The organism is Chryseobacterium contaminans (assembly GCF_001684955.1).
Taxonomy (GTDB): Bacteria; Bacteroidota; Bacteroidia; order Flavobacteriales; family Weeksellaceae; genus Chryseobacterium; species Chryseobacterium contaminans.
This window is the reverse complement of sequence record NZ_MAYF01000112.1, coordinates 57,672-104,413: the sequence shown is the minus strand read 5'-3', so window position 1 is coordinate 104,413 and position 46,742 is coordinate 57,672. Positions and strand designations below refer to the sequence as shown.

The window sequence follows — 46,742 nt, the reverse complement described above, 5'->3', positions numbered from 1 at the left end:
ATTTTTAATCCCAAACAAACCGCATATTTTTTATCATTATATAAATAATAAACGGCAATTCACAATATCAAAATATCGAATGATAATGCATTTATTTCATACTTTCTATCTCAACCTTAATCTTTTATTAAATTAACCTCAGATTATTTTACTCTTTATTCTTATATAAAATTAGTAATTTTACCCCCTTAATTTTTGAATATACTAAGAATATGAAAAAATATTTAATCATCGCCGCCCTATTTTGCTTTGGTTCTGCTTTCTCACAACAGAGGCAGGTAAAGAGAGCTGCTGTCGCATTCCTGAATGTTGAAAACCTTTGGGACACTATTCCTTCTGCAGATTATATTGATGGAACCTTACCGCGTTCCAACCCTAAATTCCACAGAAGTGTTCCCGTAGATTCTCTAAAATATCTTGAAACAACAGAAGACTATAAAGGGGAATGGAGTGATGATCTATTAATTGGTAAGAAAGTGATCAGAAAACAATTCTTATCTGAAGATTTCACAGCCAACAGCCCAAAAAGATGGGGAACAAAATATTATAACCAAAAACTGGCTAATGAAGCTAAGGTTATTTCCGAATTAGGAAGACAATATACCAATGACAATCCTGCAATCTGTGGATTGATTGAGGTGGAAAACAGACAGGTAATTGAAGACCTTATCAAACAGCCGGCTTTAGCAAAAAGCAATTACGGAATTGTACACTTTAACTCTTATGATGCAAGAGGAATTGATGTAGCTATTATTTATCAGAAAGGAAGATTCTCTGTTTTAGATTCTTATAAAAAAGAAATTAAAATCTATGATGAGAATGGAAAAAGAGAATACACCAGAGATATTGTAGTAGCTATCGGATTATTGGATGGAGAAAAGGTAGGACTCTTTATGAACCACTGGCCGTCCAGAAGAGGTGGAGAAGCAATTTCCCTTGCTAAAAGAAATACCGCAGCCACTGTATTGAAAGAAGAAATGGATAAGGTAACTGCTGAAAACCCTGGTATTAAATTATTCTCCATGGGAGACTATAATGATGATCCGGTAAGCCCAAGTTTGAAAAAGCACCTGGCTGCCGTGGGTGATCCAAACGAATTATCAGACAAAACTCCTTATTATAACTTAATGTATAAATTATATAAGGCAGGGGTTGCTTCTCTTGCTTACAGAGATGCCCCTAACTTGTTTGACCAGATTATTGTTTCAAGAAACCTTTATTCTCCTGAAAAAATTACTCCTACTTATACCATTTTTAAAGCTGAAATTTATGCTCCAGCTTACCTGGTAAACAAAGAAGGACAATGGAAAGGATATCCTTTACGTTCCTGGGATGGTGACCGATTCACTGGCGGATATAGTGACCACTTCCCTGCGGTTTCCGTCATTCAGAAAGAATATATTAAAAAATAATACAGAAAGGCACTCTTATTGGAGTGCTTTTTTGATAAATAACAGAGTCATGAAAAAATTTATCCTAATATTATTTATTGCCCTCATTCCTTTCAGCTGTCTTTCCCAACAGACCCCTTCTAAAAAGGATAAAGAGCAGAATGAAATGAAACCATCTAAAAATGATGATGGAGAATGGGACCTAACGGTTATTGACACTGAATTTGATTATTTTCTCAATGCCATAGCCAAACCCATCAGTCAATATTCAGAATCTTTTCTTAAAGCAAAGAATACATTTCTTGTCAATGAATGGAACAGCTATTATAGTTCCGGAAAATACAGGAATATTATAGAGTCCGGAATAGACTATGATCCCAGAGAAAACTATGGGATAAAGTTTGAATACAAGCTTTACCAGGTATTTGCATATGTAAGTTGGAAGTATGGCTTAAAAATGAATGGCTTGTCCGCAAGTGACGCGAGAAGATAAATCTCACCTATTCCATTCAAATGAAATTGAAATAAGTTAATAAAAATATTATTTTTAATAGAAAAACATAAATAAATACTACAATTATTTAATTATATAAAATAATTTTAATATTTCGCTCAGGTTTTAATATATTTGTATATCACTGAATTTTGATATTTCAGTATCTATTCACCCAAACAAAATTAAAACCATGAAAAAAACATCTTGCACTGCATGCTTTTCAGCCATGCCATGTTCTATCTTGCAGACATTTGGCTCTGTAAACCTCGAATTATCGGATAAGGAATTTAATCAATTCTCAAATTAACAATGCTAAAATCAATGAAATATGAGAAATACTATTAAACTTATCCTGTTTTCAATTTTATTATCTTGGAAACCCCTCTACTCCCAAGCAGGAAGTGATATCATTTTCTGTCTGGATAACAGTGGCTCTATAAGTGATGTAGCCTTTAATCAAATGACAGTTTCTACTATGAAACTCATGGAACAGGTTTTAAAATGTAATCGTGATAATCGGGTTGCTGTAGTACATTATGGAACAGACTATAAGGATATGACTCCTTCTCTTCCAAGAATATATATAGAATCTAATTTCACGAATGACCTGGCCACCGCCCAAACGTTCTCAAGAAGATTAAAGAATGGCGATCATTTTCATGATGCTGTTAACTTAATAGGATCTGCTCTAGACCACTATCCTCACCCTGATATTGTGAGTCCACAAAAGACATTAGATAAACATCGTGATAGACCATTAGTGATTGTCTTGTTCTCTGATGCTGAAAGAGCCAATGGTAACCTGAGCAGCGGCTCTTATCTGGTTAACTTCAATCCTCCTAATGGATTGCATGAAGATAATGCTTTTGTTGCCTTTACAAAGTTTAAAATGGATAGAAATGCAAAATTTATTGTGGTACATGTAAGTGATTATTCATATTATATAGAAGCTGCAGCCAGTATTGCAAGCCGAGGAGGTTCATATAACGGGCCTATTGAGCAATACAATGACGATCCTGATCATAATCTGCTTCCAAGATTTTATCTTAATAAGACAAATTTCGCGTTAACAACCACAGAAATAGCAGAACTTAGCAACAGCATCTGCAAAATGAACACGGCTTATGTTGACTTCACTTATCAGACCCGCTCGTGTAAAACACCTACAGGCTTTCCAATACAGGTAAATGGAAACTATGCCATTCCACAAGGAGCAAGCATTGTAAACTTTCAGATATCACTTTTGGATATAGCAACAAGTACAATGTATCCAACCTCTGCAACGGTTAATTTCCCTAATCCTAATGAATTTGAATTTACCATCAATCAGGCAGATCTTACCAACCCACCTTCAGGGCAATATAAATTTATTATTGAGCTTGTTTATTCCTTGGGAGGTAATAATGATGGGGTTCATGCTGAAAACAGCATCAATTCTCCATATGATTTTATGTACTGTGAAAATCTGCGTACCAACACAACCATTTCCAGCCCTGCAGCTAAGTTCACTAAACCAAAAGATAAAGAATACCATATAGATCTTAATGCAGATCCTAACAACACGAAATCTATGCTTAAAGAAAAAGTTCAGCAGAAAAACATCCAGATTTCACCGAATCCTAACAATGGGGTATTTATGGTATTACTTGACAAAGTACGCTCAGGATCATTACACGTTAATGACATCAATGGTAAAGTTGTTTTTGAAAAGACTTTTAACAATGAAAAAGAAATAGCCGTTGATATTCATTCATTACCATCGAATATTTACATGATAAAAGTAAATTCAGGTAACGAAGTGTTCACACAGAAAATGATAAAAAGATAAATCTTACCATTTCACATTAAAAAAAGGTTCAGAAATTTCTGAACCTTTTATTTTTATAATAGATGAAAATTATTTGTTGAATAATTCTTCTACTTTATCCCAGTTTACAACATCAAAGAATGCAGAAACATAGTCAGGTCTTCTGTTTTGGTAGTTTAAGTAGTAAGCGTGCTCCCAAACATCCAATCCTAAAACCGGAGTTCCTTTAACGTCTGCAACAGGCATTAATGGGTTATCCTGGTTTGGAGTTGAAGATACAGATACAGATCCGTCAGCATTTTTTACTAACCAAGCCCATCCTGAACCAAATCTTGTTTTAGCAGCTTCAGAGAAATCGGTTTTGAATTTTTCAAGACCACCATAGTTTTCAATAGCAGCTTTTACATTTCCTACCGGCTCTTTGCTTCCTCCAGGAGTTAAGATTTCCCAGAATAAAGAGTGGTTGAAGTGTCCTCCTCCGTTGTTTCTTACAGCTGGCTTATCAGTTCCTGTCTTGCAGATTTCTTCAATAGTTTTTCCTGCCAGATCAGTTCCTTCAATGGCTTTATTTAAATTGTCAATATACGCCTGATGGTGCTTTGTATAGTGGATTTCCATAGTTCTTGCATCGATCGTAGGCTCTAATGCATCGTATGCATATCCTAATTTTGGTAATTCAAATGACATAATCTTTATTTTTAATGTTATACTTCAAAATTAGCCAATATTTAAGGTATTATCAAAGATTGGGGATTACTTTAATAAATCTTTAACATTGATATATTGATTTAGAATGAATTAAATTTCTAAATATTTTTTTATTTGCAAATTAGTAAACTAAAAAGCACGAATCCTAAGACCCGTGCTTTCTATTTAACAATAATTAAATTTATTTATTCATAGACATCAGGAATTCCTCATTGTTAAGAGTTCCTTTAATGTTCTTATCTACAAATTCCATAGCTTCTACAGGATTCATTTCAGAAAGGTATTTTCTTAAAATCCACATTCTCTGTGAAGTTACTTCATCCAAAAGAAGATCGTCTCTACGCGTGCTGGATGCTACAAGATCTATAGCAGGATAAATTCTTCTGTTAGCAATTTTTCGGTCTAACTGAAGTTCCATATTACCCGTACCTTTAAATTCTTCAAAGATTACTTCGTCCATCTTAGAACCTGTATCAATTAATGCAGTGGCAATAATTGTAAGAGATCCTCCACCTTCAATTTTTCTTGCTGCTCCGAAGAATCTTTTCGGCCTGTGAAGTGCATTGGCATCTACCCCTCCGGAAAGTACCTTACCTGATGCCGGAGTTACCGTATTGTAAGCTCTTGCCAATCTGGTAATAGAGTCTAACAGAATCACAACATCATGCCCACACTCTACCATTCTCTGAGCTTTTGCCAAAACCAGGTTAGCCACTTTTACGTGTTTTTCAGCTGCTTCATCAAATGTAGAGGCAATTACTTCTGCATTTACGCTTCTTTCCATATCAGTAACCTCTTCCGGACGTTCATCAATCAGAAGAACCATCATATATACTTCCGGGTGGTTAGCGGCAATAGAATTAGCAATATCTTTAAGCAACATGGTCTTACCGGTTTTCGGCTGTGCAACAATCATTGCTCTCTGTCCCTTACCAATAGGTGCGAATAGATCAACAATTCTTGTAGACACGGTAGAACCGCTTCCTGCAAGGTTGAATTTTTCTTCAGGGAAAAGCGGAGTAAGATATTCAAAAGCAACACGGTCTTTGATGAATGCAAGATCACGTCCGTTAACTTCTGTAGGTCTTAATAATGAAAAATATTTTTCACCTTCTTTCGGCAATCTTACAATTCCTTTAACGGTATCTCCGGTTTTTAAACCGAAATTTCTGATCTGTGCCGTAGAAACATACACATCATCAGGAGAAGAGATATAACTAAAGTCTGAAGAACGTAAAAATCCGTAATTGTCAGGTAAAATTTCCAACACCCCTTCAATGCTTACCATTCCGTCGAAATTAAATTCCTTCTTATGGTCTTGCTGTTCCTCAGCCTTTTCAGAATGTCTGTTCTGATTTTGGTTAGGATTCTGGTGCTGGTTTTGATTTTTATGTTGGTTTCCACTGTTCTGTGGATGGTTGTGTCCTTTTTGAGGTCTGTTAGCCTGCTGTTGTTGAGGGTTATGAGGCTTTTCTTCCGCCTGTGCAGGCTCTTGAGATTCTGTGTTTTTAGGAGCTTCTGTTTTCTCCTGAGAGGTTTCTGTATTCCCTGTACCGGTAGAAACTCTTTTTCTTTTTTTCTTAGCTGGATTAGCTGCAGATGCTTCTTCGTTGGCTGTTGCTACTACTGTTTCAGTTTTAGCTTCTTCTGCTTTTATTTCTTCTGCAACCGGCGTTGTTTCTTCTACTTTTTCCTCTACTTTTGGTTCTGCCGGAGCTTTTGCAGTTGCCTTAGGTTTTGCCTGGGCTTTCTTTGGAGCAGCTTTTTTTACAGGAGCTTTTGCAGTTTTTTCTGCTGGAGCTTCTTCAGTATTGGCGCTGATTTCCGTGGCGTTGAAATAATCTTTTGCTACTTTAGGATTGGATGCCTGAAAGTCAAGAATTGCAAAGATTTTGTCATTTTCATTGCTGTTTCTTGCAACTTTAACGCCCAAATCCTTTAAGATTTTAGTCAGTTCCGTTACGGATTTTGACCTTAACGTTTCTATGTTAAACATATTTAATGTAAAAATGTAATTAATTGTGAGTAAGAAAAGTAAGTCCGGTGACTTTGGTTTTCAAGTACATTGTATAATGCAAATCTACACTTATTTTTGAATTGTGCAAAATTTATATTATTTTTGCCAAGAATTTAATATTCAATGCTACAGAGAATACAAACTATATGGACTTTATTAGCAGTTTTAGCTGCTGTTTTCCTTTTTATAACAGGACAGGATGTTGTGATTTCAGACAACATTCCTGTACTTAATATAGGATGTATTATCCTTGTTATTATTGGCTCATTAAGTATTTTTAGTTTCAAAAACAGAAAAAGACAAATTTTGCTGAATACAATCAGCATCATTATAAACGCTTTGTTGATTGGTGTATTGGTGTACTGGCTGCTAAGCTTATCCGGAGGAATTCAGTTTCCTGAGAAGGGTATTGAGCCGATTTTCCCATTAATAGCGGTAATATGTCTGCTTATTGCAAATGTATATATCCGTAAAGATGAGAGGCTCGTGAAATCTGTAGACAGACTTCGATAACCTTACAACGATTTTTTGAGTAAGAACAGTTCCTTTAGGAGCTGTTTTTTTATTTATACCTATCTGTATTTTGTTATTCTGTACAGTAATCCGCTCAGCTCAATTAATTTATGTAACTTCCCTGCAACATTTTAATATAAAAGGCGACAGATCCTATAACTTTTAATTAAAGACTATGAAAAAGCTAACGTATCTTACTTTATCACTATTCTCTATATCTGTTTTTGCACAGGAAATTTCAAAAGAAAGGGTAAAAACTGTTATTTCCACTTTAGCATCTGATGAAATGAAGGGACGTGAAATCGGAACTCCAGAAAATGAAAATGCAGCTAACTATATTGCTACTCTTTTCAAAGAAAACAACCTTAAATACTGTACAGGAAATTCTTACCTGGTTCCTTTTGTCTATAAGGGTAAAACAGCTTACAATGTTTGTGGTATAAAGAAAGGTAAATCTGATAAAACCCTTGGCTTTTCAGGACATTTTGATCATATCGGTACAAACAGTAAAAGTGGCGATAATATTTATAATGGCGCTGATGATGATGCCAGCGGAATTACTACACTGGTTGGTATCGCAGATTATTTTAAAGATAAGGAACCGGAGTTTTCCATGGCTTTTATAGCTTTCAACGGAGAGGAAAAGGGAATGCTTGGTTCCAAAGCGATCTCTGAGGATAAAAATCTTGATAAAATATATAAAAATATGACAGCCCTTTTCAATTTTGAAATGGTTGCTACAGAATCCCAATGGGGAAAAAATGCTTTATATATGACCGGAGATGGTTTTTCAAATCTTGATGAACTCTTTAATACCTATGCGGCAAATGGGTTAAAAATCAATGCTGATCCCTATGCAGAACAGCAATTGTTTTATCGTTCAGATAACGTCAGCTTTGTAAAGAAGAAGATCATTGCTCATTCATTTTCAACGGTTGATATGACTAAAGCTACTCACTATCACCAAGTAAATGATGATATCAGTATTGTGGATGTAGATAATATGACCCAAATCATCAACAACTTTGGAAAGACATTGGAGAAATTAAATCCTAAAAACTTTGCTCCCCAATATAACGACCAGGTAAATTTCAACTAATTTTAACCTTCATACAACAACCGCCTATTTGGCGGTTTTATTTTGATTTTATCTGAAAATCTGCTGTTTTTACCTTTCAGATTCTGTAGTATTCCTTACTTCTTTTTCACTTTATTTCAGCATGTTGTAACAAAAACCTTTATTTTGAAACTTATCCATTAAAGTAAAACGGGATTAAGAACGTCTTATCTTCTAATTTTACGTAATTTTGCTATCCAAATTTTTCATTGAATGAATGAGTATAAAAAAATTCTGAGGTTCGCCAAGCCTCATCAAAAATATATCTACGGAAGTTTATTTTTCAATATTCTGTATTCTTTATTTCAGATTGCTTCCCTGGGGACTATTTTACCGGTTTTAGGAATGCTTTTCGGCACCATTAAACCTGAAAAGTATGAAACACCACCTGTTTACTCCGGTGAATTTCTAGATTTCTTCACTTATATAAAAGAATATTCCAACTATTATATCCAGACTTTAGTAAGTGTTCACGGTTCGTTAACTGTTCTTGCGTGGCTTTGTATCGTCACTGCCTTTATGTTCTTTTTAAGAAATGCCTTCCGATATTTCGGGTCTTTATTACTCATCAACTATCGTGTAGGGGTTACCAAAGACCTTCGTGGAGCCATGTACAGAAAAATACTTTCTTTACCGGTATCCTTTTTTACAGAAAGCAGAAAGGGAGATATGATGTCCCGTATGTCTAATGACGTAGGTGATGTTGAAGGAAATATTTTAGGGAGCTTAATAGAGCTTATCAATGCTCCTTTCATGTTAATCAGTACATTGGTTACTTTATTCTTCCTGAGTGCTGAAATGACGCTTTTCTCCCTGCTGGTACTTCCTGTTATGGGAACTATGATTGCATTAATCGGGAAAAGTCTTAAGAAAGATTCTCATGAGGCACAGCATGAACTGGGAACCATATTTTCTATTGTTGATGAAACTTTAAAATCTTCAAAGGTTATTAAAATATTTAATGCCGAAAAGATTATGGACAACCGTTTCATGAAATCTATGAACAAATGGATTTCAAGTTCTATCAATTTGGGTAAAAAGAAAGAATTGGCATCTCCAATGAGCGAATTCTTAGGTTCTATTACCTTTTTGATTATTGCATGGTATGGAGGGAAGCAGATTATTGTAGAACAAAGCATATCCCCTGCGGACTTCCTTGTATTTCTGGGAATGTTCTTCCAGATTCTTCCTCCTGCGAAGAGTTTATCAACCTCTATTTCCAATGTACAGAAAGGAGAAGCTTCTTTGAAAAGAGTATTGGAAATCCTTGATGCAGATGTGAAAATTGAAGAAATTGCAGAGCCGGTTTCGATCTCAACACTGAACAGAAATATTGAATTCAAAAATATTGGATTCTATTATGATAAAGCCAATCTGATCCTTAAAAACTTTGATCTGACGATTCCTAAAGGAAAAACCGTTGCTTTGGTAGGACAAAGTGGAAGTGGAAAAACAACCATTGCCAACCTTTTAGCAAGATTCTATGATGTTTCTGAAGGACAAATTCTTATTGATGGTGTAGATATCAAACATTTGAAATTACAGGAATACCGCCAGCTTCTGGGAATGGTAACCCAGGAATCTGTATTATTCAATGATACCGTTTACAATAACATTCTGATGGGTAAGCCTGATGCCACCAGAGAAGAAGTAATTGCAGCTGCTAAGATTGCAAATGCAGATACATTCATTACGGGGCTTTCTGAAGGCTATGATACCAATATCGGAGATGATGGAAATAAACTTTCCGGAGGACAAAAACAAAGAGTTTCCATTGCAAGAGCTGTATTGAAAAATCCACCGATCATGATTCTGGATGAAGCAACTTCAGCTTTAGATACAGAGTCTGAAAGATTTGTACAGGATGCTTTGGAAAAAATGATGGAGAACAGAACTTCCCTCGTGATCGCCCACAGACTTTCCACCATCCAAAAAGCAGACTGGATTGTAGTTATGGAGAAAGGAACCATCATAGAACAGGGAACCCACCATGACCTTATCGCTAAGAAAGGAATGTACAACAAGCTTGTTGAACTTCAAAACTTTGACTAATTATTTTTAAATCATCATAAAAAATGAATCCTATACAAGAGTATTTCTACAGAATCGAAGAGCCTGAAAGAAGTACTCTTCTTTTTTTACGGGAAACCATTCTGGCTTCAGATCCTGAAAATATCACAGAAACTTTCAGCTTTGGGCTTCCGTTTATCAAATACAAAAAGAAAATGCTGTGCTATTTTTATTACAGCAAAAAATATAAAAAACACTACCTGAGTTTTTATCATGGTGACAAACTGGATTATCCGGAACTTACACAGGATGGAAGGAAGAAGTTTAAGATCCTTTTAATTGATGCTGAAGAGGATTTGCCAGTAGAGTTTATATTGAGCTTATTAGACGAAATAAAGCCATATATTAAAGCTTGAGACTGATCTGAATTAAAGAATCAGACACAATATAAATAACAAAGTAGGACCGGGGTATATCCTCGGTTTTTTATTAGTGATATTCCGTTCAACCTATTTGTATCATTTGTGTTTAGAAACAAAAAAGACCGCCCTTTTCAGAACAGTCTTCAGTATGATGATTTATAAATCTTAATCTTTCAATTTAGCGATGACATCTAAACCTCCTTTGGTAATGTCTCCGATCTTGCAGATGATTTCTGTATCTAAAGGCAGGAATACGTCCATTCTTGACCCGAATTTAATAAATCCGAACTCATGCCCGGCTTTAGCCTGATCTCCTTCATTACAGTAGAATACGATCCTTCTGGCTACATATCCTGCAATTTGTCTGAAAACTACTTTATGATTGGTTTCAGTTTCAACAGCTACGGTTGTTCTTTCATTCTCTGTAGATGACTTTTCATGCCAAGCTACCAGATATTTACCCGGATGGTATTTTTTATAGATCACTTTTCCGCTTACCGGATATCTGCAGATGTGTACGTTCAATGGAGACATGAAGATAGAAACCTGAATGGCCTTTCCTTTAATGAATTCATTTTCTTCCACTTCTTTGATCATTACCACTTTTCCGTCTACCGGAGCTATTACATTCTCTCTATGGTCAAGAATGGTACGGTCCGGAACTCTGAAAAACCAGAATATAAGACAGTAAATGACCAATAAAGGTGCGATGATCAACAAAGACCATATTTTAAGGAAATAGATGGCTAAAGCTCCCAATACCAGAAAAAGTATTGTAGCAACCGTAATTGTTCCTTTTGATTCTCTATGCAATTTCATGAGACTAAATAAATTTTTCTAAAATAAAGTACAAATATACGACAGGAACGCAGATAATAAAACTATCCAGCCTATCTAATACTCCACCGTGCCCAGGAATAATGTTTCCACTGTCTTTTACCCCGAAGTTTCTCTTCAGTTGGCTTTCCACCAAATCTCCCAGTGGAGCAAAGGCAGCCACCAAAAATCCGACAAACATCCAGTTTCCTCTCAGCTCAGGTTGATAGTGTTCAACAAAATAAGACAGCACCAACGTCAGAACAACTCCTCCAATATAGCCTTCCCATGTTTTTTTAGGAGAAATTTTAGGAGCCATTTTATGTTTTCCGAAGAATTTTCCTACCAGATAAGCGAAAGTATCACTACTCCAGATCAGGATAAAAAGAAATAGAACTTCAAGTGAAAAACTGTCACTATAGCTGGAGAACTTAGGCAGTCCTAATGCAAAACTGAACGGTAAGGCCACGTAAATGACCGTAAAAATCAATTTCCCGCTGTCAAAGTATAATTCATTAGGAAACTTAAATAAAGTAACCACAGCAATCCCAATAAGGGCAAGAGCTAATATCTCACTCAATCTGAAATCAAAAAAGAAATCATGATGGAAGTATCTTTTGGAAAAAATATAAAATATGAAAATGACCAATGGATATACAACCCATTTTTCATATCCTTTACCAAACTTCATAATCTTCACACACTCCCATGTTCCTACAACCAGTAAAAGACTTATCAACCCATAATAAAGATATTGTTGCTGAATAAGGCCAGGAAAAACACTGTTGATAAGTTGCGCCCCTAGCGGAGTCGAACAAAGAATGATAATGGCTACATAAACGAGACCTGAAATGGTTCTTTGAATGAGGTTTTTGTCCAAAATTTAAAATTTAGTAGTGGGTGCTTAATCTTCAAGCAGCAATAAAAACAGTTTTGTATTGGAATTGGAAGAACTGTCCATTTTAGACTGGCTTCCGCTGATGGAAGTAAGGTTCTTGATGTTTCCGTTTCTTTTTATTTTACCCATAGCATCATTCAGGTTGTTTACAATCTGTGAAACATTGGCAATGATGATAATTCTATCGGGTAGCCTTGAAGAATGATAATGAAGAATATTATTGTGTGAAAGCATAATTCTGCCATCATAGGCAATCAGATATTCGCAAGTGATGAATGCGGCATCATTGGATGGCTGCAATTCTGAAGTGTAAGGAGATTTTACAACATTTAAAAAATTCTGAAGTTCCTTATCCCAACAGAAAAGGTTGTTAATACCTTCTATTTTGATAATTTGATTTAAAGTTTGTAGAGCCTCCGCTTCATCTGCACAATAATTAAAAAATCCCCCTGAATGCGTAAATAATTGCGCAAACTTGTAGTCGAGATCCGCATTTTTCAGCGAATCCCCAAGCTTCTCCAGGCTCTGTTTTTCCTCTTCTTCAGGCTGGTTGGTAAGTTTGCTTACAATCCTCTTGAATAAATTCAACTTAATCTATTTTTAGTCAACTTTATACAAAAATAGAAAATAAATTACAATAGAATCCAAAATATCTCTTTAAATATGAAAAAACCTGACAATTTTAAATTTGTCAGGTTTTATATTTCTAATTTTTAAAGGATTTTAAAGCTGTGTTGGGCTTTCTGGAGCCTGTATTTCGCTTTCCTCTTCTTTTTCTTTAATCTGAGGGGTTTCCAATACTTCCGGCTGATCTTTTTCAGGAATGGTATTGGTAACCGGTTTCTCTGTTAATTCAGGATCCCATGCTCTTTTACCGAATATTTCCTCTAAGTCTTCGCGGAAGATCACTTCTTTTTCTAAAAGCTTATTGGCAAGAGCATCCAGCTTATCTTTATTTTCTGTAAGAATTCTAATCGCTCTTTCGTATTGATTTTCGATAATTGATTTGATCTCTGCATCAATCTTAGTTGCTGTTTCTTCAGAATATGGTTTTCCGAATGAATATTCAGACTGGCCTGAGCTGTCATAATAAGAAATGTTACCGATATTCGGGCTTAATCCGTAGATCGTTACCATTGCCTGTGCTCTCTTCGTTACTGTTTCAAGATCAGAAAGTGCTCCTGTTGAAATATTATTGAAGATCACCTGCTCAGCCGCTCTACCTCCTAGAGTTGCACACATTTCATCCAACATCTGTTCAGTAGTGGTAAGCTGTCTTTCTTCCGGAAGATACCAAGCTGCCCCTAATGAACGTCCTCTTGGAACGATCGTCACTTTTAAAAGTGGTGAAGCGTGCTCTACCAACCATGAAATCGTTGCGTGACCTGCTTCGTGGTAAGCTACTCTTCTCTTTTCAGAAGGTTTGATCGCTTTATTTTTCTTCTCAAGACCTCCGATAATTCTGTCTACAGCATCAAGGAAGTCCTGTTTTGTTACTGAAGTATGATTATTTCTTGCCGCAATAAGGGCTGCTTCATTACAAACGTTCGCAATATCCGCTCCACTGAATCCAGGGGTTTGCTTAGCAAGGAATTCTCGGTCTACATCACCATCAAGCTTGATCTTTTTCAGGTGAACGTCAAAGATCTGTCTTCTTTCGTGAAGTTCAGGAAGGTCTACGTAGATAGAACGGTCAAAACGTCCTGCTCTCATCAAAGCTTTATCCAGGATATCTGCTCTGTTGGTTGCAGCCATTACGATAACATTCGTATCTGTTCCGAAACCATCCATTTCAGTAAGAAGCTGGTTCAGGGTATTTTCTCTTTCGTCGTTTCCACCAGAGAAGTTATTTTTTCCTCTTGCACGTCCGATAGCATCAATCTCATCGATAAAGATAATCGCCGGAGATTTGGCTTTAGCCTGAGCAAAAAGATCTCTTACTCTCGAAGCTCCTACTCCAACAAACATTTCCACAAAATCAGATCCTGAAAGAGAGAAGAAAGGAACTTTAGCTTCCCCTGCAACAGCTTTTGCCAATAAGGTTTTACCTGTTCCCGGAGGGCCTACCAATAGTACACCTTTAGGAATTTTACCTCCCAATTTTGTATATTTTTCAGAATTTTTCAGGAAATCTACTACTTCCTGTACTTCTTCTTTAGCACCTTCTAACCCTGCAACATCTTTAAATGTTACCTGAATTCTTTCTTTTTCGTCGAAAAGCTTAGCTTTAGATTTTCCGATGGAGAAGATCTGTCCGCCAGGGCCTCCGCCGCCACCCATCTTTCTAAAAAGAAGGAAATAGAATAATCCCAGAATAGCAATCCAGATTAATGCTGAGATAAGAATATCTGTGAAAGGGCTTTTTCCTGTTCCGTAATCTTTAGCTGTTTTAATAGCCGGATTCGTTGCCTTGATCTGTTCAAATTTCTGAAGGAAAAGTTGAAGATCTCCATATTTCACAGAATAATCTGCTTTTGGAGCCATATCTAAAGCTGAAAAAGGATTATTTTCCTTTCCGGTTTTAACCATTGCTGACTTTGCTTCTTTGGTAAGAAAAACATCAGCTTTCTCTATGTCTTTGTATATAATAATATTTTGGACTTTCCCCGCCTGCATTTCTCTAAAGAAACCATCTTCGTCAATAGTTTTTGCTGTATCTCCGCCAAGGAAGTTGGAACCAAAGAAAAGCAAAAGAGCTATGATTACAATAGGAAAGAACCAATTGAATCCTTTGTTATTCATTTAGACTTTTTAAAATTTTTATTATTCATTTTCAATTCTGGTAATGACTGCGTCACCCCAAAGTTCTTCGATATCGTAATATTCACGTACATCTTTCTGGAAAATGTGAACCACTACCGAAACATAATCTACCAATACCCACATTGCATTTTCTGTACCTTCAACGTGCCAAGGTCTGTCTTTCAGATCGTTTCTTACTTTTTTCTCTACACTTCCAGCTAATGCTGCAACCTGTGTATTCGAGTTACCGCTACATATTACGAACGTTTCCGCTACTGAGTTTTCAATGTTTGAAAGATCAAAGATCATAATATCTTCCCCCTTTACATCTTGAAGTGCTTCAACGATTTTATCTATTAGTGCTTGTTTTTCTGCTGTTTTATTCATTAAAAAATTACTATAATCTGCAAATTTATTGTTTTTTCTTTACTTTAACCTTACTTTTACCCCCTTAATGTCTTAAAGTTTTCTTAAATGAGTCAACTCTTCTATCTGAAAGAATGTTCTTCTACTAATGACGAAATATCAAAGTTTTTACTTTACGAAAATTCAGATTTTATAGGATTGCATACTTTCAATCAAACTAAAGGCCGCGGTCAGTATGGAAATGTCTGGACTCCTACCTCCGGAAAAAACCTGGCTTATACGCTGGCAGTGAATACTCAAAACATCTTGTGCTCCGACTTTATATTCAATTATTATACCGCAATTCTTGTAAGGGATTTCCTTGCCAATTTGGCTGATAATGACGTAAAAATCAAATGGCCGAATGATATTATCCTTAAAGGTAAAAAAATCGTTGGAATTTTGATCGAAAAGAAAAAAATTAATCAAAATAATTATTTCATTATTGGAACCGGAATCAATATCCTTCAGGACAAATTTGAAGAAATATCAAACGCAGGATCGCTCCTGACGCAGACTGGCAAGGAATTCAACCTCGAAGACCTGAGCTTAAATTTTCATGAATTCCTTTCAGAAAAACTAAAAAATATTCCTTCTGACCAGGAGATTCTGGACCGTTTCAATACCAATTTATTCCGCAAAGACGAGATCTCAGTCTTTGAAATTGAAAAAGAGAGACAAAATGGCATCATCCGCAATGCAGATGAAAAAGGTGAACTTTGGATCGAATTGGAAAATGATGGTCTTCGTTCTTTCTACCACAAAGAAATAAAACTCCTTTACTGATTGGCTCTTTTAATATAAAGATAAAGGGTAAGCGGAAGGAACACCAAATTAGGCAGCCACATCGCCAGAGCCGGAGATAAACTTTTATTCTCTGAAACAACTTTTAAAGCTTCAAATGAGAAGACAAAAAGGAAGGCCAGTGAGATCCCGATCGCAAGGTTTATTCCCAAACCTCCTCTCTTTTTTTGAGAAGACAGGGAAAGCGCAAGAAAGGTCAGAATAATAATAGATACAGGCATTGAAGTCCTCTGATGAAGTTCATTCAGATAAGAATTCAGGTTACTGTTTCCTCTGGCTTTTTCTCTTTCTATGAATTTTAAAAGTTCAGGTGTTGTTTTATTTTGTCCTAAAAGCTCATTGGGGAAAAGCTCTTCAGGGGAATGGCTGTAGTTTTTCCTAAGCTCTATTCCATTATTCAGCTTTTCTGTATTGTCTTTATTGATGGTTTTTTCAAGATAATTATTTAAAACAAACTGCTTTTTATTCTGATCCCAATATACTTCACTCGCTTTTAATTCGTACACCATTTTTCTGTGGGTATCGAACTTTTGATATACGAAGCTGGAACCTCTTTTTTCTCTTTTGTTCCAGGAATCTACAAAGATATATTCAGTTCTGCTCAACTGTGAAGAGGCTGGAGCAGTTCCAAGGATTTTTTCTTTATTAGCAGCATTATAAGTATAGGCCTCCAGTTCATTTTTCTTGATATTGGCCCAGGGAAGTACCAAATGATACACCACCAGCGCTATCAATGCAATAAGAATTGAAGTATACAGATAAGGTTTCGAAAACCTGTGAAAACTGGCACCACTACTGATAATAGCCACGATTTCCGTATTATTGGCCATTCTGGATGTGAAATAGATCACGGTGATAAACACCAGAATGGATAGGAATGTTACCACAAGGTTGATGATCCAGAAAGGATAAAAATGAATCAGGAAATACCCAAGATCTAATTTGGGATCAAGAGCTTTTGCATTTTCTATCCTTGGGATCTTCTGCTGAACATCAATAACAAGTACCACTATAGACAATAGTACCAGCATGAAACTAAAAGTTCCAAGGTATTTTTTAATGATATATCTGTCTACAATCTTAAGCATAGGTCTTTACAGTCTTTGTCTAAGAACAGGGACTACAGAATTTTTCCACTCATAGAAGTCTCCTGCTATGATATGCTCTCTTGCTACTTTTACCAGGTCAAGGTAAAACGCAAGATTATGGATGGATGCAATCTGTTTCGCCAGATATTCCTTAGAAACAAACAAGTGACGAAGATACGCTTTTGAATATTCACGGTCTACAAAGCTGGTTCCGAACTCATCCAAAGGCGAGAAATCACGCTTCCATTTTTCGTTTTTAAGATTCATTACCCCTTGCCATGTGAAAAGCATTGCATTTCTGGCATTTCTTGTAGGCATAACGCAATCCATCATATCAATGCCCAATCCGATAGATTCCAGGATATTCCAAGGGGTTCCCACTCCCATCAGGTATCTTGGTTTTTCTTTTGGAAGGATGTCTGTTACTTCATCAGTAATTCTGTACATTTCTTCTTCAGGCTCTCCTACAGAAAGTCCTCCGATGGCATTTCCTTCAGCACCTGCTTCAGAAATTACCTCCGCAGAAATTTTTCTTAAGTCAGAATAGGTAGATCCCTGAACAATTGGGAAAAGTCTTTGCTTATGCCCATATAATTCAGGATTATTATTAGTCCATTCAATACATCTTTTCAGCCAGCGGTGGGTAAGCTCCATGGATGATTTCGCCTGATTATAATCACAAGGATAAGGGGTACATTCATCAAAAGCCATGAAAATATCTGCTCCAATCTGTCTTTGGATTTCCATTGATCTTTCCGGAGAGAACATATGGTAGCTTCCGTCAATATGGGATTTGAATCTTGCTCCTTCTTCTGTCATTTTTCTGTTGCTCGCTAACGAGAACACCTGAAAGCCTCCAGAATCGGTAAGAATAGGAAGGTCCCAGTTCATGAATTTATGCAAACCACCGGCATCCTGCATCGTTTCCATTCCTGGGCGAAGATAAAGGTGGTAAGTATTTCCCAGAATGATCTGAGCTTTAATGTCTTCTTTTAATTCTCTCTGATGAACTGTTTTCACACTTGCAACAGTTCCTACCGGCATAAAAATAGGAGTTTGAATCTTCCCGTGATCTGTAGTAATCTCCCCTGCCCTGGCTTTTCCTTCAGAGGTTTTTTCGATATTAAAAAATTTCATCTGTACACTTTTTTAGCTCGCTGCGATCAGCGATTATCATTGTCCGGGTAAACCCGCTTCATCATTATTTATTTTTGAGGCATTCCCAATTCAGTCTGCTTCAGCTTATCTTTTACATATTTTTCCGCTTTGGGATCTTTTTTCAGTAGAATCTGCTGTGCATCATTCGCTATGCCCTCCATTTCTTCTTTAATCACATAATATTTGAAACTCTCAACAAAATCATCAGGTTTTATATTATGGGATTTTAAAATAAATCTTGTACCAGCTTCCATGTTTCGGTTCTGATACATAAAATTAGCCTGATCGTTTATCACAAGATCGGCGATAACTTCTGCCATCACATCCTGATCAACCAGGTTTTTGGGCTTATCAATATAATCGCCACATGAAATCAGCCCCAGAAAAACAAAAACAAGGATCAGTTTTTTCATCAGCTTATTTTTATATTTTGTATTGGAAGAATTGGTCATGCTTTATTTATAATCTATTGATGATTGACTTCCATTTTAAATTTAAAACACCAAAAACAGCTTCATGGATAATTCCACCGTTCATTTTGCTTTCTCCTAAAATCCTGTTGGTAAATATAATAGGAACTTCTACAATTCTGAAACCTTTTTTAAAGGCTCTGAATTTCATTTCTATCTGGAATCCATATCCTTTAAGCTTTACATTATCCAATCCGATTTCCTCCAATACTTTTCGTGAAAAGCAAACAAAACCGGCTGTGGTATCATGGATAGGAAGTCCCAGAATAAATCTCACATATTTTGAAGCAAAATAAGACAGCAATACTCTTCCCATCGGCCAGTTGACAACGTTCACCCCTTTTGAGTAACGGGAACCAATGGCCATATCTGCGTTCAGGCATGCTTCAAAAAGTTTAGGCAGATCATTAGGATTATGCGAAAAATCGGCATCCATTTCAAAAATATAGTCGTATTTATTTTCTATTGCCCATTTAAACCCATGAATATAAGCTTTCCCTAAACCATCTTTAATGTGCCTTATTGAAAGATGCAGATAATGCGGATATTTCTTCTGTAATTCCTTTACTACATCCGCTGTTCCGTCCGGAGAAGAATCATCTACCACTAAGATATGAAAGTCGTCCTCCAATGCAAAAACTGCGGAAATAATATTTTCAATATTTTCCTTTTCGTTATACGTTGGGATGATGACGAGTTTTTTCATTTCAGTTTGCAAAGATAGTTTATTTAACCTTTTTATTTTATACAAAATAATCTATAATTTTGCAAAAATATTTTTCAAAGATTCCGGGGTAAGACAAAAATGGGTTTCTGCCGTTTTGAACCTCCAATGTAATCTATGAAAAATGTGTTGTAAGATTAGATTTAACAGATGAAGCAATAAAGAAATTCTATGCCAAGTTGTGTTATTTATAGTTAAATAAAAAAATAAAAAACTTAAAATTTGCCGTCATCACCAAACTACATCAATCATGTAAGAATACCTGAGAATAACGATTGGGTAATTTTTATACTTATAGGCTGTATCTTTTTATATGTTTTTATGATGAACATTATAGAAAGGGATGCCAGTCTTAAAGATTTTCTGCTTCAAAAGTATTTTGATGCAAGCAATAACCTTCCGAGCTGGATGATTACCTCCTGTGTCATTACGCTTACTTTATCTGTACTGATCTCTCAGTATATTCCGATAGTTCCTAAGTTTATTGCAGATCTGCATATTTTGGGATACCAGCTCAATAAATTTGGCTACACCTTGCTGGTGGTTATATTTTTTTATTTGATAAAATCAGCTTTAGGATTTTTATTTTACCAAAGTATAGGGGACGGAAAAAAATGGACTATTTTTTATTTCACCGCCACCAAATTTTATTTTATCCTGTCTTTTTTACTGATAATTTTGTGTATTACCCATTATTACTTCCCTATCGACAGAAATAAAATGTTCTTATACTATTTCTCTTTCTTCTCTTTTGTATTCATTTTCAAAGTTTTTTTCTATTTATTTCACAAGAACAAGATTCTTCCGGAGAAATGGTATTATAAATTTTTGTATATTTGCACGCTCCAAATCGCACCATTATTACTGCTTTGGAAGTTGTTATTTTTTTAATAAAGTCAAAGATGAGAATAAAGTCTATATTGGTTTCTCAACCAGCGCCTAGTGAGTCTTCACCATATCTGGATATAGCGAAGAAGGAAAAAATAAAGATTGATTTCCGTCCATTTATCCACGTCGAAGGGGTTGACAATAAAGAGCTCAGAACTCAGAAAATAGATCTGACGCAATATACCGGTATCATTTTTACCAGTAAGAATGCTATTGACCATTACTTCAGACTTGCAGAAGAGTTGCGTTTTGCAGTTCCGGATACAATGAGATACATCTGCCAGTCGGAAGCCATTGCCAACTATCTTCAGAAGCACATTGTATACAGAAAAAGAAAGATCAGCTTTGGGGAGAAAAACTTCTCAGATCTGCTTCCTCTGTTCAAGAAATTTCCTACTGAAAAGTATTTGTTACCATCTTCAGATGTTTTAAGTCCGGATATTGTAAAAACTTTAGATTCTGCCAACGTAGAATGGACAAGAGCTATTATGTACCGTACTGTATGCAGCGATCTAACGGATATCAACATTAAAGATTATGATATGCTGATCTTCTTCAGTCCGCAAGGCATCAAGTCTCTGCAACAGAATTTCCCAGACTTCAATCAGGATGAAACAAAGATCGGTGTTTTTGGAAACACTACTTTAGCTGCTGCAGAAGAGGCAGGATTAAAAGTAGACCTAATGGCTCCTACGAAGGAAACACCTTCCATGACCATGGCCCTTGAAAAATACATTAAAGCACTGCACAAATAGTCTTTAATACAAAAAATAAACTCAACCATCTTTTCAGTAAAGGAAAGATGGTTTTTTTTTAACTACATTTGAACAAAAATTAACATTGAATAGTATGTTGTCATAAAGCATATCATAACGTACAAAAAATAAAATATTCTGATGAAAGCTCCACAGGCAAAAAAAATAGAAAAAATACTAGAAACACACGGTGACAGAAGAATAGACAATTACTTCTGGCTTAATGAAAGGGAAAATCCAGAAGTCATTCAATATCTTGAAGAAGAAAATGCTTACGAAGAATTTATAATGAAAGATACTGAAGAGCTTCAGGAAGAGCTTTTTGAAGAGATGAAAGCCCGTTATAAAAAGGATGACGAATCTCTTCCTTATTTCTTTAATGAATATTGGTATATTGTACGCTACGAGGAAGGAAAAGAATATCCTATCTTCTGCAGAAAGTATCAAAGCCTTGACCACGAAGAAGAGGTTATACTTAACGTGAATGTTTTAGCGGAAGGAGAAGATTTCTTTGAAGTAGGAAGCGTTGCAGTAAGCCCCGATAACCAGCTGGCTTCTTTTTCTTCAGACAATGTAGGAAGAAGAATCTATACTTTAAAATTTAAAAATTTAAAGACTGGAGAAATCCTTCCCGATAAGATCTTAAACACCACAGGAAAGGTCGTTTGGGCCAATGACAATCAACATGTATTTTACATCAGAAAAGATAAAAGCCTTCGCGCATTTCAGGTTTACAGACATAAATTAGGAACTGATGCATCAGAAGACGTCCTGATTTTCCATGAGAAGGATGAGACCTTTGATGTGAATGTCTTTAAAACAAAATCTTTACAATACATTTTCATCGCAAGCTCAAGCACCATTTCTGATGAACATCATTTTATTCCTGCTGACAATGTTTTTGCAGACTGGAAAGTTATTCAGCCAAGAATTGATGATCTTGAATATTCTGTAGAACATTATGAGGACGAGTTTTACATCATTACAAATGCAGATGGGGCTACCAACTTCAAAATTGTAAAAACAAAAATTGACAACTGCGGTATGGAAAATTGGGTAGACGTCATCCCTCACCGTGCTGAAGTTTTACTGGAAGGTTTTGAAATCTTCAAAGAGTATCTTGTTCTCGAAGAAAGAGAAAAAGGACTGCTTCAAATCAAAATTATTGATGAGAAAACCCAAGAGTCTTACTATCTTCCTTTCTCGGATCCAACTTATACAGCTTACATTGGAATTAACCTGGAGTTTGACACTGAAGTTCTGCGCTACGGTTACACTTCCCTTACTCAGCCTGGTTCTACATATGAGTACAACATGAAAGATAAAACCACAAAACTTCTGAAACAACAAGAGGTTTTAGGTGGCAAGTTCTTCCCGGAAAATTATATTTCAGAAAGAATATGGGCAAACTCCAGAGATGGAGAAACAAAAATCCCTATTTCATTGGTATACCATAAAGACACAAAAAAATCAGCAGATACTCCTCTTTTATTATATGGTTATGGCAGCTATGGACACACCGTGGATGCTAGCTTTTCAAATGTAAGATTATCCCTTCTTGATCGAGGTTTTATTTACGCCATTGCTCATATCCGTGGTGGAGAATATCTGGGAAGAGAATGGTATGAGGATGGAAAAATGTTATCCAAGAAAAACACCTTCTTCGATTTTATTGATGCAGGAAAATACCTTATTAAAGAAAACTACACTTCATCCAGACATATGTACGCGATGGGAGGAAGTGCCGGAGGACTTCTGGTAGGCGCTGTTGTTAATTATGAGCCTCAATTATTCAATGGTATTGTAGCACAGGTTCCTTTTGTGGATGTTGTCACTACAATGTTGGATGATACAATCCCTTTAACAACCGGGGAATATGATGAATGGGGAAATCCTAATGATGAAGAGTATTATCATTATATGAAAGATTATTCTCCTTACGATAATGTTGAAGCCAAGGATTATCCACATATCCTTATCACTACAGGATTCCATGATTCTCAGGTACAATATTGGGAACCTGCTAAATGGACGGCCAAACTCAGAGCGTTAAAGACAGACAATAATATTCTGATCTTTAAAACAGATATGAGCTCAGGTCATGGCGGCGCAAGTGGAAGATTTGAATCTCTGAAAGAGGACGCACTGGAATATGCATTTTTGCTGAAAATTGATAATAAAGGGTAAAATGTCCAATTAATAAATTTGAGAGCAGCTTGTAAGAACAAGAAAAGATTAAATACGAATAAAATTAATTTATCATTTGTCAATTATATGAACGAATCTGAATATTGGAAAAAAATAGAACAGTTTTTTGAAGATAATTTCCAGACCGAGAAGAACCCGCCTATTGAGACCTTATTATTCTTAATAGGATTACAGGAACTGGGCAGCGGTCAACAAAAATATACAAAAGAAGACAAAGTAAATCTGATCCACATTGCTGTTTGCAGACTCCTTGAGCCTTTTGGATATTACAAATTCACCCATTATGAAGACGGGTGGCCACAGTTTGATAAATTGGAAGATCTTCCGGAATTAAAGCCTAATGAGCAGACCTTGCTTATGAAAAAAGCAATTATTCAGTACTTTCAGGAAGAAGAACTGATTTAAAGTCCAAAACGCAATTATTTAAACATTTAATAATGAAATCATATCATTATTAGCAAAATCCACCTAAAACACTATCGATTTTATACAAATAGAGACAAGCTAAAAACTTGTCTCTATTTTTTTTAAACAAAAATAAAACTGTTATTTAAAAATTATTTTAATTTTTTATTTTTAATTAAAATTTTAAACCAATTCATTCCCAAACCATTACATTCTATTTTCATAAAATTCATATTCATTTCTTATAAATTTTCAGGATTAGCCGGGTATATTCCATATTAGATTTGTAATTTAGGGACTGCCAGACCACATTCTATTGACCTGTTACTATGGTCAATTTCCCTCAGAATACTATGGTTAATTTCTTCAGGCTTACACTTGGTGAATAGCGCTGGAAAAGACACAACAAAAAAATGATATCCTGACTCGTCATGAGCCGGGCAGGATAAATCTTGAAAAAAAATAAAAAAAACTAAGGACTGAAAAAACTATGTATTTCAAAAAAATCTTCTGAATAAAAACAGATTAAAATTTAAATAGAAATCAAACCATGAAAAAAATCAGCGCTTCTTTAATGTTGCTCTTTGTCAGCATGGCCTTTTCACAAGTAGGTATTTCGAAAAATCCAGCTGTCGAAATTCACAATAAGGCCATTTTAAAGGTAGACGGAAAATATGAAGGAAAAAATTACGGGATGATGCTCCCTGAAGTATCAGCTCCTGAAAATCTTCCATTATATAGTTCTACCAGCTCAGATAGTGAAATGGCAGGAATGATGATGTTCGAAAAAACACATGCTACATTTTATTCCTATGACGGAGGAAAATGGAACAATGAGCCCACTGCTGCCGAATTTAAACTAAAACAGTCCAGATTTTTATCCACGGCAGATGAAGAAACCAGTGTCGTATGTGTACTCCTTGGATGTGGCCGGCATGTAGGGCTTAGCTTTGGAGCTCCTGTTGATGGTAAACAATCTTATAACAATCTTAATATAAGGAGAGAAACGGCAATAGTAGCCGGAGGCGGTCTTTATGGAGATAAGAACTTTGATAATGCTAAATTTGTTATTAATGAAGCCGGAGTTTATGACATCTATCTGAATGTTCCTTCCAAAACAGGTGGAGCCGTATCACTTACAAGTGGTCCTCAGTATCAACTTAGAGCCTATCTTAAACAAGGCGATGGAAGTTATAACGAAGTAAAGCTTACCACATTCTTCCCTGACTATTATGGCATTCTGGGAATTGGTGGAGATACCAATACCGCTGCCTTCACTACTACAAGAATGCGTTTGAATCCGGGAGATTATATCGTCTCAAGAATACATTCTCCGTTAGCCACAGTGTCTGTAGTAGTTACCCTTACTGCAGCAGCTAATGCTAATATTGCCCAATACTACCCAAGAGAAATAATGTTCACCAAAGTAAGTGATTAAAATGATCAGAAAAACGATTACACTCCAAGTCTTTATTATAACAGCTGCAAGCACTCTGGGATTTGCTCAGATAAAAATAGGCAACAAACCTGAAACTGTTCATCCGAGAGCAGCTTTACAGATAGAACACAATACTAAAGGAATTATGCTTCCTGTTGTTGAAAACCATACTGAACTTCCAAATTATAATGCGGCCCACCTGGATCTGTATGAAAACAAGCCCGAAGATAATGGTTTAATATTTTATAACAAGGAAATTAGAGATGTGGTAAAATATGACGGCTATAGATGGATTGCTGCAACAGAAAGGAGCATTAAGAATTATAAAAATGTAAGTATTCTTGGGTCCAATGCGGCCGATGTATCTGTTGCCAATGTATTAGGAATTACAGCCCGTCCCACTTTGCATTTTAATATTTTAAACGATTTTGATAGAAATAACGTAAATAATTTAGGTGTTACAGTAAATGCTAATGGAGAAATTACAATTCCGGCAGATGGCTTTTATAGAATCAATCCGTCTATAAAAACAAGCAGTGCCGGTGGTCTGTCTGTAGGAAACGCAGCAACCATTATTTCGCTACAGGCTCTGTATATCAGTGCCACAGCAGAGGGATGGCAAAAAATTCATGAAAACAGCTTTCTGCTTTACGGCTTGCTGGTAACGGCAGGAAGCGCAAATTCTGTAAATAATTTTTCCACTACAAAGTATCTGCATGCAGGAGATCAGATCCGTTTAAGAGCTGGTATACAGGCAGACACTGGATTAAATGTGGGAGCTGGCGTGAATTTTAAAATGAATGATAGAGATACTTTCATCTATATAGAAAAATTAAATTAACATGAGAAAGAAAATATATATCGCCGCCCTTTTAATGACAGCCAAAATGGCATTTTCTCAGGTTATTATTGGGAGCGCAACCAATCCAAGTCCCAACTCCATGTTCAGTGTTGTGAATACAGAAGATAATTCAGCAAGATCTAAAGGAATGATGATCCCAACAGTAAACAATGAAACTGAGCTACCATTGTACAATGCCAATCAACCTAATCACTTTGATAAAGACTTTTCTATGCAGGGAATGATTATGTACAGAAAAGATATTCAGCGTGTTGTTGTATATGATGGAGAGCAATGGAAGCCAACGTTTTATGAATCCGGCGGAAGAACCACTCGTGCCAGTATGAATCCGGCAACCATTGAAAGTGATTTTCCATCTGTAGGCTGTGTCCTTATCGGATGTGGAGAAAAAGATGTGCCTTTTGGATTCTATAACAATACTTTGGACGGAGATAAACTTGGCATTATTGACCCTCATGGAACTGTGAATAATGACTTCAGCAATTTCACATTTAAGGAATCGGGGTTTTATAAAATTCTGATCAGTTTAAAGGTAAAAACTTCAGGTCTCCACGTAAGTCCGCCTGTAATTTCTTTCAGGGCTTTAAAAAACGGAGCAACACTTGCCCGAAATGATGTTCCTTTAAATGAAGCCATCCTGATAACAGCCGGAGCCAACAGAGTGGGAACAATGGAGTTTCTGGCGATGTTCGACAAAGGGGATAAGCTTAAAGTGCAGGTTTCAGGCGGGGTTTCTATCCTGACTGTTGCCGATGTCTACAAAATTGTTCCTACAGACGGAACCTTTATCAGCATAGAAAAACTATAAGCCTTCAACACAAAACATTTTTATTCCATATTTTATTAAATAGGGTACTTCAATTGAGGTACCCTATTTTCATATCATAAAACTAACCATCTGTCATCATTTTTTTATTTCACATCATCCGATGATTTCCTTAAGCTGGCTGAGGCCCATTTTAAAACCTTCTTCAAATCCCATATCAAGCATTCTTTTCATTACTTCTTCAGATTGGTAATGAATGTTAACGGTTACTTTTGTTCCTTCCTCCACTCCGGTAAAACCGATCAGCCATTTTGATCTTGGAGCATCTTCATTCACTTCCCCGTTTTCATTACAGAAAGCACTCGTCCAGTCAAAACTTCTGTGCTCTATAATTTCTCCATATTGAGATTGTGAATATCCTTTTTCACCATTCGGACCTACCATAGCATAGAGCCAAATGCCACCTTCTTTAAAATCCTGTTTTACGGTTTCGCATTTCCAGGGTCTTGGGCCCCACCACTGGTCCAATAATTCGGACTGGGTAAAATAGTTCCACACTTTTGAAACATCTGCTTTGTAAATATTCATTACATAGATACTTTTTGAGTCAAAATCTTTGTTGAAAATGATATTAGATTCCATAAGGTAATAATTTTGATTAAAGGTAAGTCTTTATTTACAGAAAGGACTTTTCCTATGACAAGTAATCAATAATTCATAAATAATTGTTAAAAAACAGTCTTTTAAGAAAAAAAACATAATTTTTTGGCTCGTTTTTTGTTTACGTAGTCTTAAAACAATTAATTTTAACATTCATTTTTCCAAAACATATATAATTAAATAATGAATAATAAATTCATCCCAATAATTTCGGTGTTTATGACGATCTCACTGATTGTCTTTGTAACGCTCCAATTTTATTGGCTGAAAGGGTATTACGGCGTACTGGAACAGGATTTTTCAAATAAAGTTTACTCCGTTTTGGAAAATACTTCAAAAACAATTGAAGAAATTGAAGCTGATAAATACCTGACTAAGGATAACAGAAACACCATCCTTGCCAACAGCAAAAACCCTTCTCTTACGACTATTCAACAGGTAGAAGATTCCGGAACCCAGAGACAGATCATCTATTCCAAGAATATTATTTCCAACGCGCAGCTTCCCATCTCCAAACAGGGAGACTCTGTAAAGCTTACTACTTTATATACTGATGAGGCGGCCTACAAAATAAAAAGAGACACTACCAACCGCGAAATTTTAACCTCTGACATCAATCAGGATATTGAAACCGGAGATTACGCAGTAAAAGAGTTTGTAAAGGTATATGGTAACAATTTACCGATTGCACAGAGAGTAAATCCTGCCACTCTTGATTCTGTCATCACCAAAGAATTGAAAATCAGAGGAATTACTGCAAAATTTGGATATGGAATTGTTGATAAAGACAATAAGCTAACCAGTATTGCCAATAAAGCCTACAAAGAAAAAAAGGACAGCAATACCTATAGTTACCCTCTTTTCACTGACAAAAAATACAATACATTATATAATCTGGCTTTAGTTTTCCCTAAAAAGGAATATGCACTGGCAATGAATAACTGGCCTATGCTTTTAGGAACTTTCCTTTCATTGCTTACAATTCTTGGGATCTATATTATTTCTATTAATTATATGATGAGACAGAAAAAACTTGCTGAAGTGAAAACAGACTTCATCAACAATATGTCTCACGAATTCAAAACCCCTCTGGCAACTATTTCCGTAGCAACTGACTCATTAGCGAACGATAAAATTGCTACTAACCCGGATAAAGTAAAATATTATTCAGAATTGATTAAACAGGAAAACCTGAGAATGAAAAAGCAGGTGGAAAATGTTCTGAACATGTCTAAACTTGAAAGAAATGAGGTTGAATTATTCCTGAAAGAAACCAATGTAAGAGAACTGATTAAAAAGACAACAGAATCCTTCAACCTGATAGTACAGCAGAGAAACGGAACTCTTACCCAGCAGTTCAATGCTACTCAATATAATTTTAAAATTGATGAGTTCCACATCTCAAATATGCTGGTGAACTTATTGGATAATGCCAACAAATATTCTCCAGAAGCACCTGAGATTCATGTAGAAACCAGAAATGAAGGGCATTGGTACGTGATCGAGATCTCAGATAAAGGAATGGGAATGGAAACTCAGAATAAAACAAAGATTTTTGAGAAGTTCTTCAGAGAAGAAACAGGAAATATTCACAATGTAAAAGGACAGGGATTAGGACTTTCCTATGTAAAAAAAATTGTAGAACTGCACAAAGGACAGATTATTGTAGACTCCCACAAAGGAAAAGGAAGCACGTTTACTATTAAACTGCCAATGGGATAAAACGTAAGTGATGAGTGATGGGTAATATAGAATTAAATAACTATCTACCATCATTAATAAGAAAATAAGAAACCAAAAAAACAAAATATAAGAAGAGAGAGTGAGACAGTTCATTCTTAATTGTTAATTATTAATTAGTAAAAGTTATGAGCAACAGAATATTATTAGTAGAGGACGATCAGAGTTTCGGGGCGGTGCTTAAAGATTATTTAACAATCAATAATTTTGAAGTAACCCTTGCTACTGATGGAGAACAGGGATTGAAAGAATTTACAGAAAATGAATTCGATATCTGTATATTTGACGTAATGATGCCTAAAAAAGATGGATTTTCATTGGCGGAAGATGTAAAAAAGATTGATAAAAACACACCCATCATATTCCTTACAGCAAGAAATATGAGAGAAGATATCCTTAAAGGGTACCAGTTGGGAGCAGATGACTATATCACAAAACCATTTGATACAGAACTTCTTTTATATAAGATCAAAGCTATCCTTCAAAGAAGCTCTACTCTTGAAAATGAAGAGCAGGAGCAATTCAAAATCAGCAATATCTTCTTCGATTCTATGCTGAGACAACTGAAAGTCGGAGACAAAGAATACAAGCTTTCTCCAAAAGAAAACGAACTGTTGAAGCTTCTTTGCATCCACAGAAACGATTTCATGCCAAGAGACCTTGCCCTGAGAAAGATCTGGAAAAAGGAAAATTACTTTACAGCAAGAAGTATGGACGTATATATTGCCAAGCTTCGTAAGCTGTTGAAAGATGATGAAGGATTGGAGATTATCAATGTTCACGGAGAAGGATTCAGACTTCTTGTGAAAAATTAATTCAAAAATCGCATTATAAATATAAAATTAGCAAAACAATTAAAAATGTTTTGCTAATTTTGTTTCATACCCAATCAAGGATATGAAGAATACGTTTTTAGGTTTGATCTCTGTATCAATATTAGCTGTATCTTGTAAGAAAGATGAGAAAGCAACTTATTTAAAAGAAGAGGCAGGTTCTCAGCAGCCTTCTGTAGCGCTCAATAATACTCCAAAGGTTTCGTTGATGGATCAGGCGGGAATTCAATCCAGTCCGGCAACAGCTGCTATGGCTACCGCTCCGGGCATGAACCCTCCACATGGACAACCAGGACACCGATGTGATATTCCTGTAGGACAGCCTCTGAACAGCCAGCCAGCTGCTACTCCAGCTTCCCAAAACATTAATGTAGGAACTAACAATACCATTCAGATTGACCCAAGCACTGCAGCAAAAGTAGCTGTAAATAACAATGCTCAGCCCATAAAAACAGCTCCTGGAATGAACCCGCCACACGGACAGCCCGGACACCGATGCGATATTCCCGTAGGACAACCTTTGAGCAGTAAGCCCGCTGCTGCATCTCAGTCTCAATCGGTACAAAATAACATACAGGTTACTCCTACTCCAACCCCTGCACAAGTTCAGGCTCAGGCAGCTTCACAGAACCTGGCTATGGGAGAAAAACCTAAAGTAAACCCTGCTCATGGAGAACCTTGGCACAACTGTTCTCTAAAAGTTGGTGATCCTTTACCATAAATTTTGTATTTTTGCAGCTATGAAGCTATTTCACATATTGGCAATAGTATTTTGTTTGGGAATCTTCCTGGTTCCTAAGGATAGCTTCTATGCTCAATCTATGCAGGAAACCTGCTGCAAGGCAGAATCCGGAAAGAAGAGTGACTGCTGTAAAAATCATTCCTCAAAAAAAGACAGTAAAAATGATACAACAAAGTCATGCAATGATGATTGCTGTTCTTCCTGTATTGCCTGCTTTACTTTTATTGAAACCCCTTTTTCAAAAAACCTGCGTCTGGAACTTTCTTATTACAAAGCGAATAAGAATCCTCAGTTTCAATATTCAGACCCTTATCTTTCCGACCGTTTAAAGGAAATCTGGCAGCCACCTAAAATAGGTTAATTAAAACATTGTGAGTTTGTTATATATTATAGCGAACCGTATTTTATTTAATCTAAACTTTAAACAAATGAAATTATATATTTCCAGGTTCATACTTGGTGCATTATTCTTATTTACACAATTTATATCAGCTCAAAATTTTCAGAAAGGCCAGTTCAAAGTTAAAGGGAACTGCGAAATGTGCAAAACACGAATTGAAGGAGCGGCCAAAAAAGCAGGTGCAAAAACTGCTGTTTATTCTATAGATCTTCAAACACTGACTCTAGAAACAGATAAGGTTTCTGCTGACGATATTCTGAAAAAAGTAGCGGAAGCAGGTCACGATAATGAAAAGTTCAAAGCTCCTGATGATGTTTACAAAAGCCTTCCGGGATGTTGTTTATACGACAGAGATTTACAGCCTGCACAGGCAGAATCCCATCATGATCATCATGCCACTGCTACAACTCCTGCTAAAAAGGACAACGAATTTTATGTAAGAGGAAACTGCGCATCCTGCAAAGCCAGAATTGAAAAAGCCGCTAAAGATGCGGGGGCAGATTCAGCAGACTGGAATGCGGAAAAGCAAACGGTTGCTTTACATTTTGATGCTTCAAAAACCTCATCGGATAAGATTCTGAAGGCTATTGCTGATGCAGGGCATGATAATGAGAAATACAGGGCTTTAGACATCACTTATAACGGGCTTCCGGGATGTTGTCTGTATGACAGAGATTTTACTTTTGGAGAGGCAAATCCAATGGTTCACTATGAAGAAGGTACTAAGCATGAAGAACATAAGGATCATGCAGCACCTGCTGACAATGATTCTCACAACAAGCATGAGAAGAACATTGATGGGGTTGTTGTAACAGGATCTAAAGCAGCGACAGCTTTAAGTAAAAAAGAAGCCGGATTGGTTTTTAATATTGATAAAAAAGAGCTGTTAAAAGCTGCATGTTGTAATTTATCTGAAAGTTTTGAAACCAACGCTACCGTAGACGTATCTTTCAGTAATGCCGTTACAGGTACCAAACAGCTTAAAATGCTAGGGTTGGACCAAAAATATACAAGTTTAACAAAAGAACAGCTACCTGAGATCAGAGGATTGGCTTCTGCTTATGGATTGAGCTTCATCCCGGGAAGATGGATTGAAAGTATTCAGCTTACGAAAGGGGGAAGTACGGTAACCAACGGTTATGAAAGTATTACAGGACAAATCAATACTGAACTGTTGAAGAATGCTAAGGAGCCGGAAACTTCTCTGAATATTTTCTCTGATTTTAACGGAAGAGCTGAAGTAAATATTACCAATGTATCTCCTATTAATGATAAATGGTCACAGACTTTTCTGCTTCATGGAAACGGTACTTTCGGAAATACGGATATGAACCATGATGGTTTTCTTGACAGACCGATAGGAACACAGATTAATGCGGCTTATCTCCTGAATTATAATGACCTTGAAAAATCAGGGTTCGGATCTCATTTCGGGATTAATTTTATCCGTGATGAAAGAACTGCAGGACAAACTGCTTTCGATAAGAAGCTGGCTCAGGACAAACAGCCGGCTTATGGTGTAGGCATTGATATTTCAAGATTCCAGGTCTGGAACAAAACTGGATATGTTTTTAAAGGAAAGCCTTATCAAAGTATCGGATGGATGAACCAATATGTTTATCACCAGCAGGACAGCTTCTTTGGATTGAGAAATTATTCAGGACAGCAACATACCTATTATTCCAATTTAATTTTTGAAAGTATTCTAGGAAACACTAACCATAAATATAAAGCAGGAGCCAGTTTTTTATATGACGGTTATGAGGAAACGTATTTAGTGGATAATTTTAAACGAAATGAAATTGTTCCCGGAATCTTTGCAGAATATACTTTAACAGGCTTAAAATATACTTTAGTAGCAGGAACCAGAGTGGATTTCCATAACCTAGCAGGAACTCAGTTTACGCCAAGAGTAAACTTTAAATATGATTTTACTCCACAGACCATTCTAAGACTTTCGGCAGGGAGAGGATTCAGAACAGCGAATGTTTTTGCAGAAAGCCAACAGTATTTTGCATCTAACAGGGCAATCAACATCCTACCTAACGGAGGAGATATCTATGGGTTAAAGCCTGAAATTGCATGGAACTATGGTGCAAGCTTACAACAGGAGTTTAAGCTTTTCGGAAGAAAATCTACAATCGTTGCTGACTTTTTCAGAACAGATTTCCAGGATCAGGTGCTAGTGGATTTGGACAGATCACCTCAGCAGCTTACATTCTATAATCTGGAAGGTAAATCATTTGCCAACTCTTTCCAGGCACAATGGGATTTTACGCCTTTTAAGAACTTTGACGTAAGATTAGCTTATAAATATTATGATGTACAAGCGGATTATATTGATGGAAGAAGAGAGGTTCCTTTTATGGCAAAACACCGAGGATTTGTAAACCTTGCCTATGCTACCAACAAGAATAACAAAGGAGGTTTCTGGAGCTTTGACACTACTTTAAACTGGGTAGGAAAGCAAAGACTTCCTGACATGTCCAGTAATCCTGCAGAGTTTCAGTTACCAAGATACTCTAATTCTTATGCTGTATTGAATGCACAGATCTCAAGAAACTTCAACAAAAAGATCAGAGCTTATGTAGGTGGAGAAAACCTGACTTCATATTACCAGAAAAATGCAATCATCGATTTTAGAAATCCTTTCGGAAATTATTTTGACGGCGGAATGGTATATGCCCCAATTATGAAAGCGAATTTCTATGTGGGACTGGATGTGACATTTTAAAAGAGGGAAGCTGGAAGATGGAGGCTGGAAGTACTCTTCGCCGGAAGATTTCTTTAGCTATGATCAATTCATATAAACAAAACGTTATAGGTTTTTGAAACCTATAACGTTTATTTTTTATCTCTTTATTTTCTTTGAAGCATTAGATCAATAGCTGAAATAGTCCTTTTGAAAACCTTCGTAACTTCCCTCTTCCAGCATCCGGCTTCCTTACCCAAAATAACAAATCAGCATCAATTTGATGCTGATTTGTTATTTTATCTTCCAAAGTCATCCTGTACTCTTACGATATCATCTTCATCTGAAGGATTGGAAGCGTCTGTATGCTGCCATATTTCGGCTACGATTCCCCAGCCTGAAAGCCCTATTAATCTGTGTCTTTCTCCTTGCTGAAGTTTCACCTGATCTTTTGGGTGATATTCTGCTACTTCTCCTTCCTCATCTGTAGTACTTCTTTTGATTCCTACGGTTCCTTCCACTACCTGCCATATTTCTGCTCTTCTGTGGTGATATTGCCAGCTTAGTCTTGCTTCAGGCGCTACAATAAGAATTTTCGGGCTTAGCTTTCCTCCTATTCTAAGGTTTTCCACATCAATCCCATCAAAGTACTGATTGGCAAAATCCTGTGCCTGTGCTTCATCTATCACAAAGAAACCTCCCCATGGTCTGGTTTCATCTTTTGCAGCAATGGTAAACCCCTGACTTTGTAGAGTCTGCTCTACCCTATCAAATATTTCTTTTTTTTCCGTGCTCATATATTTTGTTTCTCTTAATTAAAATTATTTATCTGACTCTTCTTTTGACATTGAATAGGGAAAATCTTTTTCCTGTGAACCTCTGTCTGTATTTGGCCTGTTGTCCATTTTAAAATCCAGGACGGCTCCGTTCATTAAGTTTTTATGACTCAACCAGTTTTTGGAGTAAGGCTGTCCATTTACATTCAATGATTTTACGTATAAATTTTCAGCATTGTTTTCCGCTGCCTTTATTTCAATTTTCTTGCCATTTTCCAAATGAATAGTGGCTTCTTTAAACAATGGCGCTCCCAATACATATTGATCTGTTGCCGGTGTAACCGGATAAAACCCTAATGCTGAGAAAATATACCATGCAGAGGTTTGCCCGTTATCTTCATCTCCGCAATATCCATCCGGAGTAGCATGATATAGCTTATTCATCACCTGTCTTGCCCAATATTGAGTTTTATAAGGCGCTCCTGCATAATTATACAGATAGATCATATGCTGTATCGGCTGGTTTCCATGAGCATACTGTCCCATATTCATGATCTGCATTTCTCTGATTTCATGGATCACCCCACCATAATAGCTGTCATCAAAAACAGGTGGCAGTGAAAATACCTCATCCAGCTTAGCTTCAAATTTCTTTTTACCACCCATCAGTTCAGCCAATCCATTAATATCCTGGAAAACTGACCAGGTATAATGCCAGCTGTTTCCTTCGGTAAAGGCATCACCCCACTTGAAAGGATTGAAAGGCTTCTGGAAATTACCGTCTTTATTTTTACCACGCATTAATCCTGTTTCCTTATCAAACAGATTTTTGTAATTATACGCTCTTTTTTTGTAAATATCAATTTCCGAGGCAGGTTTTCCTAAAGCTTTTCCTAACTGGTAGATTGAAAAATCGTCATAAGCATATTCTAATGTTCTGGCGGCATTCTCATTAATTTTCACATCATAAGGAACATAGCCCAATTCATTGTAATATTTTACTCCTGCACGTCCCACGGCTTCTATAGGACCTTCGTTATTGGCACCATGTTTTACGGCCTGCCAAAGGGTTTCCACATCGTATCCGCGAAGTCCTTTGATATAAGCGTCTGCCACTACGGAAGCGGAATTGTTTCCAATCATAATATCGGAATATCCGGGACTGCTCCACTCTGGTAAAAATCCGCCTTCTTTGTAAGCATTAACTAATCCTTCCTGCATTTCTACATTGATACCAGGATATACCAGGTTCAGAAAAGGATACAAAGCTCTGAAGGTATCCCAGAAACCGGTTCCGGCAAACATTCTTCCTTCTGTAATTTTTCCGTTGTATGGGCTCCAGTGCTTAATTTTATTCTGGCCATCAATCTCGTATAATTTCTGTGGAAAAAATAATGTCCTGTACAATGAGGAATAAAAGGTTCTCATCTGCTGATCTGTTCCTCCCTTTACTTCTATTTTTCCTAAGGTTTTGTTCCAGATATTTTTAGCATCGGTTTTTACCTGTTCAAAATTCCGGTTTCCAATTTCTCTTTTAAGATTGATTTCAGCCTGTTCAAAACTGATGAATGAAGAGGCTACTTTTGCATAGACCGTTTCTTTATCTTTCAATTTAAAACCTACGATTGCTCCGGTATGATCGCTGGTAATTTCCAGCTTATCGTTAACCAGTTTATCATCTTTCCAGGTTTTTGTAAGCTCAAAGTCTTTATCAAACTGAACTACAAAATAGTTTTTAAAATTATCATATTTCCCGGTTGAATATCTGGTAGTATAGCCCAAAATTTTTCTTTCTTTGGGTAAGATTTTGATGTATGAGCCTTTATTCAGAGCATCAATTACTACATAAGCGCTGTCTGTTTTCGGAAAATCAAATTTGAAAAAAGAGGCTCTTTCTGTAGGGGTAAATTCAGTGGTTACATTGATATCCGCTAAATAAACACTATAGAAATAAGGGGTGGTAACTTCAGCTTTATGGCTGAACCAGCTCGCTCTATCGTCTTCTTTGAATTTTAACTTCCCTACTCCCGGCATAATTGAGAATGCTCCGTAATCATTCATCCAGGGAGAAGGCTGATGGGTTTGTTTGAATCCTTTTATTTTGTCTGCATCATAAGTGTAGGCCCATCCGTCACCCATTTTTCCGGTCTGTGCCGTCCAGAGATTCATTCCCCATGGAAGTCCGACTGCCGGATAGGTATTTCCGTTGGATAATGAAGGTTTGGACTGGGTTCCCATCAATGGGTTTACATAGTCTACTGGAGATGCGTTCTGACCAAAAACCAGGGCCTGTAATAAAAGAAAGCAAGTAGAAAAAATAGACTTCATTGTATCGTTTCGTTTGTTAATTTATATAAGCTTTTTTAATGCATAGCTGGCAGCTCCCAGAATGGCAGCATCTTCAAAAATGGCAGAAATTTTCACCTGTAAGTTTATATTATTCTCTGCCAGATTCTGAATAAATTTTTGCTCAAAATGAGGATAAGCTTTGGCAATATTACCACCTATAACTAAAACTTCCGGTTTGTAATGATCTACATATTTCACCACAAACTCAGAAAAAGAATCTGCATATTCATCAAATATCTGTTTCTGTATTTCCAGGGATTTATCTAACAAGTCTTTAGTTCCTGAGATCTGTTCTCCCGTGAGTTCTTCATAACGTTTAATAAACCAGCGTGTAGCCAGATAATCTTCACAGATGTATTCTTTAAAAGGTGAATCCCAAAGGTCTTCATCGGTTGCCAATTCTCCGTTATAAAATGTAGTTCCTAATCCTGTTCCCAGGGTAATTCCAAAAATCTTTTGATATCCCTGCACACATCCTCCGAATACTTCGCCTTCCATAAAGGCTGCCGCATCATTAATAAAGTGAATCTGCTGTGTAGAAATAGATAACCTTTTGGCCAGTTCTTCTTTTATGTTAACATGAAGGATATCAATAAACTTCCCTTGCTCCATCAGCGATATTCCGTTTTCATAATCGAAAGGTCCCGGCATAGCGACTCCTATTAAAAGATCTGACTTCACCAGATTATGAGCTCCTTTCTCAATGGCTGAAGTCCATGCTGAGAAAATTGCCTCTCTGTTGTCGAAGGAATTAATATGTTCTCTTACATACGTTGAAGTGATAATTTCACGCTTTTCCGGATCCACCTGCGCAAGAGTAATATGTGATCCTCCAATATCGATTCCTAGTATATTCTGCATCATTTTTTAATTTAAATTCAAACTGTTCTATTGTACTGAAAAACAGACACACAAGAAGATACCGTTTGTCTGTCTGCTTTGCAATATGCTATCTCTTTTTCAGATAAAACCTTCATGAACTGAGTTTTATTTCACCATGATTTTACCTGATGGCACTGTTTTATTTTTTTGAAGATGTGATTTTGTAAATATAAGTACCTACAGCCAATTCCTGTGTATTCACTGTGTTATTATTTTGATTAATATCCTGTTTTTTCAATAATTTTCCTGAAATATTAGAGTTAGAATAGGAAAAGCCATTGAGCCTAAGGCCCAATGACTGATTTTATTATTTTATCATTAATTTCTCCGTCTGTTTGACACTTCCATTCTGGGATTCAAACTGAAGGATATAATTTCCGGATGAAAGCCCGGATGACTCATATTGGTTATTTCCTGCATTCAATGATTTCGTATCCATAATTCTTCCATAAAAATCAAAGATGGTCAATTTTCCTTTGTTGTATTCATCAGGAACGGAGACCGTAAATGATGAAGACTTACTGATTGGATTCGGAAATATTTTGATAAGGTTCTTAGTATTAGCAGAACTTAGCTCTCTTTGGGTAGCAGCAGTTTTTGATACTGTTGAAGTACCTGCTGCACATGGAAGATCTGTTCCCCAATTGGAAGCATCCACTCCTGTTAAACTTAAGCTAACCCCATTTCCAGAGCTATCCTGAACGGTAGAACCGCTTCCTTCATTGAATTTCCAATACGCCGCAAGAGAAGTAGCCGGAACAGATACATTACACATATTCTGACTGATCTCCGTTTGGCTTAACGCACGTTTCCAAACTCTAACCTCATCAATTTTACCATTGAAGTTTCTGGAAGTATTATATAAATATCCCACGTTGAATGCTCCATTTGAACTTACATTTCCGGTTTGTGCTTTGCTTGCATCCAATACCCCGTTGATATAGATTTTCATAGAACTTCCATCATAAGTAGCAGCCACATGGTACCATGTATTGGCATTCAAAGCTGTAGTGGAAGCCAGTTTTTGCTGTACATTATTGATGCTTAACACAAACTGAAGCTTGTTATTGGCAAGGCTGGCATCACCCAATCTTAATAAAGCTGAATTAGCATCTCCCACTTCTGTTCCCATAATAGAAGAAATGTATGGAGAAGCTGATTTGAAAGAGGAAGGTTTGATCCAGCCCTCAAAAGATAATGCTGAACCGTTTAAATTGATATTTCCTGCTGCTCCTGATTCAGTGCTTCCATCCAGAGAAAGGGCATAGGAACCTGTAGGCGTTGTTCCTCCTGATCCGCTGTTGAATCTTGGTGCGAACATATAGGTGCTCTTTACACTGCAGTTTGTTCTGATTCTCCAGTCGTATTCAGTATTAGCGGTTAATCCTGAAACTGTTACTGAACTTGTATTAACGGCTGTAGCTACACTGGTCCAGGTGATTGAAGAAGCTGGCTTATAATCAATATCATAAGTATTTGTTCCTACGGTAGACCAATTCAATTTTGCGCTTGTTCCTGTAAGATTGCTGGTATATAATCCGATAGGAGCATCACAATTTGTGCCTTGTGTCCATGATTGTAAAGTACCGCTTAGCACCGTTGCTTCTCCATATAATGTCTGAGTACCTGCTGAAAGCTGTGATGTCTGGTTGGTTCCTTTAAGATCGTACCAAAGATATAATCCATAGCCGCCATTTTTTGTTTGAGTGGCCAGGCTTGTTGTAGTAGAATTGGACGTATTTCCCAACCATACTGCTGCTGGAGAAATCTGAGCTTTAGTAAGCGGTGGAACGTTAGGTGCAGAAAATGTTCCGTACATCGCATTCCAGCTGTAATTGATGTTATCTCCTACCCTTGCTCCGTTCCAGGAAAGCCTTGAAGCGGCATCTCCGTAATAGTAGAATGAAATAATTTTATCCGGCAGCAATGCTCTTAATTCCTGAACAAGCATAACGAAGGAGCTGTCATTAGGCTGCCCTGTTCCGTTATTTCCATAGTCTGAATATTCATCATCAAAGTCAATCCCGTCCAAACCGTAAGTATTTACTGTATTGGCCAGCTGTAATGCAAAATCTTTGGCCGCCTCGCGGGTAGGAAAATTGCAGATCCCAGCTCCCTGATGGTTTCCAAGAATGGTTAGCACCACTTTCATTCCTTTTTGCTGCAGCGGTTTTATATAGGTATCTGCATTGGTAAGAACCTTGGTAACGTTATTGTTAGAATATAAATAGGCTCTTCCACGGCTGGTATCGTAATTAATATTAGCCGCAAAGATATTTACCACATTGAACAGATAACTATTCGATGTTTGCAGTTTGTACGCTCCTGCATTCAGGAGGTTGTTGTTATTCACTTCCACATAGCATATTCCTTTAGGATTAAGCTGTTGTGCGTTAAGCTGAGAACCTGTCTGAAGCGCTATTGCCATCAGTGCAGTGGTAAGGATTGATTTTTTTTTCATTGTATAATTTTTAAGGTGTTTTGGTGTGTGAATTTAATATAGCATTCCCCTGATCCTTTCTTTTTTGAGGAAAGCATCTAAGTCAGTAAGCCATATACAAAAATGGGTTAGGTCAGTAAATCAGGATTTTCGTTAAAGGTTTTCCAAAGTAATTCTCCAAATAAAGTATTGGCCCATGCGAACCATTCTCTGGTGAATTTTTTGTCATTGTCTTTATGGAAGGACTCATGCATAAAGCCTGTCCCGCCGTGCGTTTTCTGCAAAGTATCTATGCACCATCTGATCTCACCCTTATCTTTTGTAGTGAGCGCTTTCATAATGATACTCATTGGCCAGATCATATCGAGTCCAATATGCGGACCTCCTATCCCTTCTGCCAGCTTTCCTTTGAAAAAGAACGGGTTGTTTTCCGACCACACGAATTTTCTCGTATTCTGATACACAGGGTCGTCCGCTTTCACCGCATCCAGATAAGGTAAGCCTAATAGACTTGGGCAGTTCGCATCATCCATCAGGTTATAGCTTCCGAAGCCATTCACTTCAAATGCATATATTTTTCCAAATTCAGGATGATTGTAAATTCCGTATTTCTTGATGGCTGCATCTACCTCATCAGCAAGGCTGTTCAGTTGTTGAGCCAATGCTTTTTCATTTTTAATCTGAGACACCATCTCTGCTGCCTGGCGTAAACTTACTACGGCGAATAAGTTGGATGGAATCAGGAATCCATAGATGGTAGCATCATCACTTGGACGGAACATAGAGCTGATAAGGCCTACCGGTTTTGTCGGATACCCATATCCGCCCATAGGAACTCCATCTGTCGCCCATGAAGTTGTACGTTCAAATTTGTAAGGCCCTAGATCTTTTTTCCTTTGCTGCTCGATGAAAGTCTGCAAAGTAAGTTTAATTCCCTGTAACCAGTTTGCATCAAAAGGTTTGGTATCTCCGGTAGTTTTCCAGAAGTGATAGGCCAGACGGATAGGATAACACAGAGAATCAATTTCCCATTTTCTTTCATGGGTTCCCGGCTTCATATCGGTATGGTCATACTCTTTCCACTTGCTGATCTTTTTATCATCGTTGTAGAATGCGTTTGCATAAGGATCTTTAAGGATGAATGTTGTTTGTTTGTGAATCACTCCGGAGATCAGTTTGTGAAGCCTCTCGTCTTTTTTAGAGAACTGCAGATATGGGAAAACCTGCGCAGAACTGTCACGAAGCCACATCGCATCAATGTCTCCTGTAATCACATACGTATCCGGTGTGTCGTTGGTTTCACTGTAGAAAACAGTAGTATCTAATGTATTTGGAAAGCAGTTTTCAAAAAGCCAGCTTAACTCCTTATTGTTTACTTTCTTTTTAAAGGCTGCAATAGCACTTTCTACGGATTCACTGGTAAAATGTCTTTTATCTTTAGGAACCCGGACAACAGGAAAACCTTCCGTAGCCAGCGTTTTAGCAAAAACATTCTGAGTAAACAGCAATCCGGCTCCTGCCAGTGCACTTGTTTTAATAAAATCTCTCCTTTCCATTGATACTTTTATTTCGTTTAATTTTTATTAGTCTTTATTTTACAGGCTTGCTTCCCATTACAAATCTCAGCTCACCACCGTTCATGATATCACTGTGGTTCAGTTCCCAGCTTTTGTACTCTTTCCCGTTCAGGAACATTTTCTGTACATAGATATTTTTATCTGAAATTTTATCTGAAATTACCGTGAATGTTTTTCCATTTTCCAGCTGTAATGAAGCTTTCGGGAATTGAGGAGCCCCGATGGCATAAACCGGTTTTCCTGGAGTTACAGGATAGAATCCTAATGAAGAGAAAATATACCATGCTGACATTTGTCCGCAGTCTTCGTTATTCACAATTCCATCCGGTTTGGCTGCATACATATTATCGCGGATGTATTTTACCATTTTCTGAGTTTTATAAGGACTTCCTGCATAGTTGTACAGGTAAGGAACATGATGTCCCGGCTCGTCTCCAAATCCTAAAGAACCGATGAATCCAGAGATATCCACATGCTGTTCTCCTTCCATCTTAAGGTTTTCAGTAAATGTTTTATCCAGTTTTTCTTCAAATCCTTTCTTTCCGCCATATAGATTCATCATTTCATCAATCTGATGCGGCACAAAGAAATCATAAGCCCAGATATTTCCTGAAACCCAATGTGGCTGGAGCTTTTTCCAGTCATTAAGGGTAAAATCTGCTAAGAATTTACCGTCTTTCTGTCTCGGCCAGAAGTGATTATTTTCTTTATTGAAAGTATTCAGAAAGTTCATTGAACGTTTTTTGTACACTTCCGCCTCATTTTTCTTTCCTAATTTTTCTGCCAACTGCTGGATACACCAGTCGTCATAAGAATATTCCAAGGTTGCGGAAACAGAAGCTCCGTTTTCTGAAGGGGTGTAACCTAATTTGATATAATCGTTAAGACCTCCGCCTCCATCGCTGCTGCTCATTTTATCCGTAAGAGAGGCATCTTTCATCGCAGCAAAAGCTTTTTCAGCATCAATACCGGGTACACCTTTTGAGATCGCATCCCAGATTACAGAAGCGCTGTGGTAGCCCAACATACAGAAATTATCGTATCCGCACAGTTCCCAGATAGGCATATGATCTTTACGGTCTGTGTATCTGCTAATCAGAGAATTGGCAAATTCTTTTGTATGTTTCTGGTCCATAATGGTCAGCAATGGATGGGTTGCTCTGAAGCCGTCCCAGTAAGAATAGGTACTGTAGTTAGTAAACCATTTTGTATTCATATTTTCCTGAGCGGCTACATAGTCTCCGTTCACGTCCATATAAAGGTTCGGAGCAATAAATGTATGATAAACCCCTGTGTAGAAAATTTTTCTCTGACTATCTGTACCTCCGGTTACCTGGAATCTTCCGATAAGATCTCTCCAGGTCTTTTGTGCAGTTTCTTTAGCTTTTGCAAAATCTACGTTTTTCGCTTCCGTATCAAAGTTTTCCTGAGCGTTTTCTGTACTTACAGGAGACAAAGAGACTTTCACTTCAATACTTTCCTGATCTTCGGTAGCAAATCTTACAAAGGCTTTAGCATCTTTAGCCAGCGCAATCTTTTCGTTATCTTTTATTTTCCCTTCAGCATAAACCCCATACGATTTAAACGGTTTGGAAAACTCCATCACGAAATAGGCAAATCTCTTTCCGCCCCAGCCATTGCTGTAGCAGTATCCTTTAATCTTATTATTGCCCTCTACGCTTACCAATGTGTGGTAAATATTTCCGAAAATTTTATTCGTAGGGTCAATAATGATATTAGCTTCGTCCGTTTTTGGAAAGGTATATTTATGGAAACCTACTCTTGGAGAAGCAGTAAGTTCTGCTTTAATGCCATAGCTGTCCAGCATTACGGAATAATATCCCGGTGCTGCGGTTTCTTTATCATGAGTAAATGTTGAACGGTATCCTGTTTCAGGTTTATCTTCTGACCCCGGAACCATTTTTACCTGTCCTACTGTTGGCATTACCAGAATATCTCCAAGGTCTGCCCAGCCTGTTCCGCTAAGGTGGTTATGACTGAATCCCATGATCGTTTTACTGCTGTAGTGATATCCGGAACACCAGTCCCAGTCTCCACTTTTGGTATTCTGATCCGGACTTAGCTGAATCATTCCGAATGGCGTGGTGGCTCCCGGAAATGTATGTCCGTGTCCTCCTGTTCCAATAAATGGATCTACCCAGGATAAAACATCATTCTTATTTTGCTGGGCGTTTGCTATAGAAATCAGAGAGGTAAAAAAGCAGATCAACAGTTCTTTTTTCATGATAAAGAGGTATCAGGTATTTTTTAAAATTTAAAAGTTGGTTTAAAATTATGAAAACCATTATAAACTTCCCAAAAATGGGGAAAATAAACGAATTTACATACCTTTAAAACTTACATTGTTCACTTATATTGAATTCTTTTTCATAAAATCAATAATTTCTGAAATATATCCAAAAGCAATGGCCACTACAGTATCAGCTGCACCATAATATACCGTCACTTTATCACCTTCCGTTAATGCTGCACAAGGGAAAACCACGTTAGGCACATCTCCTGTCAGTTCATACAGCTCTGCCGGAGCCAATAAATAGGGTTTTGTTCTGTACAATACTTTGGAAGGATCTTCAAGATCAAGCAAAGCAGCTCCCATAGAATATCTGAACCCGTTGCAGGTATTAATTACCCCATGATAGAAAAGCAGCCATCCTTCTTCTGTTTTAATAGGAACCGGTCCGCCACCAATCTTTGTACACTGCCATGCACTGTCTGCAAAAGGAGTAACTTTCATCACACAACGGTGCTCGCCCCAATATTTCATATCAGGACTATAACTGATATAGATATCTCCGAAAGGAGTATGCCCATTATCACTCGGACGGCTCAACATCGCATATTTTCCATTGATTTTTTCCGGGAAAAGAACTCCGTTTCTGTTGAAAGGAAGAAATGCATTTTCACACTGGAAAAATTCTTTAAAATCAAAAGTATATCCAATTCCGATGGTTGGTCCGTTGTATCCGTTACACCATGTGATCCAGTATCGGTCTTCTATAAAGGTAACACGGGGATCATATTTGTAATCGGATTCAATCATATCGGTATTTCCAGCCTGCATTTCAATAGGGTCATGGTTGATATCCCAATTGATTCCATCTTTACTGAACCCTGCAAAAATGTTCATCTGTACGGCTTTATTGTCGCAGCGGAATACCCCGGCAAATCCATCTTCAAAAGGAGTCACCGCGCTGTTGAATACGCTATTGGAGGTAGGTATTGCATATCTGTTAATGATCGGGTTTTCGGAAAACCTCCACATAATATCATTACAATCTTCCGGGCGATCCTGCCAAGGGATCATTACTGATTGAGCTGTCATAAAGTATTTTTACTTTTTTATTTAAAATTTGTTTATTAATTGATTGTTTCTTCTTTCTGATTTTCTGAATAAGGGAAAGGAACAAATAGGGTTACAAGAAATGCAGGAATAGTAGCAATCAGTACCCAAATAAAGAACATTTTATATCCGATCCAGTCGCTAATCATCCCACTGAACATTCCCGGGATCATTACTCCAAGATTCATGATTCCTGTGGCAAAGGCATAGTGGGCCGTTTTATGTTTTCCGGGAGCAATCTGCTGCATCATATAAAGCATCAATCCCACAAATCCGAATCCATAACCGAAATATTCCACTACGACGGCAACTCCTACGGGTAAAAGATCAACCGGCTGGTAATAAGCCAGTAATGCATAGACCACAAATGGAATATTAAATGCACAGCACAGCCATATTAAGGATTTCTTTAATCCTCTGGCAGAAATAAAATATCCGGCCAGAACAGAACCCAGAATAAATGCCGCAGAACCATAAGTTCCATAAATAAGCCCGATATCTGAAGTTGATAATCCCAACCCACCTGAAGTTCTTGGTGCTTTAAAGAATAATGGCGCAATTTTGATCGCAAAACCTTCTGCAAAGCGATACAGGATAATGAACAGGATAGACCACAGAATATTTTTTTTGGTAAAGAAAGAGGTAATGACCTCCAATAATTCTTTACGGACATTTCCTGCTGTTTTCCCATCCTTCTGCTCTTCTTTATTTTCTTTAGGTAAGATCAGATAATGATAAACGGCTAATGCAAAGAACAATACTGCATAAATCGCCATGATAATCATCCAGGCATGAGTTACACCTTTTGTTTTTTCTAAAACTCCGGCAACATACACTAAAGCTCCACTGCTGATAATCTTGGCAAGGTTGTAAAAAGCGCCCTGCCAGCCAATGTATCTGGCTTGTTCCTTATTCGTAAGAAAACCAATATAAGTTCCGTCTGCTACTACATCATGCGTCGCTCCGCAAAATGCCACTACGGCAAAAAGAGCTATACTGTATTTGAAAAAGTCGTGCAGAGGCAGACTTAATGCAATCAGAGCAAACAGAATTCCTATAGCAAACTGGGTAGCAACAACAAAGAATTTTTTGGTTTTATAGATTTCCAGAAAAGGACTCCAGAGTGGCTTTAAGGTCCATGAGAACATGATAAGAGCCGTCCAGAAAGTAATCTGTGAATCCGAAACACCCATGTCTTTATACATGATTCCTGAAACCGCATTAATGGTTACAAAGGGTACACCCATTGCAAAGTATAATGTGGATATCCAAAGAATCGGCTGAATCCGACGGGTTCCGGAGTTGTTTTTTCCCATATTTAAAAATAAAATTCAAAAGAAAAAGAGAACATCTCAAGGTTCATTCCGGCTAAAAAACGAAAC

The 46,742-nt window shown here is 37.0% G+C and carries 41 protein-coding genes; 20 read left to right on the top strand and 21 right to left on the bottom strand.

Features of this window, described 5'->3' with window-relative positions:
• Positions 1–212: 212 nt before the first annotated feature.
• From BBH99_RS08335 to BBH99_RS08325, 3 genes are all read left to right on the top strand, one after another.
• On the top strand, positions 213–1,412 hold the full coding sequence (locus BBH99_RS08335; protein ID WP_066694541.1) for an endonuclease/exonuclease/phosphatase family protein: 1,200 nt from the start codon (positions 213–215) through the stop codon (positions 1,410–1,412).
• 49 nt (positions 1,413–1,461) lie between these two features.
• On the top strand, positions 1,462–1,884 hold the full coding sequence (locus BBH99_RS08330; RefSeq protein WP_066694538.1) for a DUF6146 family protein: 423 nt from the start codon (positions 1,462–1,464) through the stop codon (positions 1,882–1,884).
• A 331-nt stretch (positions 1,885–2,215) separates the two neighbouring features.
• Complete coding sequence (locus tag BBH99_RS08325) at positions 2,216–3,715, top strand: T9SS type A sorting domain-containing protein (RefSeq protein ID WP_066694536.1); 1,500 nt, start codon at positions 2,216–2,218, stop codon at positions 3,713–3,715.
• Between the two features lie 69 nt (positions 3,716–3,784).
• Here BBH99_RS08325 and BBH99_RS08320 read toward each other — a convergent pair whose 3' ends face one another.
• Together BBH99_RS08320 and rho are read right to left on the bottom strand one after the other, a co-directional pair.
• Positions 3,785–4,381, bottom strand: a complete 597-nt coding sequence (locus BBH99_RS08320; RefSeq protein ID WP_066694528.1) for a superoxide dismutase — start codon at positions 4,379–4,381, stop codon at positions 3,785–3,787.
• A 202-nt stretch (positions 4,382–4,583) separates the two neighbouring features.
• Positions 4,584–6,398: a transcription termination factor Rho gene (gene rho, locus BBH99_RS08315; RefSeq protein WP_066694526.1), complete on the bottom strand. Its 1,815-nt coding sequence runs from the start codon at positions 6,396–6,398 to the stop codon at positions 4,584–4,586.
• 144 nt (positions 6,399–6,542) lie between these two features.
• Here rho and BBH99_RS08310 point away from each other — a divergent pair, with 144 nt between their 5' ends.
• The 4 genes from BBH99_RS08310 (at position 6,543) to BBH99_RS08295 (ending at position 10,475) form a co-directional block, all read left to right on the top strand.
• Entirely contained in the window at positions 6,543–6,932 is a 390-nt protein-coding gene (locus tag BBH99_RS08310; protein WP_066694524.1) for a DUF4293 family protein, read from the top strand.
• Positions 6,933–7,107: 175 nt separating this feature from the next.
• Entirely contained in the window at positions 7,108–8,031 is a 924-nt protein-coding gene (locus BBH99_RS08305) for a M28 family peptidase (protein WP_066694517.1), read from the top strand.
• A 231-nt stretch (positions 8,032–8,262) separates the two neighbouring features.
• Positions 8,263–10,101, top strand: coding sequence for an ABC transporter ATP-binding protein (locus tag BBH99_RS08300; protein ID WP_066694510.1), 1,839 nt, complete (start codon positions 8,263–8,265; stop codon positions 10,099–10,101).
• Positions 10,102–10,124: 23 nt separating this feature from the next.
• Positions 10,125–10,475 carry a DUF1801 domain-containing protein gene (locus BBH99_RS08295; RefSeq protein ID WP_066694508.1) on the top strand — a complete coding sequence of 117 codons (351 nt, stop codon included), beginning with the start codon at positions 10,125–10,127 and terminating at the stop codon, positions 10,473–10,475.
• A gap of 171 nt (positions 10,476–10,646) precedes the next feature.
• Here the strand turns inward: BBH99_RS08295 and BBH99_RS08290 are convergent, their stop codons facing one another.
• From BBH99_RS08290 to rsfS, 5 genes are all read right to left on the bottom strand, one after another.
• Positions 10,647–11,300 carry a phosphatidylserine decarboxylase family protein gene (locus tag BBH99_RS08290; protein WP_066694506.1) on the bottom strand — a complete coding sequence of 218 codons (654 nt, stop codon included), beginning with the start codon at positions 11,298–11,300 and terminating at the stop codon, positions 10,647–10,649.
• A gap of 4 nt (positions 11,301–11,304) precedes the next feature.
• Positions 11,305–12,177: a phosphatidate cytidylyltransferase gene (locus BBH99_RS08285; RefSeq protein ID WP_066694504.1), complete on the bottom strand. Its 873-nt coding sequence runs from the start codon at positions 12,175–12,177 to the stop codon at positions 11,305–11,307.
• A gap of 24 nt (positions 12,178–12,201) precedes the next feature.
• Positions 12,202–12,783 (bottom strand): LUD domain-containing protein, encoded by a 582-nt coding sequence (locus tag BBH99_RS08280; RefSeq protein ID WP_066694499.1) that lies wholly within the window; start codon positions 12,781–12,783, stop codon positions 12,202–12,204.
• A gap of 135 nt (positions 12,784–12,918) precedes the next feature.
• On the bottom strand, positions 12,919–14,937 hold the full coding sequence (gene ftsH, locus BBH99_RS08275; protein ID WP_066694496.1) for an ATP-dependent zinc metalloprotease FtsH: 2,019 nt from the start codon (positions 14,935–14,937) through the stop codon (positions 12,919–12,921).
• Between the two features lie 21 nt (positions 14,938–14,958).
• Complete coding sequence (rsfS, locus tag BBH99_RS08270; protein ID WP_065400154.1) at positions 14,959–15,324, bottom strand: ribosome silencing factor; 366 nt, start codon at positions 15,322–15,324, stop codon at positions 14,959–14,961.
• 87 nt (positions 15,325–15,411) lie between these two features.
• Between rsfS and BBH99_RS08265 the strand changes: the two genes are divergently transcribed.
• Positions 15,412–16,128, top strand: coding sequence for a biotin--[acetyl-CoA-carboxylase] ligase (locus BBH99_RS08265; RefSeq protein WP_066694493.1), 717 nt, complete (start codon positions 15,412–15,414; stop codon positions 16,126–16,128).
• Here BBH99_RS08265 and BBH99_RS08260 read toward each other — a convergent pair.
• The 4 genes from BBH99_RS08260 to BBH99_RS08245 form a co-directional block, all read right to left on the bottom strand.
• A complete protein-coding gene (locus BBH99_RS08260; protein WP_066694490.1) occupies positions 16,122–17,234 on the bottom strand; it encodes an LptF/LptG family permease in 1,113 nt (370 codons plus the stop codon). The two genes, BBH99_RS08265 and BBH99_RS08260, sit on opposite strands and share 7 nt — an antisense overlap.
• A 6-nt stretch (positions 17,235–17,240) precedes the next feature.
• Positions 17,241–18,371, bottom strand: a complete 1,131-nt coding sequence (tgt, locus tag BBH99_RS08255; protein ID WP_002982698.1) for a tRNA guanosine(34) transglycosylase Tgt — start codon at positions 18,369–18,371, stop codon at positions 17,241–17,243.
• Positions 18,372–18,439: 68 nt separating this feature from the next.
• Positions 18,440–18,805 (bottom strand): DUF4296 domain-containing protein, encoded by a 366-nt coding sequence (locus tag BBH99_RS08250; RefSeq protein ID WP_066694563.1) that lies wholly within the window; start codon positions 18,803–18,805, stop codon positions 18,440–18,442.
• A gap of 46 nt (positions 18,806–18,851) precedes the next feature.
• Positions 18,852–19,568, bottom strand: a complete 717-nt coding sequence (locus tag BBH99_RS08245) for a polyprenol monophosphomannose synthase (RefSeq protein ID WP_066694479.1) — start codon at positions 19,566–19,568, stop codon at positions 18,852–18,854.
• A gap of 240 nt (positions 19,569–19,808) precedes the next feature.
• Between BBH99_RS08245 and BBH99_RS08240 the strand changes: the two genes are divergently transcribed.
• The 7 genes from BBH99_RS08240 to BBH99_RS08210 all read left to right on the top strand — a co-directional run bounded on the left by BBH99_RS08240 (position 19,809) and on the right by BBH99_RS08210 (position 26,950).
• Entirely contained in the window at positions 19,809–20,477 is a 669-nt protein-coding gene (locus BBH99_RS08240; protein WP_083188782.1) for a DUF4271 domain-containing protein, read from the top strand.
• A gap of 11 nt (positions 20,478–20,488) precedes the next feature.
• Positions 20,489–21,229 carry a uroporphyrinogen-III synthase gene (locus BBH99_RS08235; RefSeq protein WP_066694556.1) on the top strand — a complete coding sequence of 247 codons (741 nt, stop codon included), beginning with the start codon at positions 20,489–20,491 and terminating at the stop codon, positions 21,227–21,229.
• Between the two features lie 141 nt (positions 21,230–21,370).
• Positions 21,371–23,416 carry a S9 family peptidase gene (locus BBH99_RS08230; RefSeq protein WP_066694477.1) on the top strand — a complete coding sequence of 682 codons (2,046 nt, stop codon included), beginning with the start codon at positions 21,371–21,373 and terminating at the stop codon, positions 23,414–23,416.
• Between the two features lie 87 nt (positions 23,417–23,503).
• On the top strand, positions 23,504–23,842 hold the full coding sequence (locus BBH99_RS08225; protein ID WP_066694474.1) for a hypothetical protein: 339 nt from the start codon (positions 23,504–23,506) through the stop codon (positions 23,840–23,842).
• 550 nt (positions 23,843–24,392) lie between these two features.
• The gene (locus tag BBH99_RS08220) at positions 24,393–25,280 is read left to right on the top strand and encodes a hypothetical protein (RefSeq protein ID WP_123873071.1); all 888 of its coding nucleotides are present in this window, start codon (positions 24,393–24,395) and stop codon (positions 25,278–25,280) included.
• A 1-nt stretch (position 25,281) separates the two neighbouring features.
• Positions 25,282–26,121 carry a hypothetical protein gene (locus BBH99_RS08215; protein WP_066694462.1) on the top strand — a complete coding sequence of 280 codons (840 nt, stop codon included), beginning with the start codon at positions 25,282–25,284 and terminating at the stop codon, positions 26,119–26,121.
• 1 nt (position 26,122) lies between these two features.
• The gene (locus BBH99_RS08210) at positions 26,123–26,950 is read left to right on the top strand and encodes a hypothetical protein (protein ID WP_066694459.1); all 828 of its coding nucleotides are present in this window, start codon (positions 26,123–26,125) and stop codon (positions 26,948–26,950) included.
• A gap of 114 nt (positions 26,951–27,064) precedes the next feature.
• Here BBH99_RS08210 and BBH99_RS08205 read toward each other — a convergent pair whose 3' ends face one another.
• The gene (locus BBH99_RS08205) at positions 27,065–27,550 is read right to left on the bottom strand and encodes an SRPBCC family protein (protein ID WP_066694453.1); all 486 of its coding nucleotides are present in this window, start codon (positions 27,548–27,550) and stop codon (positions 27,065–27,067) included.
• A 201-nt stretch (positions 27,551–27,751) separates the two neighbouring features.
• Here BBH99_RS08205 and BBH99_RS08200 point away from each other — a divergent pair, with 201 nt between their 5' ends.
• From BBH99_RS08200 to BBH99_RS08180, 5 genes are all read left to right on the top strand, one after another.
• Complete coding sequence (locus tag BBH99_RS08200; RefSeq protein WP_066694448.1) at positions 27,752–29,290, top strand: sensor histidine kinase; 1,539 nt, start codon at positions 27,752–27,754, stop codon at positions 29,288–29,290.
• A gap of 146 nt (positions 29,291–29,436) precedes the next feature.
• Entirely contained in the window at positions 29,437–30,123 is a 687-nt protein-coding gene (locus BBH99_RS08195; RefSeq protein ID WP_002982671.1) for a response regulator transcription factor, read from the top strand.
• A gap of 82 nt (positions 30,124–30,205) precedes the next feature.
• Complete coding sequence (locus tag BBH99_RS08190; protein ID WP_066694446.1) at positions 30,206–30,862, top strand: hypothetical protein; 657 nt, start codon at positions 30,206–30,208, stop codon at positions 30,860–30,862.
• A gap of 19 nt (positions 30,863–30,881) precedes the next feature.
• A complete protein-coding gene (locus BBH99_RS08185; RefSeq protein WP_066694443.1) occupies positions 30,882–31,244 on the top strand; it encodes a hypothetical protein in 363 nt (120 codons plus the stop codon).
• 67 nt (positions 31,245–31,311) lie between these two features.
• Positions 31,312–34,017 carry a TonB-dependent receptor domain-containing protein gene (locus BBH99_RS08180; RefSeq protein ID WP_066694440.1) on the top strand — a complete coding sequence of 902 codons (2,706 nt, stop codon included), beginning with the start codon at positions 31,312–31,314 and terminating at the stop codon, positions 34,015–34,017.
• A 257-nt stretch (positions 34,018–34,274) separates the two neighbouring features.
• On the opposite strand, the gene BBH99_RS08175 is transcribed toward BBH99_RS08180, so the two are convergent.
• The 9 genes from BBH99_RS08175 to BBH99_RS08140 form a co-directional block, all read right to left on the bottom strand.
• The gene (locus BBH99_RS08175) at positions 34,275–34,772 is read right to left on the bottom strand and encodes a cupin domain-containing protein (protein ID WP_066694434.1); all 498 of its coding nucleotides are present in this window, start codon (positions 34,770–34,772) and stop codon (positions 34,275–34,277) included.
• Between the two features lie 24 nt (positions 34,773–34,796).
• The gene (locus BBH99_RS08170) at positions 34,797–37,079 is read right to left on the bottom strand and encodes a GH92 family glycosyl hydrolase (RefSeq protein WP_066694432.1); all 2,283 of its coding nucleotides are present in this window, start codon (positions 37,077–37,079) and stop codon (positions 34,797–34,799) included.
• Positions 37,080–37,100: 21 nt separating this feature from the next.
• Positions 37,101–37,961 carry an ROK family protein gene (locus BBH99_RS08165; RefSeq protein ID WP_066694425.1) on the bottom strand — a complete coding sequence of 287 codons (861 nt, stop codon included), beginning with the start codon at positions 37,959–37,961 and terminating at the stop codon, positions 37,101–37,103.
• 160 nt (positions 37,962–38,121) lie between these two features.
• On the bottom strand, positions 38,122–38,277 hold the full coding sequence (locus BBH99_RS23045; RefSeq protein WP_083188781.1) for a T9SS type A sorting domain-containing protein: 156 nt from the start codon (positions 38,275–38,277) through the stop codon (positions 38,122–38,124).
• A 12-nt stretch (positions 38,278–38,289) separates the two neighbouring features.
• Positions 38,290–40,443: an endo-beta-N-acetylglucosaminidase H gene (locus tag BBH99_RS08160; protein WP_066694418.1), complete on the bottom strand. Its 2,154-nt coding sequence runs from the start codon at positions 40,441–40,443 to the stop codon at positions 38,290–38,292.
• Positions 40,444–40,550: 107 nt separating this feature from the next.
• Positions 40,551–41,978, bottom strand: coding sequence for a glycoside hydrolase family 125 protein (locus BBH99_RS08155; protein WP_066694416.1), 1,428 nt, complete (start codon positions 41,976–41,978; stop codon positions 40,551–40,553).
• A gap of 34 nt (positions 41,979–42,012) precedes the next feature.
• Positions 42,013–44,244, bottom strand: coding sequence for a GH92 family glycosyl hydrolase (locus BBH99_RS08150; RefSeq protein WP_066694413.1), 2,232 nt, complete (start codon positions 44,242–44,244; stop codon positions 42,013–42,015).
• A gap of 126 nt (positions 44,245–44,370) precedes the next feature.
• A complete protein-coding gene (locus BBH99_RS08145; protein WP_066694411.1) occupies positions 44,371–45,342 on the bottom strand; it encodes a glycoside hydrolase family 130 protein in 972 nt (323 codons plus the stop codon).
• Between the two features lie 35 nt (positions 45,343–45,377).
• Positions 45,378–46,676, bottom strand: a complete 1,299-nt coding sequence (locus tag BBH99_RS08140) for an MFS transporter (protein ID WP_066694409.1) — start codon at positions 46,674–46,676, stop codon at positions 45,378–45,380.
• Positions 46,677–46,742 lie beyond the last annotated feature (66 nt).

Bases quoted from the DNA above. Each gene is read 5' to 3' on its own strand.
- BBH99_RS08330 (WP_066694538.1), top strand. From the start codon at position 1,462: ATGAAAAAATTTATCCTAATATTATTTATTGCCCTCATTCCTTTCAGC.
- BBH99_RS08150 (WP_066694413.1), bottom strand. From the start codon at position 44,244: ATGAAAAAAGAACTGTTGATCTGCTTTTTTACCTCTCTGATTTCTATA.
- BBH99_RS08200 (WP_066694448.1), top strand. From the start codon at position 27,752: ATGAATAATAAATTCATCCCAATAATTTCGGTGTTTATGACGATCTCA.
- BBH99_RS08165 (WP_066694425.1), bottom strand. From the start codon at position 37,961: ATGCAGAATATACTAGGAATCGATATTGGAGGATCACATATTACTCTT.
- BBH99_RS08145 (WP_066694411.1), bottom strand. From the start codon at position 45,342: ATGACAGCTCAATCAGTAATGATCCCTTGGCAGGATCGCCCGGAAGAT.
- BBH99_RS08170 (WP_066694432.1), bottom strand. From the start codon at position 37,079: ATGAAGTCTATTTTTTCTACTTGCTTTCTTTTATTACAGGCCCTGGTT.
- BBH99_RS08195 (WP_002982671.1), top strand. From the start codon at position 29,437: ATGAGCAACAGAATATTATTAGTAGAGGACGATCAGAGTTTCGGGGCG.
- BBH99_RS08290 (WP_066694506.1), bottom strand. From the start codon at position 11,300: ATGAAATTGCATAGAGAATCAAAAGGAACAATTACGGTTGCTACAATA.
- BBH99_RS08185 (WP_066694443.1), top strand. From the start codon at position 30,882: ATGAAGCTATTTCACATATTGGCAATAGTATTTTGTTTGGGAATCTTC.
- ftsH (WP_066694496.1), bottom strand. From the start codon at position 14,937: ATGAATAACAAAGGATTCAATTGGTTCTTTCCTATTGTAATCATAGCT.
- BBH99_RS08320 (WP_066694528.1), bottom strand. From the start codon at position 4,381: ATGTCATTTGAATTACCAAAATTAGGATATGCATACGATGCATTAGAG.
- BBH99_RS08265 (WP_066694493.1), top strand. From the start codon at position 15,412: ATGAGTCAACTCTTCTATCTGAAAGAATGTTCTTCTACTAATGACGAA.
- BBH99_RS08260 (WP_066694490.1), bottom strand. From the start codon at position 17,234: ATGCTTAAGATTGTAGACAGATATATCATTAAAAAATACCTTGGAACT.
- BBH99_RS08175 (WP_066694434.1), bottom strand. From the start codon at position 34,772: ATGAGCACGGAAAAAAAAGAAATATTTGATAGGGTAGAGCAGACTCTA.
- BBH99_RS08210 (WP_066694459.1), top strand. From the start codon at position 26,123: ATGAGAAAGAAAATATATATCGCCGCCCTTTTAATGACAGCCAAAATG.
- BBH99_RS08295 (WP_066694508.1), top strand. From the start codon at position 10,125: ATGAATCCTATACAAGAGTATTTCTACAGAATCGAAGAGCCTGAAAGA.
- BBH99_RS08215 (WP_066694462.1), top strand. From the start codon at position 25,282: ATGATCAGAAAAACGATTACACTCCAAGTCTTTATTATAACAGCTGCA.
- BBH99_RS08205 (WP_066694453.1), bottom strand. From the start codon at position 27,550: ATGGAATCTAATATCATTTTCAACAAAGATTTTGACTCAAAAAGTATC.
- BBH99_RS08250 (WP_066694563.1), bottom strand. From the start codon at position 18,805: ATGAAAAAACTGATCCTTGTTTTTGTTTTTCTGGGGCTGATTTCATGT.
- rho (WP_066694526.1), bottom strand. From the start codon at position 6,398: ATGTTTAACATAGAAACGTTAAGGTCAAAATCCGTAACGGAACTGACT.
- BBH99_RS08180 (WP_066694440.1), top strand. From the start codon at position 31,312: ATGAAATTATATATTTCCAGGTTCATACTTGGTGCATTATTCTTATTT.
- BBH99_RS08245 (WP_066694479.1), bottom strand. From the start codon at position 19,568: ATGAAAAAACTCGTCATCATCCCAACGTATAACGAAAAGGAAAATATT.
- BBH99_RS08220 (WP_123873071.1), top strand. From the start codon at position 24,393: ATGAAAAAAATCAGCGCTTCTTTAATGTTGCTCTTTGTCAGCATGGCC.
- BBH99_RS08140 (WP_066694409.1), bottom strand. From the start codon at position 46,676: ATGGGAAAAAACAACTCCGGAACCCGTCGGATTCAGCCGATTCTTTGG.
- BBH99_RS08310 (WP_066694524.1), top strand. From the start codon at position 6,543: ATGCTACAGAGAATACAAACTATATGGACTTTATTAGCAGTTTTAGCT.
- BBH99_RS08335 (WP_066694541.1), top strand. From the start codon at position 213: ATGAAAAAATATTTAATCATCGCCGCCCTATTTTGCTTTGGTTCTGCT.
- BBH99_RS08305 (WP_066694517.1), top strand. From the start codon at position 7,108: ATGAAAAAGCTAACGTATCTTACTTTATCACTATTCTCTATATCTGTT.
- BBH99_RS08225 (WP_066694474.1), top strand. From the start codon at position 23,504: ATGAACGAATCTGAATATTGGAAAAAAATAGAACAGTTTTTTGAAGAT.
- BBH99_RS08190 (WP_066694446.1), top strand. From the start codon at position 30,206: ATGAAGAATACGTTTTTAGGTTTGATCTCTGTATCAATATTAGCTGTA.
- BBH99_RS08230 (WP_066694477.1), top strand. From the start codon at position 21,371: ATGAAAGCTCCACAGGCAAAAAAAATAGAAAAAATACTAGAAACACAC.
- BBH99_RS08300 (WP_066694510.1), top strand. From the start codon at position 8,263: ATGAATGAGTATAAAAAAATTCTGAGGTTCGCCAAGCCTCATCAAAAA.
- BBH99_RS08235 (WP_066694556.1), top strand. From the start codon at position 20,489: ATGAGAATAAAGTCTATATTGGTTTCTCAACCAGCGCCTAGTGAGTCT.
- BBH99_RS08325 (WP_066694536.1), top strand. From the start codon at position 2,216: ATGAGAAATACTATTAAACTTATCCTGTTTTCAATTTTATTATCTTGG.
- BBH99_RS08160 (WP_066694418.1), bottom strand. From the start codon at position 40,443: ATGAAAAAAAAATCAATCCTTACCACTGCACTGATGGCAATAGCGCTT.
- tgt (WP_002982698.1), bottom strand. From the start codon at position 18,371: ATGAAATTTTTTAATATCGAAAAAACCTCTGAAGGAAAAGCCAGGGCA.
- BBH99_RS08155 (WP_066694416.1), bottom strand. From the start codon at position 41,978: ATGGAAAGGAGAGATTTTATTAAAACAAGTGCACTGGCAGGAGCCGGA.
- rsfS (WP_065400154.1), bottom strand. From the start codon at position 15,324: ATGAATAAAACAGCAGAAAAACAAGCACTAATAGATAAAATCGTTGAA.